Origin of the sequence: Sphingobium sp. LB126, from assembly GCF_002795205.1 — a bacterium.
GTDB lineage: Bacteria > Pseudomonadota > Alphaproteobacteria > Sphingomonadales > Sphingomonadaceae > Sphingobium > Sphingobium chungbukense.
Window position 1 is genome coordinate 2,723,123 of the sequence record NZ_NETV01000001.1, and the last position, 56,146, is coordinate 2,779,268.

Genomic DNA, 56,146 nt, shown 5'->3' on the forward strand with positions numbered 1-56,146 from the left:
ATGATGGTGTTGACGCGGATATTGTCGCGGCCAAGGTCGCGGGCCAGGCTGCGCGTCAGCCCTTCGATCGCGGCCTTGGCGGTCTGGTACAGCACCAGATCGGGCAGGGCGAGATGCCAGCTTATCGATCCGAAATTCAGGATCACGCCGCCTCCCGCGCGCCGCATCGCCGGCACCGCCGCCTGCGCCGCGAAGAAAAGGTGGCGCAGGTTCACGGCGATGCGCTCGTCCCAATAGGCCGGGGTCACGTCGTCCACGCCGTGCCGGTCGTCATTGGCGGCGTTGTTGATCAGGATATCCATCCCGCCAAGCTGTTGCTCCACCTGTGCCATCATCGCCTGCACCGCATCGATGTCACGCAGGTCGCAATGGTGGAAGATCGGAGGGAAGGCGGCATCGCTCAGCCGTTCGACCAGTGCTTCGCTTTCCGCTTTGGCGATGTCGCAAAAGGCGACGCGCGCGCCCTGCGCGGCGAAGGCCTCGACCAGCCCTTCGCCGATGCCGCTGCCGCCGCCGCTGATGAAGACGCGCTTGTCCTTGAGACTGGGATAGAGGGCGCGATTCATGCGAGCAGGCCCCGCTTGGCGAGATTGGTCATCAGCGCGGCCAGGCCGAAACCCCAGGGTGCGGCCTCCTTCGATGTCACCACCGGGTTCACCAGCTTGCCGAGGCGAGGGGTGGAGATGGCGACGACATCGCCGACCTTATGGGTAAAGCCGCGGCCCGGTTCGTCCCGGTCCTGTACAGGCGCGAACAGGGTCCCCAGGAACAGCGCGAAGCCGTCGGGATAATGATGTTCCGACAGCGTCTGGCGTACCAGCTCCAGCGGATCGCGGCTGATCTGGTTCATGCTGCTGCTGCCTTCGAGGCGATAGCCCTCCGGTCCGTCGATCGTCAGCTCCACCTCCGCATTGCGGACATCGTCGATGGTGAAATCCGCGTCGAACAGGCGGATCAGCGGCCCGAGCGAGCAGGAGGCATTATTGTCCTTGGCCTTGCCGAGCAGAAGCGCCGAGCGGCCCTCGAAATCGCGCAGATTGACGTCGTTGCCCAGCGTCGCGCCGACGGCCCTGCCGTTCGCGTCGACGATCAGCACGATTTCCGGTTCCGGATTGTTCCAGGTGGAGTCCGACCGGATGCCGATCTCGGCCCCCGCGCCCACGGTGGACAGCACGGGCGACTTGGTGAAGACCTCCGCGTCGGGGCCGATCGCCACCTCCAGATATTGGGACCAGACACCATCCTCGATCAGCGCCTGCTTGAGCGCGGCGGCCTGGCCGGAACCCGGCACGACCGCGCGGATCGATCCGCCGACCCGTTCCTCCAGCCGTGCGCGGATGTCCGCTGCGGCGTCGGCATTGCCGCGCGCCCGTTCCTCGATCACGCGCTCGATGGCGGAAAGGGCGAAGGTCACGCCGCAGGCCTTGACGCATTGCAGGTCGATCGGACTGAGCAACGGCAGGTCCAGCGCATCCAGCGCGCCCAGCCGTTCACCCTGGTCGGCTGACAGGGGCAGCCGCTCGACCAGTTGCGCGACCGTCGGCGCCACGCGGCTCATGTCGAAAGCGATGCCGCCTTCGACCAATATCGGGCTGGGCCCGTCCGCCGTTTCGACGCGGCCAAGGAACAGACCCGACCGCCAGTCGGCGGGCAGGCCATCGAGCAGCAAGGGGGCGCCCGGCATCATCGACTCCTAAACATTACCGTAATTGATAGCGCTACCAACATGACTGGCGACCGAAGTCAAGACCCCAGCAGTCGTAGACGGGGAACTGTGCTTCCATTCGCGCATTCATTCATGGAAAAACGGAGGCTGCCCACTCATGGCCGCGCGCGCATATTGGCAGGGTCAGATTCGCCTGGCGCTGGTTTCGATCCCGGTGGAAATCTATGCCGCCACCAGGTCGGGCGCCCAGATCGCCTTTCATCAGATCCATCAGCCGACCGGCAAGCGCGTCCGCTACGAAAAGACCGTCCCCGGCCTTGGCCCGGTCAAGCCGGAGGATATCGTCAAGGGTTTCGAGGTCTCCAAGGGCGATTACGTCCTTCTCCAGCCCGACGAGATCGAGGCGGTGAAGCTGGAGAGCAAGAAGACGCTCGAATTGACCCAGTTCGTCGAGGCGAGCGAGATCGACGTGCTCTATTATGAACGGCCTTATTATGTGGTTCCCGCGGACGATCTGGCCGAGGAGGCCTTCATCGTCCTGCGGGAGGCGCTGCGGCGGACCAGGAAGGTCGGGCTTGGCCAACTCGCGATGCGGGGGCGGGAATATATCGTGTCGCTGAAGCCCTGCGGCCGCGGCATGGTGCTGGAGACGCTGCGCTATGCCGATGAGGTGAACCGCGCCCAAGGCTATTTCCGCGATATCGAGGATGCCGAGCCCGACGCGGAACTGCTCGATCTGGCCGAAACGCTGATCGAGAAGAAGACGGCGCCCTTCAAGCCCGACAGCTTCCACGACCGCTATGTCGATGCGCTGGAACGGCTGATCGAGAAGAAGAAAAAGGCCAAGGGCCGCCATATCATCGAGGACAAGGAGGAGGCTCCCGCCCGGCGCGGCAGCAATGTGATCGACCTGATGGCGGCCCTCAAGAAATCGGTCGACACCGGCAGTGCGAAGGCGCCCACGCGAAAAGCCGTTGCCCCCCAAACCCCGGCGCGCAAGCCTGCTGCGCGCAAGCGGGCCTGAGTCATGGCGGCGGCCGATCCCCTCAGCGTTTACAACCGCAAGCGCGATTTCACCCGTACCAGGGAACCGGCCGGCAAGCGCGGTCGCGGTCGCGGCAACAATTTCATCGTCCAGAAGCATGACGCCACCCGGCTGCATTATGATTTCCGCCTTGAGATGGATGGCGTGCTCAAGAGCTGGGCGGTCACCCGGGGCCCAAGTCTTGATCCCGGCGACAAGCGTCTGGCCGTTCGGACGGAGGATCATCCGCTGTCCTATGCCGGGTTCGAAGGCACCATTCCAAAGGGCGAATATGGCGGCGGTACGGTGATGCTCTGGGATGAGGGGAGGTGGGAGCCCGTCCCGGGAAAAAGCGCGAAGGACCTGGACAAGGGCCATCTTCATTTCATCCTCCATGGAACACGCATGCAGGGAGAATGGCTGCTTATCCGGTTGAAGCCGAAAGGCCGGGAAAAGCATGAAAACTGGCTGCTTCGCAAAATCGACGATGCCTATGCGGCAAGCGCCGACACGCTGACCGCCCGCGAGCTGACCAGCGTCAAGAGCGGCCGTACCATGGGCGAGATCGCAGCCGGTGCGCCGAGCGTTTCCCTGAAGGGCAAGAAAGGCAAGGCATTCGACGCCGCGATGGCGAAGGCGGCGGCTGCCACGCCCGCCAAGGCTTCTGCCAGGGCGCGCCCGCCCAAGCCACCCGGCTTTCAGCCACCGCAGCTCGCCACGCTGGTCGATGCCGTGCCCACCGGCGGCGGCTGGATGCATGAGATCAAATATGACGGCTATCGGTGCCTGCTGTCGGTTGCGGGCGGCAAGGCGACGATCTTCACCCGCACAGGGCTGGACTGGACGGGGCGGTTCGCGGACATCGCATCGGAAATTGGCGGCATGGACCTGCCCCCGGCACTGATCGATGGGGAGATCGTGGCGCTCGATGATGAGGGAAATCCCGACTTTTCCACGCTACAGCGCACCCTGAAGGGCGAGGGGCAGGCGGCTCTCCACCTCTTTGCCTTCGACCTGCTCCGGCTGGACGGCCAGGATTTGACCGATCAGCCCAATATCACCCGCAAGGAGAAACTCGCTGCCCTGTTGGGGGACGGTACGGCCCATATCCATTTTGCCGATCATGTCGTTGGCGCCGGCGAAAAGCTGTTCCACGCGCTATGCGAGGCAGGGCAGGAAGGGATCATCTCCAAGCGCGCCGACGCGGCCTATCGCGGCGCCCGCACGAAGAACTGGCTCAAGGTCAAATGCACCCGGCGGCAGGAATTCGTCGTCGTCGGCTGGACGCCGAGCAGTGCGTCGGGGCGCGCCATTCGCAACCTGCTGCTTGCGCAGAATGAGAGCCAGGGGCTGGTTTATGCCGGGAAGGTCGGCACCGGCTTCAACCTTGCCAATAGTGAGGAACTGGTCGCGGCGCTGGCCCGGCGATCGCGCAAGACCGCCGCGCTCCCTGTCCCGCGCAGCGAAACGCGCGGAGTGAAATGGGTCCGCCCCGATCTGGTCGCGGAAATCGCCTTCGCCGAATTCACCGCCGATCATGTCGTCCGTCACGCCAGCTTCCTTGGCCTGCGCGAGGACAAGGCGGCAAGGGACGTTACCGCCGAGAAAGCCATGCCCACCCCGCAACCCCGAAGCGACGTCACGATCAGCCATCTCGATCGCCTGATCTTTCCCGAGGCGAAGATCAGCAAGGGCCAGCTTGCCGATTATTATGCGGCGATGGGCGGGGCGATGCTGCCCTGGATCGCCGGCCGTCCGATCAGTCTCGTCCGTTGTCCCCAGGGCAGGGCGAAGAAATGCTTCTTCCAGAAACATGACAGCGGCAGCTTCGGCGATCATGTGAAGCATGTGCCGATCCGCGAGAAGGATGGAAGCAAGGAAGACTATCTCTATGTCGAGGATACGGACGGCCTGATCGCCTGCGTCCAGATGGGGGCGATCGAATTTCACGGCTGGGGTTCGCTGGTGCGGGATGTGGAACGTCCCGACCGTATGGTGTTTGATCTCGATCCCGATGAGGGGCTGGATTTCGGGGATGTGAAGAAGGCGGCCCGCGACATCCGGCGCGCCCTCGACGATCTGGGACTGACCAGCTTTGCGATGCTTTCGGGCGGTAAGGGGGTGCATGTCGTCGTGCCGCTGACCCCGGAAGCCGAATGGCCGCAGGTCAAGGATTTCGCGGACCGCTTCGCCCGGGCGCTGGCCGCGTCGGAACCGGACCGCTTTACCGCGACGATGAGCAAGGCCAAGCGCAAGGGACGGATCTTCATCGATTGGCTGCGCAACCAGCGAGGAGCCACCGCCGTGCTGCCCTATGTCGTGCGTGCCCGAGAACTGGCTCCCGTCGCCGCGCCGGTCAGTTGGGATGAACTTGCGGATATGGATGGCGCCGCGCATTTCACGGTCAAGGATGTCGCGGCACTGCTTGATCGGGCATCGTCGCGCGCCCTTCGCGGCTGGGGTGTGGCCCGTCAGCTCCTGCCCGCCGTCTGACGGGCTGCAATATTTTCGCCGCATCCGCCTTTCCTGCGCTTGGGCTTTGTTGCATATCGGGAATCACCATGACGAAGCCGACCGAAGAAGCGCCCGAAAGCGGCGCCGCAACCTCCGTTTCCACCCCCGACAAGTCCGACATGGCCACCGCTGCGCGCAAATCGGCGGGCAAGGCAGTGTGGATGGGCACTGCCGTCGGCATCGGTTCCGCCGCGATCGTCGCGGCGCTGCTCTACGCGAACAAGAAGCGCGGCTGACTTTCCGCGCCGTGCAAAAAAGAGGCGGCATGGCCTTCGCTCCATGCCGCCTCATGATGCGACCCGTTTTGGGCTCATACCCGCCTCGGGGCGGGGTGGTTTATCTTATCCCGCGCCGCCGCTCAGATAGGCGATCAACTCCGGCTTGCTGACGGTAGCGCTCTTGTCGGCGTCTGCGGTGATGAAGGCGCCGTCGGCCCAGGCCGTCACCTCGGCCGGCGCCAGCGACGTGCCCGTCGCCTTCATCTCCTGGTCCTTCAGCGCCACCATCCAGCGGGAAAATTCCGCCTTGTCGAGCTGGCCGTCATGATTCTGGTCATAGGCCGGGAATTCGGTCTCGACGATCGATGCTACCGCATCGCCGGACTTGGCGGGCTGAGCCGCGTTGCCCTGGCCTTCATTGCCCTGCGGTGCGGCGCCGGCCTGTGCCAGCGCGGGCGCCGCAACGAAGACAGCCATCGTCAAAAGACAGGCGCGGATCATGACCTTCTCCAGAACAAGCCGTTCGATTTTCCAAAGGGATAATAACCAGATGAAATAGGGAAGTTCCTGAGTTTTTATGGATCCCGCCCCATTCGTCCCGCCATTTGGGTCGATTCGCCGCTCGATGCTGCGATTAATGGGATGAGGCACCCAAAAGCCGGTTCTCCCCGGGGTTCAAAAGCGTGCGATTTGCCCCCGGACGGTCGTGCTGCTAGGCGGCGCAGCGACTTTTCAACTCATGCACGCAGGATTCGCCCGATGGTCCCCCGTTACGCCCGCCCGCAAATGACCGCCCTCTGGGAGCCGGAGGCCCGTTTCAAGATCTGGTTCGAGATAGAGGCGCATGCGACCGAAAAGCTGGGCGAGCTGGGCGTGGTGCCCGAATCGGCGGCCAAGGCGCTGTGGGACTGGTGGGCGACCAATCCCGCCATCGACGTGCCTGCGATCGACGCGATCGAGGCCGTCACCAAGCATGACGTGATCGCCTTCCTGACCTGGGTGGCGGAGCAGGTGGGCGACGAAGCGCGCTTCATGCACCAGGGCATGACGTCGAGCGACGTGCTCGACACCTGCCTTGCCGTGCAGCTCAGCCGCGCCGCCGATATCCTGATCGAGGATCTCGACAAGCTGCTGGAGGTCATCAAGCGTCGTGCCTATGAGCATAAGCTGACCCCGACCATCGGCCGCAGCCATGGCATTCACGCGGAACCCGTGACCTTCGGCCTCAAGATGGCGGAGGCCTATGCCGAATTTTCGCGCTGCCGTGCTCGCCTGGTCGCTGCCCGCGAGGAGGTCGCGACTTGCGCCATTTCGGGCGCGGTCGGCACGTTCGCGAATATCGACCCGCGCGTGGAGAAGCATGTCGCCGAAAAGCTGGGCCTTGCGATAGAGCCGGTGTCGACGCAGGTCATTCCGCGCGACCGCCATGCCATGTTCTTCGCCACGCTGGGTGTGATCGCTTCGTCGATCGAGCGTCTGGCCGTCGAGGTCCGTCATTTGCAGCGCACCGAGGTTCTGGAAGCGGAGGAGTATTTCTCGCCCGGCCAGAAGGGCAGTTCCGCCATGCCGCACAAGCGCAATCCGGTGCTGACCGAAAACCTCACGGGCCTCGCCCGCATGGTACGCAGCTATGCCCTGCCCGCGATGGAGAATGTCGCCCTGTGGCATGAGCGCGACATCAGCCACTCTTCGGTCGAGCGCTATATCGGGCCGGATGCCACCATCACGCTCGACTTCGCATTGGGCCGCCTGACCGGGGTGATCGACAAGCTGCTCGTCTATCCCGAGCGGATGATGAAGAATCTCGACAAGATGGGGGGGCTCGTCCACTCGCAGCGCGTGCTGCTGGCGCTGACCCAAGCGGGCGTGAGCCGTGAGGACAGCTACCGCTATGTCCAGCGCAATGCGATGAAGGTCTGGGAATCGGACGGCCAGCTTTCGCTGATGGAATTGCTGAAGGCCGATCCGGACGTTGCCGCCGCGCTGACCGCCGATCAGATCGAGGAGAAGTTCAACCTCGATTACCATTTCCGTCAGGTCGACACGATCTTTGCACGCGTCTTTGGCGAATAAGAATCCGGTGACATAAGGAACATGATGAGGGCGCGGCAACGCGCCCTTTCTCGTCGGTTTCCACCAGCCGTGGAGACCACCCCCGCCTTGATCGCAAGACGATGGGCGGGACGGCGCAATCTCAATGCGGGACGGCGTCGGACTGTCGCCGGATCAGCTCATAGTCGAGCAGCAGATGGGAAGGCTTCTCCTCCGCTTTGCCCTTGCGTGCCTTGATCTGCTTGACCAGCAACTCGACGGCAGCGCGCGACATGGCGCTGATCGGCTGGCGGATCGTCGTCAGTTCGGGCCAGATGGTGGTGGCGAGCGAGGTGTCGTCGAAGCCGCAGACGGTGAGATCGCCCGGCACATCCAGTCCACTGCGATGGGCGATGGCGACGGTCGCCGCCGCCATGTCGTCATTGCTGGCGAAGATGGCGGTCGGCGGCTTGGGCAGCGCCAATATCCGCTCCGCCGCGTCCAGTCCGGACCGATAGGTGAAATAGCCCTGTTGGACCAGCGCATCATCCAACATTATGCCGGCTTCGGCCAGGGCGTCGCCATAGCCCTCGAAACGGCGCTGGCTGGCGCTCTGGTTGGGATGGCCCTTGATGAAGCCGATGCGCCGGTGACCGAGTGCGATCAGATGGCGGGTCATCGCCAGCGCGGCGGCATGATCGTCGATGCTGATGGCCGACATGTCGGCCGGGGCCTCACCGGTCGCGACCGCCACGGCGACGATATTCGCGGCGATGAGCGCGTCCTTCATCGCCTGATGATCGCAGAGCGGCGGCGGCAGGATGACGCCGTTGATCCGGCCCCGCAACAGGTGATCGACCACCGTGGTGACGGCGGTTTCCTCATCCCATTTCTCGACCACCAGGTCGACGCCGCTGCGGCTTGCCTGATCCAGGCTGCCGACCAGGAACTCGCTCAGATAGGAGGCGGACGGGTTGCTGTAGAGCAGGCTGATCCGCGTTTCTTCGCCACCCGCCAGGCTGCGCGCCGCCGCGCTGGGTGAATAGTTGAGCGCGGCGATCGCGGCTTCCACCTTTTCCCGCGTCGCGGCGCGCACGATCTGCTCGCCGTTGATGACGCGCGACACGGTCATGGGGGAGACGCCCGCATGTTTCGCGACATCGTTGATGGTGGGGGCGTTGCGCTGGCGGCGCGAACTTTTGGCTTCTGGCGGGGGCGGAGGCATATCGGCATTCATGGATGCGATGGTAGCGGGAAGCTCGCCCGAGGCTAAGCGAAATATTGCTGTGCCGGGCGGTGCGTCGGCATGACGATCTTCCGCCGGCAGAAGGTGGCATCGGACGAAAGGATAATCGGCCGGTGCCGGAAACCGTTTCCGCATTCCGGCGTTCTTATCCCCGGCAGGTTAACGCCTGTTGTGCGACCCAAACTTGCCCCGCCTTCCTTCGCTGTCGGTCGGGGCATTTTTGCGGGGACCGCAGCGCCACTTCCTTGGGCCTGCGATGCAAGAATAATTGGTCGGGGAGAGAGGATTCGAACCTCCGGCCCCTGCCTCCCGAAGACAGTGCTCTACCAGGCTGAGCTACTCCCCGACCGTGCGCAGGTCCGTTTTCAGGCGGTCCCGCTGGGCAGGCCGCAGCCTATAGAGGCGGCTTTTCCGGCTGGCAAGCGGGGGACGAAGAAATTTTTGGACCATTCACAGCAGCCCGGCTTCGCGGAAGCTGAAGTGATTGTTTCCGGCATGAATGACATGGTCGGCGAGCGCGATCTCGATGGGGCGAAGGCGTTTCGAAAGACTTCGGGTCAGGTGGATGTCCGCCCAGCCGGGCAGGGGGATGCCTGTGCGTTGCTGATCGAGGGCGACCCAGCGGCTGTCCCAGCGGAGCAGCCTGTCGACGATGCCGCGCCAGTCGTGATCCGCCCGCAACCGGTCGAGCGGTCGCCATTCGTCGTCGAGAACGAGGAGATGCAGGGAGGAGGAGGAGGGCGCACACATGCATGGCAGGATGCCCTGACGCCGCGATCGTGACAGGGGGATGCTGCTCCCATTCGGAGCGAACGGCGCGCTATCTGATCCGTTTCGCAGCATTTGGCGCGGACGGGCGGCTCGGCTACATGCGGGAAGGCCATCGCCAGAATCAGGCGAGAATCAGGCCAGCAGAAACAGAAAGATGTCCGCCTTGACCAGCCCGTCGCCCCATTATGAGCAGCAATATCTGGACCTGATGCGGCAGATCTGGCGGCATGGCGACGAACGGATCGACCGGACGGGTGTGGGGACGCGGTCGATATTGGGCGCGACCATGCGTTTCTCGCTGGCTGACGATGCCGTGCCGCTGCTGACCACCAAGCGCGTCTATTGGAAGGTCGCCGCGCGGGAGATGCTGTGGTTCCTGACCGGCGACACCAATATCCGCGAGTTGGTGCGGCAGGGCGTGCATATCTGGACCGATTGGCCGCTGGATGCCTATCGGCGCGCGACCGGAGAAGAGATGGATCGCGACACTTTCGAGGCGCGGATCGTCGAGGATGAGGCCTTTGCGGCGCGCTGGGGCGATCTGGGGCCGGTCTATGGCGCGCAATGGGTGAACTGGCCGCGCTATGAGGAGGTCGGGGACGGTCTCTACCGCCGGGCGGCGAAGGGGCATAACCAGATCGCCGATCTGGTCGAGGGCATCAGGAACAATCCGGGGTCGCGGCGTTTGCTGTTCACCGGATGGAATGTGGCGGAGGTATCGCGCATGGCGCTGCCGCCCTGCCACATGACCTATCAGTTTCAGGTCGCGGACGGGCGGCTGAACGGGCTGCTGTTCCAGCGCAGCTGCGATCTGGGGCTGGGTTTCGCCTTCAACATCTTCGGCCTGTCGATGATCACGCGGATGCTGGCACAGCAATGCGACCTGGAGCCGGGCGAGGTCGTCTGGCAGGGCGGGGACGTCCATCTCTATCTCAACCATGCCGGGCTGGTGGAGGAGCAGATCGGCCGAAATCCGTCTGGCGCGCCCAAATTGCGGATCAATCGGCGGCCTTCATCGATTTTCGACTATCGAATCGAAGATTTCGAGGTGATTGATTACGCGCCACAAAGGCACATTCCGGCACCCGTGGCGGTCTGACGACGCGGGAAGCGCTTGCGGCGAATGGGTCAGTAAGACTTGCCTTTGTGAGTGTTGTAATATAATAATTGCTGTACGCAATATTATTGCAACGCACAAAAGGAGGCAGGATGAGCGACCGGATCTATTCGGACGCCGGAAGGGATGGGGCGGGGCGCAATCTGCCTCCGCTGCGGCTGCATGTGCCGGAGCCGAAATTCCGCCCGGGCGACACCGCCGATTTCAGCGACTTCGATATCCCGCCCGCGGGCGCCCAGGCCCGGCCGGACGAGACGGCGCAACCGGCGGGGATACGCGATCTGGCCTATGGGCTGGTTCGCGTGCTGGATGAAGAGGGCGCCGCGGTCGGTCCCTGGGACCCGAAGCTGCCGCCCGAGACATTGCTCAAGATGCTGCGCTCCATGGCGCTGACGCGGGCTTTCGACGAGCGCATGTTCCGGGCGCAGCGGCAGGGCAAGACCAGCTTCTACATGAAGTCGAAGGGGGAGGAGGCGGTGTCGGTCGCGGCCGCGCTGGCGCTGGCGAGCGACGACATGTGCTTCCCCAGCTATCGCCAGCAGGGCATATTGATCACGCGCGGCTGGTCGATCGTCGACATGATGAACCAGATCTATTCGAACAAGGGCGACCGGCTGAAGGGGCGTCAGCTTCCCATCATGTATTCCGCGCGGGAGGCGGGGTTCTTCTCCATCTCCGGCAATCTCACGACTCAATATCCGCAGGCGGTCGGCTGGGCGATGGCCAGCGCGGCGCGGGGGGATACGCGGATCGCGGCGACCTGGTGCGGCGAGGGGTCGACGGCGGAGGGCGACTTCCATTCGGCCTGCACCTTCGCCAGCGTCTATCGGGCGCCGGTGATCATGAATGTCGTGAACAATCAGTGGGCGATCAGCAGCTTTTCGGGCTTTGCGGGAGCGGAGGCGACGACCTTTGCGGCGCGGGCCATCGGCTATGGCATTGCGGGGCTGCGGGTCGACGGCAATGATGCGCTGGCGGTCTATGCCGCGACGCGCTGGGCCGCCGACCGGGCGCGGGCCAATGCCGGGCCGACGCTGATCGAGCATTTCACCTATCGGGTGGAGGGGCACAGCACGTCGGACGATCCCAGCGCCTATCGCTCCGCCGACGAGGCCAGCCACTGGCCGCTGGGCGATCCGATCGCGCGGTTGAAGAAGCATTGCATCGGTCTGGGCATATGGGACGAGGATCGCCACGCGGCGATGGACAAGGAATTGGCCGAAATGGTCCGCGACGCCGCGAAGGAGGCGGAGAAGAACGGCATTCTCGGCCATGGCCTGCACCATCATCCGCTCAAGACCATGTTCGAGGGCGTGTTCGAGGAGATGCCCTGGCACCTGCGCGAACAGCAGCAGGCAATGCTGGATGAATGGAAGGCGGCTGGCCTGTGAGCGAAGCGAACGAACCCAACGCTATGAGCGAAGCGAACGAACCCAACGCTATGAGCGAAGCGAACGAACCCAACGCTGCGAGCGGGATCATGACCGAAACGCACGGCGAGGTCGTGCAGATGAACATGATCCAGGCGATCAACAGCGCGCTGGACGTGATGATGGCCCGTGACCCGGACGTGGTCGTGATGGGGGAGGATGTCGGCTATTTCGGCGGCGTCTTCCGCGCAACGGCGGGGTTGCAGCAGAAATATGGCAAGAACCGCGTGTTCGACACGCCGATCACGGAATGCGGCATCATCGGCGTCGCGGTGGGCATGGGTGCCTATGGCCTGCGGCCTGTGCCGGAAATCCAGTTTGCGGACTATATCTATCCGGCGCTGGACCAGCTGGTGTCGGAAGCGGCGCGGCTGCGTTACCGGTCGGCGGGCGAGTTCATCTCCCCCATGACGGTCCGCTCCCCCTTTGGCGGCGGGATTTTCGGGGGGCAGACGCACAGCCAGTCGCCCGAGGGCATCTTCACCCATGTGTCAGGGGTGAAGACGGTGATCCCCTCGACGCCCTATGATGCCAAGGGGCTGCTGATCGCGGCGATCGAGGATAATGATCCGGTGATCTTCTTCGAACCCAAACGCATCTATAACGGGCCGTTCGATGGGCATTATGACACGCCGGCGAAGAGCTGGGCCGGGCATGAGGCGGCGCAGGTGCCGACGGGCTATTACCGGGTGCCGCTGGGCGAGGCGCGGGTGGCGCGGCCGGGCGCGGCGCTGACGGTGCTCTGCTATGGCACGATGGTCCATGTGGTCGAGAACACGGTGCGCGAAATGGGCGTCGATGCCGAGATACTCGACCTGCGGACGCTGGTGCCGCTGGATATCGAGGCGATCGAACGGTCGGTGAAGAAGACCGGGCGCTGCCTGATCGTGCATGAGGCGACGCGGACCAGCGGTTTCGGCGCGGAACTGATGGCGCTGGTGCAGGAGCGTTGCTTCTATCATCTCGAAGCGCCGATCGAGCGCGTGACCGGCTTCGACACGCCTTATCCGCATAGTCTGGAATGGGCTTATTTCCCCGGCCCGGTGCGGATTCGCGAAGCCATCAACAAGATTTTGAAGGACTGACAGGCCATGGCGCTTTTTACGTTCAGGCTGCCGGATATCGGCGAAGGCATTGCGGAAGCGGAGATCGTCGGCTGGCATGTGAAGGTCGGGGATCGGGTTGAGGAAGACCAGCCGATCGCCGACATGATGACCGACAAGGCGACGGTGGAGATGGAAACGCCGGTCGCGGGCGTCGTGGTCCGGCTGGCGGGCGAGCCGGGGGAGCAGATCGCCATCGGATCGATGCTGGTGGAAATCGAGACGGAGGGGGAGGCCGAGGCGCCTTCCGAGGTTGCGGAAGCGGCTGAAGTTCCAGCTCCTGTTGCTGCCGAGCCCGCGCCGGTCGTCGTGGAAGAACAGCCGCCCGCTCCCGCAGCCACCCCAGCGGTCAAGGAAGAGGAAGTCGTCAAGGTGGAGGTTCTTGCTTCGCCCGCGGTTCGCGCGCGGGCGAAGGAACTGGGCATCGACCTTAGCCAGGTGAAGCCGAACGGCGATCATATCCGGCATTCCGACCTTGACGCTTTCCTGCTTTACGGGTCGGGGCAGGGCTATCGGCCTGCCGGGCGCACCGCCAGGCGCGCCGACGAGGCGGTCAAGGTCATCGGCATGCGCCGCCGCATCGCGGAGAATATGGCCGCATCCAAGCGGAACATTCCGCATTTCTCCTATGTCGAGGAAATCGACGTCACCGCGTTGGAGGAGATGCGTGAGCAGTTGAACGCCCATCGCGGCGACAAGCCCAAGCTCACCATGCTGCCGCTGCTGATCGTGGCGATCTGCCGCGCATTGCCCGAATTCCCGATGCTGAACGCGCGCTATGACGATGAGGCAGGTGTGGTGACGCGTTATGGCGCGGTGCATTTGGGCATGGCGACGCAGACCGATGCGGGGCTGATGGTGCCGGTGATCCGCGACGCGCAGGACCGCAATGTCTGGCAGTTGGCGGCGGAGATCAGGCGACTGGCCGATGCAGCGCGGACGGGCAAGGCGAAGTCGGAGGAACTGTCGGGCTCCACGCTGACGCTGACATCGCTGGGGCCGCTGGGCGGGGTGGCGACGACGCCGGTGATCAACCGCCCGGAAGTCGCGATCATCGGGCCCAATCGCATCATCGAACGACCGGTGTTCCGGGGCAGGGAAGTGGTGCCCGCCAAGCTCATGAACCTGTCGATCAGTTGCGACCATCGCGTGGTGGATGGCTGGGATGCGGCAAGCTTCGTCCAGGCGGTACGGAAGTTGCTGGAGACGCCGGTTCTGCTGTTCGCGGATTAGGGATGTCGGGGGTGGTTGGGTGCGCGCCCGGTGGATTTCCGGGCTTCCCTGCCAATCCCCCGATATTTCAGCGCACTGTCGCGCGGTAGCTGAGGCGGCCGCTTTCGCCGGGGGAGATTTCTTGTGGGACGGTCCAGCGGACATGGGTGATGTCCGCCGGGATCGCCCGGCGGGTGCCACCGAGCGCCGTCGGCAGCCAGAGGTCGGTCAGGCGGCCCCAATGGGCGCCGCCGTCGACCGAGACCTGCATCGAAGGATCGGAGAGGTCGAGTTGCGCCCCGCGCGGAACGGCGTTGGTGACGGCAAGGTTGCGGACAGGGCGTGAGCCTTGGTTGCGCCAGTTCACCACGAGAATCACCTGGTCGCCCGATCCTGCGCGGTCGGCACTTTGCAGGATGCGGCGCTCGCGGCCGTTGATGTCGGTGCTCGTCCGTTCGACGAACATCTGCGTTTCCAGCCTGATGTCCTGCCGCGCCTGCGCGATGTGCGGCACGCCCAGACAGGCCAGGGCAACGAACCAAACCCCCGATTTCATGCCAGTCCCCCGACTTCCTTTCTCGCCGAATGTGGCAGCCAAGTGCCGAAGATTTGGTTAAGGCCTTGTTTCCCTTGCTATCCACCTGTTTCGCTGATGTAAATTGACGCACGCAAATTGACGGAGAGGGGCCGCCCGTGCAGAAAAAGGGCGACGGGCAGGGAATTCGGGCGTGACACCTCAGGAACAGCAGGAGATCAACAGGCGCCGGGACCGGCTGCTGGCGTCGATCGCGTTGACGACCGGGATCGGGCTGATGTTGGCCTTGCCCTTCGCCTTGCAGGAGGGGGCGGAGTTTTTCCTGCCGCTGACGGCCGCCTTGGTGGTCGCGATCGCGTTGGTGCCCTTTCTGGAATGGATGGAGCGGCGGGGCGTGCCTTCGCCGCTGGCGGCGCTGACGGCGGTGATCGCCTTCCTGCTGGTGGCCAATACGGCCTTGGTGCTGATCGTCGTCCCCGCAGCCGACTGGTTTCGGCTGTTGCCGGAGCGACTGCCCAAGATTCAGAATAATCTGGCGCCGCTGATCGACTTTTATTCGCAACTCCTGCGCTTCGTGGACGAGACGGTGCAGATGCTGGCGACGGGGCCGGTGGCGGCGGCGCAGACGGCAGCGGTGGATGCGCCACGATCATTGCTGCAATTTGCCGCTACCTCCGCGCCTTCGGCCATCATCCAGATGGTGTTCGCGCTGCTCATCATCTATTTCTTCCTCGCCGGCTGGACGAAGTTGCGGCGGCGGACGATCAACAGCCGCGAAAGTTTCGACGGCGCCATGGCCGTGGCGCGGGTGATCCAGAATGTCGTGGACGCGACCTCCGCCTATGTGCTGACGATCGCCACCATCAACCTGTGCCTGGGATTGGCGGTCGCCTTTGCCCTGTGGCTGATCGGCATGCCGTCGCCGCTGATGTGGGGCGGCATCGTCGCGCTGCTGAATTTCGTGCCCTATTTCGGGCCGATGCTGGTCGCTGTGCTGCTGGCACTGGGCGGCCTTATGGTGTTCGACGATGTGTGGAAGGCGTTGCTGCCCGCCGCGCTCCAGATCGGCTTTCATCTGGTCGAGGCCAATTTCGTGACGCCGACGATTCTTGGGCGGCGGCTGACCATGAACCCGCTGCTGATTCTGGTGTCGCTGACCTTCTGGGGATGGGTGTGGGGGACGCCGGGCGCCTTGCTGGGTGTGCCGTTGCTGATCATCATCCAGACCGTGGTTTCCGCCGCCGGAACGCCGGATATCGCCGGTTTCCTGTTCGAGCGCGGCACGTTGACAGTGTCCCCGCGCAAAGAAAATGACGAAAGCCAAGAAACTCATGTTGCAGACAGTTGACAGGGGGAACGGGGCCGCATAGATGCCCGCCCACACCGAACGCGGGTGTAGCTCAGTTGGTTAGAGCGCCGGCCTGTCACGCCGGAGGTCGCGGGTTCGAGCCCCGTCACTCGCGCCATTTCTCATAGGGAAGTGGATGGTTTTTTCAGATCAGCATCGTCTGGCGATCTTTTCAGGATCGCGCCAAGATGCCGCCCTTGCGCGGGTGTAGCTCAGTTGGTTAGAGCGCCGGCCTGTCACGCCGGAGGTCGCGGGTTCGAGCCCCGTCACTCGCGCCACTCCTTTCAAGATTGAGTGTCCTGCCGGTGGGAAGCTGGCTTTTCCTGACATGGGTGCGTGTGACTGGTTTTGGCCAGAAGCGGACGTCAACAATTCGTCATCCCAGCGAAGGCTGGGATCTCAGGCGAGAGGGGACAGCCCAGCCTCACGAGATCCCAGCCTTCGCTGGGATGACGAGTTTGAGTGGCAGCTAACCACCCATCTTCACTTCAAAAACTGCGCCAACGCCCCGTTTCCATCCAGGAGAGCAGGCGTTTCAGCGGCAATATCCAAATCCAGATCAGGCCGAGAAACACATAGACCGGCACTTGGACGATCATCGGCAATCGCCCGATCAAGCCGGAAAGGCTGCCTACCAGCACGGCCCAGAGCGCGATCAGCCCCAATATCATGAACATGCCGGCGGGCTTGCGCCAACTTGGTTTATAGTGGTGGCGGGGGTCGATGCTCATTCTCGGATGCTCACTTTCAGGCGCCTTCGATCAGTTCGATTTCGGTCAGGATCAGATGCAGCGGCAAATCCCACGGATCGGCGGGCAGTTCGTCATGTTCCTGCACCGACCATGCAAGACCCACGCGCAGGGCATCGGGATAGCGGGCAAAGGCGCGGTCATAATAGCCGCCGCCCTGACCCAGCCGGTTCATCGCCCGGTCGAAACCGACCAGCGGCGCAATGATGACGTCGGGCACGACCGGTCCGTCGCCCGGTTCGGGATGGCTGGTGCGGAAGGGCCCGGGCTGGAGCGGCGCGTCCGTCTGCCATTGCAGGAAATCCATGGAGCCAAGCCGATCCAGCACGCGGGGCAGGGCCAGCGTCTTGCCCATGGCCTGCAACGGAGCCGCCAGCCGCTGTGCCGGGGCTTCGTCGTCCAGACCCATGTAAAGCGCCACCACCTGCGCATCGGCCAGCCGCCGGGCAAGCGGCGAGGGGATCACCTTGAACGCCAGCCGGTGCGCCAGCGGATCGAGCGAGGCCATGAAAGCGCGCCGCCTTTGCCGGGCGATCGCGCGCAGGGTCGCCTTTTCGGTGTCGTCGCTCATCTTGGGGCCCTGGGATTGGGGAGGAGGGTGACGGGACCGCCTCGGCCGTGTGCTGGAAAATCCTCTGACGCCTCAACGTCAGGTGGGAACCATGTAGATCGGGCCGGAGCCCGCCCAGGGACAGTCCCCGTGGATGTGATTATCGCCTCAGGGATGTTCGCTAAAGCTCGTACCGCGCAGTACCCGTCGCCTGTCTATCTAGGCTTCGGGCGCGGCGTCGACAAGCCTTTCGCGCAGCTTTTCTATGCGGGTGGTGAGGGATTCGAGGGCGCGGATGGCAGGTTCGTCCTCCGGCTCCAGCGCCAGGCTCTGCTGGCGGCCGATCGCCTCGCGCTTCAGGTCGTTGAGTTCGTCCGCCAGGAAGAGCGCGGCGAACAACAGCGTGCGCACTTCGGTCAGCCCTGGCGTGTTCTGCTGCGCCAACCGCGCCTTGCGCTCGATCAGGTTGGCGAGATGCGCGAGATGCGCTTCCTCGCCGTCGCGGCAACGTATGTCATAGACGCGCCCGGCGATGTGCAATGTGGTTTCAGCCACCAGTCTGGCCCTTCAATTCCGTGATGAGACTGTCCAGCGAGCGCAGCGCCGATCGGGCAGCCGCAGCGTCGACGCCGGAGGATGGGTCGTAGGAGGCGGCCGACGAAAGGCCGTCCACATCTTGTTCGAACCGGTCGATCGCACGCTCCAGCGCGCGGATCGCCTGCATCATGCGGTCGCTTGCCATGGTCCCACGCATAGACAAAGTTTTCGCCGCGCAAAAGCAGTCATTCGGCGGCTTGGCGCGCCCCCGGGGCCGCCCGTAGTTGACGCCTTGTCCCTGAGTCGACAAAGGGAGCGCAAACTCGACTCGACGGCCTGAACAGGGGGCCGCTTGAAAAGCCAGGAAAGACGCCGCGCCGATGACCGTTTCCGAAAAGTCCCTCGCCAACGCCATCCGGGCGCTTTCCATGGACGCGGTGCAGGCCGCCAATAGTGGCCATCCGGGCATGCCGATGGGCATGGCGGACGTTGCTACCGTGCTGTTCAAGGATTATCTGAAGTTCGATCCCAAGGCGCCGAAATGGGCCGATCGCGACCGCTTCGTGCTGTCGGCGGGCCATGGGTCGATGCTGATCTACTCGCTGCTGCACCTGACCGGCTATGCCAAGCCGACGATGGAAGACATCGCCAATTTCCGTCAGCTCAGCAGCCCCTGCGCCGGGCATCCCGAGAATTTCGAACTGGCGGGCGTGGAAGCGACCACTGGGCCGCTGGGGTCGGGCCTTGCCACGGCTGTCGGCATGGCGATTGCCGAGCGGCATCTGAACACGCAGTTCGGGGATGAGATCGTCGATCACCGGACCTGGGTGCTGGCGGGGGACGGCTGCCTGATGGAAGGCATCAACCATGAAGCCATCGGTCTGGCGGGGCATCTGAACCTTGGCCGCCTGATCGTGCTGTGGGACGATAACAAGATCACCATCGACGGCGCGGTCGACCTGTCGAGCAGCGAGGATGTGCGGGCGCGCTATGCCGCGACCGGCTGGCATGTGGTGTCCTGCGACGGGCATGACGTGGCCGATGTGCGCCGCGCCATCGATGAGGCGCTGGCCAATCCGCGTCCGTCGCTGGTCGCCTGCGCCACCAAGATCGGCTATGGCGCGCCGAACAAGGCGGGCACTTCGGGCGTCCATGGATCGGCGCTGGGCGAGGCGGAAGTCGCCGCTGCCCGCGAATTCCTTGGCTGGACGGCTGAGCCTTTCGTGATCCCCGAGGATATTGCCGCTGCCTGGAAGGCCATCGGGGCCAAGGGCGGCGACGCCCATGCTGCCTGGGCCGATCGACTTGGCGCCAACGGGCAGAAGGCGGAGTTCGAGCGGCGCATGGCGGGCGATCTGCCCGCCGGTTTCTCGCTCGATGCCTATATCGACACGCTGATCGCCAATCCGCAGAAGGTCGCCACCCGCAAGGCGAGCGAGCTGACGCTGGGCGCGATCAACGACCTGTTGCCCGAAACGCTGGGCGGCTCGGCGGACCTCACCGGCTCCAACAACACCAAGACCAAGTCGACCGGGCCGCTGACGAAGGACGATTATTCGGGCCGCTATGTCTATTACGGCATTCGCGAGTTCGGCATGGCCTGCGCGATGAACGGCATGGCGCTGCATGGCGGCGTCATTCCCTATGGCGGCACCTTCCTGGTCTTTTCCGACTATATGCGCGGCGGCATCCGCCTGGCCGCGCTCCAGCAGATCCGCGCCATCCATGTGCTGACCCATGACTCCATTGGCCTCGGCGAAGACGGCCCGACCCATCAGCCGATCGAGCATGTCATGTCGCTGCGCATGATCCCGAACCTCGATGTCTATCGTCCGGCGGACATCGTCGAGACGGCAGAGTGCTGGGAATTGGCGCTTAAGGACGCGACCGGCCCGTCGGTGCTGGCGCTGACCCGCCAGAACCTGCCGCAGCTTCGCACCGAAGAGGCGGGCGAGAATCTGTCGGCCAAGGGCGCCTATCGCCTGAAGGCCGCAACCGCCGAGCGCAAGGTGGTGCTGGTCGCGACCGGCTCCGAAGTCGAGATCGCCGTCGCCACCGCCGCGCTGCTGGAAGAGCAAGGCATCGGCGCGGACGTCGTCTCCATGCCGAGCTGGGCGCATTTCGACGCACAGCCGCAGGCGTATAAGGATGATCTCCTTCCGCACCATGTCCTGCGCGCTTCGATCGAGGCAGGGACGACCTTTGGCTGGGAGCGTTATGTCGGCATCGCCGGTCTGCGCTTCGGCATCGATACGTTCGGCGCCTCTGCCCCTGCGGAAGTGCTTTACGATCATTTCGGCCTGACCGCCGCCAAGATCGCGCCGCAGATCGCTGCCGCGCTCGACTGAAATTCAAACCAACCGGGAGACAAGTGCAGTGGCAACGAAGGTAGCAATCAACGGTTTCGGCCGCATCGGCCGTCTGGTCGCCCGCGCGATCCTGTCGCGGACCGACCATGATCTGGAACTGGTGAGCATCAACGATCTGGGCGATGCCAAGTCCAATGCCCTGCTGTTCAAGCGCGATTCCGTGCACGGCAACTGGGCCGGCGAAGTCAGCGTCGACGGCAATTTCCTGGTCGTCGACGGCAAGCGCATCGCCGTGACCGCTGAGCGCGACCCCGCCAAGCTGCCGCACGCCGCGCAGGGCGTGGACATCGCGCTGGAATGCACCGGCATCTTCGCGGACAAGGAAAAGGCCAGCGCGCATCTGACCGCGGGCGCCAAGCGCGTCGTGATCTCCGCTCCGGCGACAGGCGTCGACAAGACCGTGGTGTTCGGCGTCAATCATGAGACGCTGACCGCCGACGACATCGTGATCTCGAACGCGAGCTGCACCACCAACTGCCTCGCCCCGCTGGCGAAGGTCCTGCACGATGCGATCGGCATCGAGCGCGGCTTCATGACCACGATCCACAGCTACACCAACGACCAGAACACGCTGGACCAGCTCCACAAGGACATGCGCCGCGCCCGCGCCGCTGCCCTGTCGATGATCCCGACCACCACCGGCGCCGCCCGCGCCGTGGGCGAGGTTCTGCCGGAGCTGAAGGGCAAGCTGGACGGTTCGTCGGTGCGCGTGCCGACCCCGAACGTCTCGGTCGTCGACCTGAAGTTCGACGCCAAGCGCGCGACCACCGTTCAGGAAGTCAACGACCTGCTGAAGGCCGCTTCGGAATCCGGCCCGCTCAAGGGCGTGCTCGGCTATTCGGACGAGCCGCTGGTGTCGATCGACTATAATGGCGATGCCCGCAGCTCGACCGTCGACAGCCTGGAAACGGCGGTCATCGACGGCACGCTGGTGCGCGTGCTGTCCTGGTACGACAATGAATGGGGCTTCTCGAACCGCATGATCGACACGACCGGCGTCGTGGCGAAGTTCCTCTAAACGACACGAACCCCGCCGGACCGCTCCGGCGGGGTTTTTCATCCAATTCCACGCGCTACAGGGAGCGATCATGGCAAAGCCGTTCAAGACACTCGACGACATGGGAGACATCACGGGCAAGGTGGTGCTGGTGCGCGAGGATCTGAACGTGCCGATGCAGGATGGTTCCGTGTCGGACGACACCCGTCTGCGCGCCGCCATGCCGACCGTGCTGGAACTGGCGGATCGTGGCGCAAAAGTGCTGATCCTCGCTCATTTCGGCCGTCCCAAGGGGCAGAAGAACCCGGAATTCTCTCTGTCGAAGATCACCCGGCCGCTGACGGCGGTGCTGGGCCGCGACGTGCAGTTCATTCCCGATTGCCAGGGCGAAGCGGCGACCGACGGCATTGCGGTGATGCGCAACGGCGACATCGCCATCCTTGAAAACACCCGCTTCCATGCCGGCGAGGAAAAGAACGATCCCGCGCTGGTCGACGCGATGGCGGCGATCGGCGATCTCTATGTCAACGACGCCTTCTCCGCCGCGCACCGCGCCCATGCCTCGACCGAGGGGCTGGCGCACAAGCTGCCCGCCTTTGCCGGGCGTTCGATGGAGAGGGAATTGGACGCGCTCCAGGCCGCGCTGGGCGAGCCGGTGAAGCCGGTCGCGGCGGTCGTCGGCGGCGCCAAGGTGTCGACCAAGCTCGACGTGCTGAACAATCTCGTCGCCAAGGTCGATCATCTGATCATCGGCGGCGGCATGGCCAACACCTTCCTTTATGCGCGCGGCGTCGACATCGGCAAGTCGCTGTGCGAGAAAGACCTGGCTGAGACCGCCGAGGCGATCTTCGACAAGGCCGAGGCGGCTGGCTGTACCATCCACCTGCCTTATGACGTGGTGGTGTCGAAGGAGTTCGCCGCCAATCCGCCGTCGCTGCGCACCTGCAACGTCCATGAAGTGGCCGAGGATGAGATGATCCTAGATGTGGGCCCGGCGGCGGTCGAGGCGTTGGGCGACGCGCTGAAGAACTGCCGGACTTTGGTATGGAACGGCCCGCTCGGCGCTTTCGAGATCGCGCCCTTCGACAAGGCGACCGTGGCGCTGGCGAAAACCGCCGCTGCGCTCACCAAGGAAGGCGGGCTGACCTCAGTCGCGGGCGGCGGCGATACCGTCGCGGCGCTCAATCATGCGGGCGTGGCGGGCGATTTCAGCTTCGTTTCGACCGCTGGCGGCGCTTTCCTCGAATGGATGGAAGGCAAGGAACTGCCCGGCGTCAAGGCGTTGATGGCCTGAACCAGATTGCGGGGCCGGCTCTGGAGAGTGGCTGGCCCGGCTCGAACGTGGACGCTGTGCAAGGGCGTCCTTCCCCTAGACGCGCTGCCGGGAGGGCGGCGCATCCAACCAAGAGGTATGTGCAGATGCAGTTCGAGGACATGAAGGCGAAGATCGAAGGCGGCAACGGCTTCATCGCGGCGCTCGACCAGAGCGGCGGTTCGACGCCCAAGGCGCTGAAGGGCTATGGCATCGAGGAAGACGCCTGGACCAATGAAGAGGAAATGTTCGGCCTGATCCACGCGATGCGCAGCCGCATCATCACCTCGCCGGTCTTTTCGGGCGAAAAGGTGCTGGGCGCGATCCTGTTCGAGCGGACCATGGACGGCGAAGCGGGCGGTCAGTCCGTGCCGCAGGCGCTGATCGAGCGCGGCGTCGTGCCCTTCATCAAGATCGACAAGGGTCTGGAGGACGAGGCGAACGGCGTTCAGTTGATGAAGCCCAATCCGACCCTCGACACGCTGCTGCACCGCGCCAAGGCGCTGGGCGTGTTCGGCACCAAGGAGCGTTCGGTCATCAACCTCGCCAACCGCGAGGGCATCGCCGCCGTCGTCAAGCAGCAGTTCGAGGTGGGGCAGCAGGTCCTGGCCGCGGGACTCGTTCCGATCATCGAGCCGGAAGTCAACATCAAGAGCCCCGAGCGCGCCGAGGCCGACCAGATCCTGCTGGAGGAAATCCTCAAGAATCTCGACGCTCTACCGGGCGACGACAAGGTGATGTTGAAGCTGTCGCTGCCGGTGAAGGCCGGGTTGTTCGATCCGCTGGTCGACCATCCCCGCGTGCTGCGCGTGGTGGCGCTGTCGGGCGGCTTCTCGCGCTCGGAAGCCTGCGTCGAACTGGCCAAGAATCGCGGCATCATCGCCAGCTTCAGCCGCGCGCTGCTGAACGATCTGCGTCACCAGATGAATGACGATGAGTTCAACGCGTCGCTGGGCGAAGCGATCGACGAAATTCACGGCGCTTCGACCCAGAAGGCGGCCTGATAGGGCGAGGCCGCCGGGTTCAAACCCCGGCGGCTTCCTTCAAGATGCGCGCGTCGGCGATCGCCTGCGCCTCATAATCATTGTTGAAATAGGCCCAGACGGCCCGGCCGTCCCCGCTCTGCGCCTTCATCCATTCGGCCCAATCGACCAGCCGCTCTCGCGCATAGCCGCCGCGATATTTGCCTTTGGTGCCGTGGAAGCGGGCATAGGCGGTGGAACCGATGCCCAGCCGGGGGCTCACCGAACCGGGCATGTCATGCACGCAAAGGGCGGCGCCATGGCGCTCCAGCAGGGCATAGACCTCATCCACATACCAGCTCGAATGGCGGAATTCGAAGGCCGGGACCGGCTGGTGCGGCGCGATGCGCAGAAAATCCTCCAGCCTTTTCAGGTCGAGCGTGAAATGCGGCGGCAACTGATAGAGGATCGGGCCGAGGCTGGCGCCGAAATGTCCGAACGATGCCATCATCCTTTCCAGCGGTTCTTCGCAATCCTTGAGCTTCTTCATCTGCGTCAGATAGCGGTTCGCCTTGGCCGCGTAGCAGAAGCCCTTGGGCGCCTGTTCACGCCATTTATCGACCGTTTCCGGCGTGGGCAGGCGATAGAAGCTGTTGTTGATCTCCACCGTGTCGAACTGTTCGGCATAGAAGGCGAACCAGTTCTTCGCCGCCAGCTTCTCCGGATAGAAGCGTCCGCGCCAATCCCGGTAGTTCCATCCTGAGCAACCGATCCTGATCATGGGGGAGGAACGCTGGCGCCGTGGAATAGGCTCCGCTCTTTCCCAAGATGGATGAATCCGGCTAAGGCGAGGCATGACCGATTTCACCGACGAGGAACTCGCCCTCCATCCGAATTTTGCCGACCGTTTCGAGCAGGGTTTCCGCCCGGCCTGTCAGCTTTACCTGATCTCGCCGCCGGTGATCGAGGTCGGCTTTGCCGGCAGTCTGGCCGCCGCCTTCGACGGGGGCGGCGTCGCGGCCTTCCAGTTGCGGCTGAAGGGTTTGGATGAGGACGCCATCGCCCGCGCCGCCGAGCCGCTCCAGAAACTCTGTTCCGATCGGGACGTCGCCTTCATCGTCAACGACAGCGTGGCGCTGGCCAAGCGGCTGGGCGCGGATGGCGTGCATCTGGGGCAGGGCGATGGCGATCCCAGGGAGGCACGCAAGCTGCTCGGCCCCTCGGTGCAGATCGGCGTCACCTGTCATGACAGCCGCCATCTGGCGATGGAGGCGGGCGAGGCGGGGGCGGATTATGTCGCCTTCGGGGCCTTTTATCCGACCACGACCAAGGAAACCCATCATCGGCCCGATCCGTCGATACTGGGCTGGTGGACGGCGCTGTTCGAACTGCCCTGCGTCGCCATTGGCGGGATCACGGCGGACAATGCCGCGCCGCTGATCAAGGCTGGGGCCGATTTCCTGGCAGTGAGCGGGGCGGTATGGAAGCATCCGGACGGCCCGCAGGCCGGCGTCGCGGCCTTTGGCCCCGTGCTTTCCCGCTGATCGGCAAGGCGCAGCTTTCTGAGGTTCCGGGCGTTTCCTCCTGACAAAAAGGAGAGAAAGGCCCGTGAACAAATCCCCCCTGATCCTCACGCTGCTGTGCGCGGCCTGCAATATGACGGTCACGCAGGCCAACGAAAGCGCTTCGTCCCAGGAGCCGCAGGGCAAGGCTGCACGGCCCGCCGCGCCCGCCGCCGATCCCTATGCCTTCGTCATCGTGCCCGAGCCGGCGGGCGCGCCAGCACGGGCGGACTCGGTGCTTCAGGCGCAGGTGGCGCTGGATCGCGCGGGTTTTTCGCCGGGTGTGCTCGATGGAAAGGAAGGCATGTCCTTCACCAGCGCGCTCAAGGGTTTTCAGGAGGCCAGGGGACTGCCGTTGACCGGCCAATATGACGAAGCGACGGCGAGGGCGCTGCTGGGCGATCGTCCGCAGCCTGCGACATGGCTGGTGAAGATACCGTCCGGTTTCGCGCAAGGGCCGTTCTTCGCGGTCCCCAAGGATTTGAACGATCAGGCCAGGTTGCCCGCGCTGGGTTATCGCAATCTGCTGGAGAAGCTGGCGGAACGATTCCACACCAAGCCGGAAGTGCTGGTGACACTCAACCGGCCCGATACGCGGGTCGGCGCGGGGACGACCGTTCGCGTGCCCGCCATCGCCAACCAGCCGGTCGCGCGGATCGAGGGGGATGAGCGGGGATGGGGGGAGACTCTCGCCAGCCTGGGTGTCGCCAAGGACCAGCCGCAGGCCGATCATATCGTGGTGGACAAATCGGACGGTGTGTTGCGCGCCTATGATGCGCAAAACCGCCTGATCGCCCAATTTCCCGCCACCATGGGGTCGCAGCATGATCCTTTGCCGATCGGGGCATGGGAAATCAAGGGATTGAGCCGCAATCCCGACTTTCATTATAATCCCGACCTGTTCTGGGATGCCTCGTCCTCCGATCAGAAGGCAGTGTTGAAGCCCGGTCCCAACGGGCCGGTCGGCGTGGTGTGGATCGACCTTTCCAAGCCGCATTACGGCATTCACGGCACACCGGAGCCGCAGACGATCGGACGGACCGAAAGCCATGGCTGCATTCGCCTGACCAACTGGGATGCGGCGCGACTGGCGCAGATGGTGCGATCGGGCGTCAAGGCGGTGTTCCAGGAATGAGGGCGCGTGGTTGGGCCGGGCTGGCGTTGACGGTCCTGCTCAGCGCTGCGTTCCTGAAGTTCTGCGTGCGGATCGTGCCCGCGGATGCGCCGGTCTCGGTGGCGCCTTCGCGGCCTGCGGCGGCGGAGGCGGGGGCCTTGCTTATCCCGGTCGAGGGCGTGCCGCCTTCGGCTCTCAGCGACACCTTTGCGCAGACACGGGCCAGCGGGGCACGGGCGCACGAGGCGATCGACATCATGGCGGCGCGGGGCCGGGCCGTGCTGGCGGTGGCGGACGGGCGGATCGAGAAGCTGTTCTGGAGCGGGGAGGGCGGGCGAACCGTCTATCAGCGCTCCCGGGACGGGCGCAGCATCTATTATTATGCGCATCTGGACGGCTATGCGCCGGGCCTGGCGGAGGGGCAGGCGGTGCGGCGGGGGCAGCGGATGGCCAGCGTCGGCAGCACGGGCAATGCCGATCCGGGCGCCCCCCACCTCCATTTCGCGGTGCATGAGATGGGGCCGGGAGAGCCGTGGTATGGCGGGCGGGCGATCAATCCCTATCCCCTGCTTGCCAGGCCGCGATAGGTGCTGCCCCTTGCCCTTTGGGCCGCAGCCATGTAAGGGCGCGCGCAGCCTCTTGAGGCCGGCTCTTTTCACCTTCAGACATATAGGCAGGCTCTTCCCATGAAGATCAGCGGCGTCGAGATTCGTCCCGGCAACAATATCGAATATGACGGCAGCCTGTGGCGCGCCGTGAAGATTCAGCACACGCAGCCCGGCAAGGGCGGCGCCTATATGCAGGTGGAACTCAAGAACCTGATCGACGGACGCAAGAACAACGTCCGCTTCCGCTCGGCCGAGACCGTCGAGCGCATCCGTCTCGACACCAAGGATTTCCAGTATCTCTATGCCGAGGGCGACATGCTCGTCTTCATGGATACCGAAACCTATGAGCAGATCAACCTGCCGCAGGATCTGGTGGGCGAGGCTTCGGCCTTTCTCCAGGATGGCATGATGGTCATGCTGGAAATGTATGAGGAGCGCCCGATTTCCGTGCAGCTCCCCGAAACGGTCGAGGCGACCGTGGTCGAGGCCGATGCCGTGGTGAAGGGCCAGACCGCTTCGGCCAGCTACAAGCCCGCCATCCTCGACAATGGCGTGCGCGTCATGGTGCCGCCGCACATCGTCACCGGCACGCGCATCGTCGTCGATGTGTATGAGCGCGAATATGTGAAGCGCGCGGACTGATATTTGATCCCCCTTCCGCAAGCGGGAGGGGCCAAGGGGGTGGGTGGTGAGCGAAAGCGAGCCTTCTGCCCCTTCCTTTTTAAAGTGCCGCTCATGCGGTGACCCTCCCGCGAAACGGGACGAGGGAGTAGAAAAAATGGTATCGCACTCGGGCCTTTTGACCGTCATGGAACGCGCCGCGCGCAAGGCAGGCTCCAAGCTGCGCCGCGACTTCGGCGAAGTCGAGCATCTCCAGGTGTCCCGCAAGGGGCCGGCGGATTTCGTGTCCAAGGCCGACCAGCAGGCCGAAAGGACCCTGGTCGAGGAATTGCAGAAGGCGCGGCCGGACTGGGGCTTCCTGCTGGAGGAGGGCGGCGAGATCGCCGGCGATCCCGGCAAGCCGCGCTGGATCATCGATCCGCTCGACGGCACGACCAATTTCCTCCACGGCATCCCGCATTTCGCCATTTCGATCGCGGTCGAGGAGCCGCTCTATGGCGGCAAGCGGGAGGTGACGACGGGGCTGATCTACCAGCCCGTCACGGACGAAAGCTATTGGGCGGAAAAGAGCCGGGGCGCCTGGCGGCATGACCAGCGATTGCGCGTTTCGGCGCGGCGCGATCTGGGCGACTGCCTGATCGCGACCGGCATCCCGTTCATGGGCCATGGCGATTTCGCGCAGTGGACGCGGATATTCGGCGCGGTCGGGCCTTCGGTGGCGGGTATTCGCCGGTTCGGCGCGGCTTCGCTCGACCTCGCGCATGTCGCATCCGGCCGCTATGACGGTTTCTGGGAAAGCGGATTGCAGCCCTGGGACGTGGCGGCGGGTCTGCTGATGGTTCGTGAAGCGGGCGGTTTCGTCTCGGACTTCCGCGGCGGTGACCAGCCGATCGAGCGCAAGGAAGTGATTGCGGGCAACGACGCCATTCACAGCAAATTGCATAAGTTGGTGGCTGGCGCGTTGCGGTGAAGCCCTGATTTTTGGTCGCATGATCTCGTAGCCGCGATTGTTGCGAATCATTCTCATGCCTCCGGGCCTTGCTTCGCATATGCGGCAGGCCTAAAGCGCGCCCGTAAGTCAAATTCGCCCAGGGGATTCCGTTGGTCGATCTAGCCCAATATCTGCCGATCCTGATCTTTCTCGGGATCGCCTTGCTGCTTTCGAGCGCATTTGTGTTCCTGCCGATGCTGGTGGGCCGCCTGACCGGCGCGCACCAGCCTGACCCGGCCAAGCTCAGCGAATATGAATGCGGTTTCCCCGCCTTCGAGGAACCGCGCAGCCAGTTCGACGTGCGTTTCTACCTCGTCGCCATCCTGTTCATCATCTTCGATCTGGAAGCGGCGTTCCTCTATCCCTGGGCGGTCAGCCTCGACCAGATCGGCTGGGCCGGCTGGGCGACGATGATGATCTTCATAGCGGAGCTGGTGCTCGGCCTCGTCTATGCGTGGAAGAAGGGAGCACTCGATTGGGAGTAGAACTTGACCGTCCGGTCCCTGGCACGCTTTTGCCGGCCGGTACGCAGCCCGACCAGGATTTCTTCAACGCGCTGAACAGTGAAGTCAGTGACAAGGGCTTCCTCGTCACCTCGACCGAGGAGCTGTTCCAGTGGGCCCGCACCGGCTCGTTGTGGTGGATGACCTTTGGCCTCGCCTGTTGCGCGGTGGAGATGATCCACGTCAACATGCCGCGCTATGACATGGAACGCTTCGGCGCCGCGCCGCGCGCCTCTCCGCGCCAGTCGGACGTGATGATCGTCGCGGGAACGCTGTGCAACAAGATGGCTCCGGCGCTCCGCAAGGTTTACGATCAGATGTCCAATCCGAAATATGTGATTTCGATGGGCAGCTGCGCGAACGGCGGCGGCTATTATCATTACAGCTATTCGGTAGTGCGTGGCTGCGACCGCATCGTGCCGGTCGACATTTACGTGCCGGGTTGCCCGCCGACCGCCGAAGCCTTGCTCTACGGCATCATGCAGTTGCAGCGGAAGATCCGCCGGATCGGGACGGTTGAGCGTTAATATGGGTCATTCTGCTCCTAGGATCGCGACCATCGAAGGGATCGCGGAGGAAATCGCCGGACTGCTGGGATCGATGCTGGTCGAGACCGTCCACCATGCCGATGAACTGAGCTTCACCGTCGTTCGGGAAAAGCTGGTCGATGCCATGCTGCTGTTGCGCGACAAGGCGCAATATCAGCAGCTCATGGAAGTGGCGGGCGTCGATTACCCCGAACGTCCGGACCGTTTCGAGGTTTGCTATCATCTGCTGAGCGTCACCCGCAATCACCGCATTCGCGTCAAGCTGTCCACGGACGAGGACACGCCCGTGCCCACCGTCACGCATATCTGGCCGGTCGCCGGTTGGCTGGAGCGTGAGGTGTTCGACATGTACGGCGTCATCTTCGCTGGTAATGCCGATCTTCGCCGCATCCTGACCGACTATGGCTTCAAGGGGCATCCGCAGCGTAAGGACTTTCCGCTGACCGGCTATGTCGAGCTGCGATATTCCGAGGAGGACAAGCGCGTGGTCTATGAGCCGGTGAAGCTGGCGCAGGACTTCCGCAGCTTCGACTTCATGAGCCCGTGGGAAGGCGCGCAATATGTGCTGCCTGGCGATGAAAAGGCGCCGCCGCCTGCTGCGCCCGCTCCCACGCCCAAGACGACGGACAAACCCGGCGTCAGCGGGGCAGGGGAGCCGACCGACAGCGCCGCGAACAAAAAGTCCGAGGACAAGGCCTGATGTCCGATTATCTGGAAAAGCTGGACCACCTTACCGACGCGGCGGACCCGACGCTCGGCGATACGGAGATCCAGAACTACACGATCAACTTCGGTCCGCAGCACCCGGCCGCGCACGGCGTTCTGCGCCTGGTCATGGAACTGGACGGCGAAATCGTCGAGCGCTGCGACCCGCATGTCGGCCTGCTGCACCGCGGCACCGAAAAGCTGATCGAGCACAAGACCTATTTGCAGGCACTGCCCTATTTCGACCGGTTGGACTATTGTTCGCCGCTCGGCATGGAGCACAGCTATGTTCTCGCCATCGAGAAGCTGCTGGATCTGGAAGTGCCGCTGCGCGCGCAATATCTGCGCGTGTTCTTCGCGGAGCTGACCCGCATCTGCAACCACATGCTGAACCTCGGTTCGCACGTCATGGACGTCGGCGCGATGACGCCGAACCTGTGGCTGTTCGAAATCCGCGAGGACTGCCTCAACTTCTTCGAGCGCGCGTCGGGCGCCCGCATGCACTCGGCCTATTTCCGGCCGGGCGGCGTGCATCAGGACGTGCCGCTCAAGCTGCTGACCGACATTGCCGACTGGCTCGATACCCGTCTTCCGAGATTGTTCGAGGATGCGATGAGCCTGGTGGTCGACAACCGCATCTTCAAGCAGCGCAATGTCGACATCGCGGTCGTCAGCAAGGAAGATGCGCTGAAATGGGGCTTCTCCGGGCCGATGATCCGTGGCTCCGGCATTCCGTGGGACATCCGCAAGGCGCAGCCCTATGACGTCTATGACCGGATGGACTTCGATATTCCGGTTGGCACCAATTTCGACTGCTATGATCGGTTCATGGTCCGCGTCGAGGAAGTCCGCCAATCCGCGCGCATCATGAAACAGTGCCTCAACGAAATGCCGGAAGGGCCGATCGCCAGCTTCGATCGCAAGGTCTCCCCGCCCAAGCGCGGCGAGATGAAGCGCTCGATGGAAGCGCTGATCCACCATTTCAAGCTCTATACCGAGGGCTTCCATGTGCCCGCGGGCGAGGTCTATGTCGCCACCGAGAGCCCCAAGGGCGAGTTCGGCGTCTATCTGGTCGCGGACGGCTCCAACAAGCCTTATCGCTGCAAGATCCGCCCGACCGCCTTCTCGCACCTTCAGGCGATGGATTTCATGATGAAGGGCCACATGCTGGCCGATACCACCGCTGTCCTGGGCGCCATGGACATCGTGTTTGGAGAATGTGACCGCTAATGGCTGACGCAGTTCATATCCCGGACGAGGCCGAAACCCGCGCGCGCTGGGGCGCGTTCGCGTGGACGGCCGAGAATGCCGAACAGGCGAAGAAGGTCATCGCTCGTTACCCCGCCGGCCGTCAGCAGTCGGCGGTGATGCCGCTGCTTGATCTCGCCCAGCGTCAGGTGGGTGCGGAAACGCAGACCAATGGCTGGCTGCCGGTGCCGGTGATGGAATATATCGCTGACCAGCTCGAAATGCCGTACATGCGCGTTTACGAGGTCGCGACCTTCTACACCATGTACAACCTCGCGCCGGTCGGCCGCTATCATGTCCAGGTCTGCGGCACGACGCCCTGCATGTTGCGCGGTTCGGACGATGTGTTTTCGGCCTGCAAGAACAAGGGGTTGGTCAAGGGCGGCACGACGCCGGACGGCCTGTTCACGCTCAGCGAAGTCGAGTGCCTGGGTGCCTGCACCAACGCGCCGATGGTCCAGATCAACGACGATAATTTCGAAGACCTGACCTATGACAGCATGAGCGCGATCCTCGACGATCTCGCCGCTGGCAAGCAGCCCAAGATCGGGCCGCAGATCGATCGTCAGACGAGCTGCCCCGAAGGCGGGCCGACCAGTCTTGTGGATATGGTCAAGGAAAATCACGACTATCGGGGCGAATGGGCATGAGCGACGTGATTGCGCCTCTCAGCGACAAGGATCGCATCTTCACCAACGTCTATGGCTTCCAGGATTGGGGCATCGACGCGGCGATGAAGCGCGGCGATTGGGACAATACCAAGAAGCTGCTGGAAATCGGCCAGGACGAAATCATCGAGCGCATCAAGGCTTCGGGCCTGCGCGGTCGTGGTGGCGCGGGCTTCCCCACCGGCATGAAGTGGAGCTTCATGCCCAAGGAAAGCAAGGATGGCCGTCCGAGCTTCCTGGTCATCAACGCCGACGAATCCGAGCCGGGTTCGTGCAAGGACCGCGAAATCGTCCGCCACGATCCGCACAAGCTGATCGAAGGCGCGCTGATCGCCGGTTTCGCGATGCGGGCGCGCGCCGCCTACATCTATATCCGCGGCGAGTTCATCTATGAGGCGAAAGTGCTCTTCGCCGCCGTCGAGCAGGCCTATGAAAAGGGCTTCCTCGGCAAGAATGCCTGTGGTTCGGGCTATGATTTCGACGTCTTCGTCCATCGCGGCGCAGGCGCTTACATCTGCGGCGAGGAAACCGCGCAGATCGAAAGCATCGAGGGCAAGAAGGGCCAGCCGCGCCTGAAGCCGCCTTTCCCAGCGGGTGCGGGCCTTTATGGCTGTCCCACCACGGTGAACAATGTCGAGTCCATCGCCGTGGGTCCGACCATCCTGCGCCGTGGCTCGGAATGGTTCTCCAGCTTCGGGCGGGAGAATAACAAGGGCACCAAGCTCTTCCAGATCAGCGGCCATGTGAACAAGCCCTGCGTCGTCGAAGAATCCATGGGCATCAGCTTCAAGGAACTGATCGACCGGCATTGCGGCGGGATTCGCGGCGGCTGGGACAATCTGCTGGCAGTGATCCCCGGCGGCTCCTCGGTGCCGCTGGTTCCGGCCGCGCAGATCATGGACGCGCCGATGGACTTCGACGGGCTGCGGGCGCTTGGCTCGGGCCTTGGCACCGCCGCCGTCATCGTCATGGACAAGTCGACCGACATCGTCCGCGCCATTTCGCGTCTCTCCTATTTCTACAAGCATGAGAGCTGCGGCCAGTGCACGCCCTGCCGCGAAGGCACCGGCTGGATGTGGCGGGTGATGGAACGGCTGCGTTCGGGCGATGCGGACATCAGCGAAATCGACATGCTCCAGCAGGTGACCAAGCAGGTCGAAGGCCACACCATCTGCGCGCTTGGCGACGCTGCGGCCTGGCCGATTCAGGGGCTGATCCGGCACTTCCGGCCGGAGATCGAGCGCCGGATCAACGAAAACAAGGGTAGCGCCCCCGTCATGGAGGCAGCGGAGTAACCATGCCGAAGGTCAAAGTAGACGGCGTAGAACTCGAAGTCCCGGCGGGCGCCACCGTCCTCCAGGCCTGCGAGCTGGCGGGGAAGGAAATCCCGCGTTTCTGCTATCATGAGCGGCTGAGCATCGCGGGCAATTGCCGCATGTGTCTGGTCGAAGTGAAGCCCGGACCGCCCAAGCCGCAGGCGTCGTGCGCCCTCCCGGCCAGCGAAGGCCAGGAAATCCGCACCGACAGCGAAATGGTCAAGAAGGCGCGCGAAGGGGTGATGGAGTTCCTGCTCATCAACCATCCGCTCGACTGCCCGATCTGCGATCAGGGCGGCGAATGCGACCTTCAGGACCAGTCGGTCGCCTACGGCAAGGGCAGCAGCCGCTTCGAAGAGAATAAGCGCGCCGTCACCGAGAAATATATGGGTCCGATCGTCAAGACGGTCATGACCCGTTGCATCCAGTGCACCCGTTGCGTGCGCTTTGCCGAGGAAGTCGCGGGCGTGCCGGAAATCGGCGCCATCTATCGCGGCGAAAATATGCAGATCACCACCTATCTCGAACATGCCGCGAAAAGCGAGCTTTCGGGCAATGTGGTCGACCTCTGCCCGGTCGGCGCGTTGACGGCCAAGCCCTATGCGTTCGAGGCGCGTCCGTGGGAGCTGAAAAAGACCCATGCGATCGATGTCATGGACGCGGTCGGCACCAATATCCGCCTCGACAGCCGGGGCCGTCAGGTGCTGCGCGCCGTGCCGCGCATCAATGACGATGTGAACGAGGAATGGGCGTCGGATAAGACCCGGCACAATGTCGACGGTCTGGTCCGCAAGCGCCTCGACAAGCCCTATGTCCGCAAGGACGGCAAGCTGGTTCCGGCGACCTGGAACGAGGCGTTTGCGGCGATTGCCGCCGTCCAACATGGCGGTTCGGTCGCGGCGCTGGCGGGCGATCTGCTCGACTGCGAGACGATGTTCGCCGGCAAGGCGCTGGTCGAGAAGCTGGGCGGTTCGCTGCTTGAAGGCCGTCAGACTGGTCTCGCTTATGATGTGTCGAGCCTCTCCGCCGTCAACTTCAACACCACGCTCAACGGCCTTGAAACCGCTGACGTGATCCTGCTGGTCGGCACCAACCTGCGCTGGGAAGCGCCGCTGGTGAACACCCGCATCCGCAAGGCGATCAAGAAGGGCGCGAACGTCTTTGCCCTCGGCCCGCAGGTCGATCTCACCTACAAGGTCGAATGGCTGGGCAATGACGCCTCGCTGCTGGCCAAGCTGCCGGAAGCGGTGGTCGAAGCCTTCGGCAAGGCGGCCCGTCCGGCGATGATCGTCGGCGGCGGCGTGCTGGCCAAGGACGGCGCGCATGGCGACACGCTGGCGCTGGTCGAGACGCTGGGGCTGATCAAGGACGGCTGGAACGGTTACAACGTCCTGCACTTCGCGGCGGCGCGCATGGGCGGGCTGATGCTGGGCTATGCGACGCAGGGCGGCATCAAGGCGGTGGCGGCTGCCAAGCCCAAGCTGCTCTTCTCGCTGGGCGCGGACGAGGTCGATTATTCGGCGTTCGAGGACAGCTTCAAAGTCTATGTCGGCCACCATGGCGACAAGGGCGCCCATGCGGCGGACGTGATCCTGCCGGGCGCGAGCTATGCCGAGAAGGCGGGCACCTACGTCAATCTGGAAGGCCGGGTGCAGCGCGGCGAAAAGGCCGTGTTCGCGCCGGGCGACGCCCGCGAGGACTGGTCGATCCTGCGCGCTTTGTCGGAAGTGCTGGGCGCGACCCTGAACTTCGACAGCTTCGAAGCGCTGCGCGCCGAAATGGCCAAGGCGGTGCCTGCGCTGGGCGTCGAGGGTCTGGCCGACTATGGTTGGTCCAGCCCCAAGCTGCCGACCGGCGCGACCGGCGAGTTCGGTTCGCCGATCAAGGATTTCTACCTGACCAACGCCATCTGCCGCGCCAGCCCGACGATGCAGCAATGCTCGGCGGAACTGATCCATGGTGAGACGTTTGCGGAGGCCGCAGAGTGACCGCTTTCTTCCAAAATCTCGGCCTGCCCTTCGAAGGCGCCTGGCTGCTTTCGACGATCGTCGGCATCTTGTTGATCGCCCTGCCGGTGATGCTGGCGGTCGCCATGATCATCTATGCCGACCGCAAGATCTGGGCGGCGATGGCGCTGCGCCGCGGGCCGAACGTGGTCGGTCCTTTCGGTCTGCTCCAGTCCTTTGCGGACGGTTTGAAGGTCTTCCTTCAGGAAACCATCATCCCGTCGGCCGCCAACCGCACGCTCTTCCTGATCGCGCCGATCATCACCTTCACCGTCGCGCTGATGGCCTGGGCCGTGGTGCCCTTTCAGGTGGGCGTGGTGCTGGCGAACATCAATGTCGGCCTGCTCTACATCCTCGCGATCAGCTCGCTCGGCGTTTATGGCGTGGTGCTGGCGGGCTGGGCGTCCAACTCCAAATATCCCTTCTATTCGGCGATCCGTGCCAGCGCGCAGATGATCAGCTACGAAGTGTCGATCGGCTTCATTCTGGTCTGCGTCGTGCTGTGGGCCGGCAGCTTCAACCTGACGGCGATCGTGGAGAGCCAGAAGGGCTATTACGGCTTCCTCAACGGCAACGGCTTCAACCCGCTGCTTTTCCCGATGGCGATCATGTTCCTGATCTCCGCCATGGCGGAAACGGCGCGCGCGCCCTTCGACCTTACCGAAGCGGAATCGGAACTCGTCGCGGGGTATCAGACCGAATATTCGTCCATGGCCTTCGCGCTCTACTGGCTGGGTGAATATGCGAACGTGATCCTGATGTGCGCGCTCAATGCCATCCTGTTCTGGGGCGGCTATCTGCCGCCGTTCGACTGGGCGCCGCTCTACCTGGTGCCGGGTATCCTCTGGCTGTTCGCCAAGATCCTGTTCTTCTTCTTCGTCTTCTCCTGGGTGAAGGCGACGGTGCCCCGCTACCGTTATGACCAGTTGATGCGGCTGGGCTGGAAGATTTTCCTGCCGACCTCGCTGCTGTTCGTCTTCCTGGTTTCGGGCTTCCTCATGTTCACGCGTTACGGAGGCGCTCAATGAGCCTCGGCTATTACGTCAAGTCCTTCACCCTCTGGGAATTTGTGAAGGCGCATTGGCTGACCTTGAAATATTTCTTCAAGCCCAAGGCGACCATCAACTATCCCTATGAGAAGAACCCGATCTCACCGCGGTTCCGGGGTGAACATGCGCTGCGCCGCTATCCCAACGGGGAAGAGCGCTGCATCGCGTGCAAGCTGTGCGAGGCGATCTGCCCGGCGCAGGCGATCACCATCGAGGCGCAGCCGCGCGATGACGGCAGCCGCCGGACGACCCGCTACGACATCGACATGACGAAGTGCATCTATTGCGGCTTCTGCCAGGAAGCCTGCCCGGTGGATGCAATTGTCGAAGGTCCGAATTTCGAATTTGCAACCGAAACGCGCGAGGAGCTGATCTATGACAAGGCCAAGCTCCTCGAGAACGGTGACAAGTGGGAGCGCGCGATCGCCGCGAACCTTGCCGCCGATGCGCCCTATCGTTAAGCCGCGACCCGATCGAAGAGGATATATGATCCTGTGATTCACGTGCTTGCCTTTTACCTGTTCGCCACCTTGGTGGTGTGCAGCGGCGCGCTGACGATCCTGTCGCGCAATCCGGTCCATTCGGTGCTGTGGCTGATCCTCGCCTTCTTCAACGCGGCGGGGCTGATGGTCCTGCTGGGCGCCGAATTCATCGCGATGCTTCTGGTCATCGTCTATGTCGGCGCGGTCGCCGTGCTGTTCCTGTTCGTCGTCATGATGCTCGACATCGATTTCGCCGAGCTGCGCGCCGGTTTCGTCGATTATCTGCCCTTCGGCATGTTGATCGCGCTGGTGCTGCTGGCCGAGATCGTTCTGGGCATCGGCCTGTGGAGTGCTGGTCCCATCGAACTGGCGCAGCGCGCTGCGCCGGTGAACCCGGAACTGTCCAACATCCAGGCGATCGGCGGGCTTCTCTACACCCGCTACATCTTCCTGTTCGAAGCCGCGGGCATCGTCCTGCTGGTTGCGATGATCGGTGCCATCGTGCTGACCCATCGCGCGCGCGGCGGGGTGAAGGGCCAGAATATCGCGAAGCAGAACCGCCGCCGTCCACAGGATGCGGTGCGTAACATCAATCAGCCAGTCGGGCAGGGGGTGGAGCTGTGATCGGCCTTCAGCATTATATGGTGGTCAGCGCGATCCTCTTCGTGATGGGCGTGCTGGGTATCTTCATCAATCGCAAGAATGTCATCATCATCCTGATGGCGATCGAACTGATCCTGCTCAGCGTGAACATCAACCTCGTCGCCTTCAGCGCCTATCTGGGCGATCTGGTGGGCCAGGTGTTCAGCATGTTCGTGCTGACCGTCGCGGCGGGTGAGGCGGCCATCGGCCTTGCCATCCTCGTCATTTACTTCCGTGGTCGCGGCACCATCGCCGTCGACGATGTCAACCGGATGAAGGGCTAAAGCTCGATGATCCAGCTTATCGTCCTTCTCCCGTTGCTGGCTGCTGCCATCGCCGGTCTTGGCAACAAGGCCCTTGGCAAGCTGCCGGCCAAGATCGTCACCACCGGCGCGCTCTTTGCCTCCTGCGCCATGAGCTGGCCGATCTTCCTCGCCTTCGTGACCGGCCATGCCGAGCCTTATGTGGCGCCGGTCTTCACCTGGATCCAGTCGGGCAGCTTCGATGCCCAATGGGCGCTGCGCGTCGACACCATGACCGCGGTCATGCTGGTGGTCATCACCAGCGTGTCGAGCCTCGTCCACCTCTATTCATGGGGCTATATGGAGGAGGAGCCGGATCAGCCGCGCTTCTTCGCCTATCTGTCGCTCTTCACCTTCGCGATGCTGATGCTCGTGACCGCGAACAATCTGTTGCAGATGTTCTTCGGCTGGGAAGGCGTGGGTCTGGCATCCTATCTGCTGATCGGCTTCTGGTTCCGTAAGCCGAGCGCAAACGCCGCCGCGATCAAGGCGTTCGTCGTCAACCGCGTCGGCGACCTTGGCTTCATGATGGGCATTTTCGGCACCTATCTGGTGTTCAACACCATCTCGATCCCGGAAATCCTCGCCGCCGCGCCGTCCATGGCCGGTTCGACCATCGGTTTCCTTGGCCACCGTTTCGACACCATGACCGTGCTTTGCCTGCTGCTGTTCATCGGCGCGATGGGCAAGTCGGCGCAGCTCGGCCTCCACACCTGGCTGCCGGACGCGATGGAGGGCCCGACCCCCGTGTCGGCGCTGATCCACGCCGCGACCATGGTGACGGCGGGCGTGTTCATGGTGTGCCGCCTGTCCCCGATGTTCGAGGTCAGCCCGACGGCGCTGCACTTCGTCACCATCATCGGCGCGGCAACCTGCCTGTTCGCGGCGACCGTGGGCACGGTGCAGAACGACATCAAGCGCGTCATCGCCTATTCGACCTGTTCGCAGCTTGGTTACATGTTCTTCGCGGCGGGTGTCGGCGCCTATGGCGCGGCGATGTTCCACCTCTTCACCCATGCCTTCTTCAAGGCGCTGCTGTTCCTGGGCGCCGGCTCGGTCATCCACGCGATGCACCATGAGCAGGACATGCGTTACTATGGCGGCTTGAGGAAGGAGATCCCGATCACCTTCTGGACGATGACGCTGGGCACGCTCGCCATCACGGGCGTCGGCCTGCCGCTCGTCGGCGTCGGTTTCGCCGGCTTCTATTCGAAGGACGGCATCCTTGAAGCAGCCTATGCTTCGGGCGGTGCGGGCGTGGGCGCCTATCTGGTCGGCGTGTTCGCGGCTTTGCTCACCAGCTTCTATTCGTGGCGCCTGGTGTTCCTGACCTTCTTCGGCAAGCCGCGCTGGGCCGCTTCGGAGCATATCCAGCACGCAGTCCACGGCCATCATGAAACGCCGGAGGAAGAGACCGAGCATGACGGCCACGGCCATCATGACCATCATGGTCACCCACAGACCGGCACGGCGGGCTATCATCCGCATGAAAGCCCCTGGGTCATGTTGATCCCGCTGGTGGTGCTGAGCCTGGGCGCGGTGTTCGCCGGTTTCGCTTTCCACGACCAGTTCATTGGTCCGGAAGGGGGCATCGAGTTCTGGAAGGGCGCTCTGGCGTTCGACAGCCACCTGATGCACGCCGCGCATGAAGTGCCGACCTGGGTCAAGTTCGGTCCGTTCACGGTGATGCTGACCGGCCTGGTGATCGCCATGCTGGCCTATCTCAAATTCACCGATTGGCCGCGCCGCTTCGTCGCCACCTTCGGCGCTCTCTATCAGTTCCTGCTCAACAAATGGTATTTCGACGAGCTGTACAACGTCCTGTTCGTCAAGCCCGCCTTCGCCATCGGCCGCTTCTTCTGGAAGTTCGGTGATGTGGGCTTCATCGACCGCTTCGGGCCAAACGGCCTGGCCGCGCTGGTCGTGCAGGGCAACAAAGTCACCCGTCGGCTTCAGTCCGGCTACCTCTACACTTACGCGCTGGTGATGCTGATTGGCCTCGCCGCGGCCGCAACCTGGGCGATGACACGATAATGGACGGCTTCCCCATCCTTTCCCTGATGATGGCAGTGCCGATGGCGGGGGCCATCGCCTGTCTCTACTCGGGCGCTGCCCAGGCGCGCATGATCGCGCTGGTGGCGACGCTGGTCGATCTGGTGCTGGGCGTCGTGCTCTGGGCGCATTTCGACCAGTCGGGCACCGCCGCCCAGTGGCAGTTCCAGGAATATGCGCCGATCTTCGGCCGTTTCGCCTGGGCGCTCGGCATCGACGGCATCGCGCTGATGCTGATCATGCTGACCGTCTTCCTGATGCCGATCTGCATCGGGGCGAGCTGGCTGGCGATCGAAAAGCGCGTCGGCGAATATATGGCGGCCTTCCTGTTCATGGAGGTGCTGATGATCGGCGTCTTCACGGCGCAGGATCTCTACCTCTTCTATATCATGTTCGAAGCCGGCCTGATCCCGATGTACCTGATCATCGGCATATGGGGTGGTGCGGATCGCATCTACGCTTCGTACAAATTCTTCCTCTACACGCTGCTCGGCTCGGTGCTGATGCTGATCGCGATGATGTGGATGGTGCATGACGCGGGCACGACCGACATCCCGACGCTCATGGCGTACAACTTCGATCCCAAGATCCAGATCTGGCTGTGGCTGGCCTTCTTCGCCAGCTTCGCGGTGAAGATGCCGATGTGGCCGGTCCACACCTGGCTACCCGACGCGCACGTTCAGGCGCCGACCGCCGGTTCGGTCATTCTGGCGGGCGTGCTGCTGAAGATGGGTGGCTATGGCTTCATCCGCTTCTCGCTGCCGATGTTCCCGGAAGCCTCGGCGCAGCTCGCGCCGCTGGTCTGGGGCCTGTCGATGGTCGCGGTGGTCTATACCAGCCTCGTCGCGCTGGTTCAGTCGGACATGAAGAAGCTGATCGCCTATTCGTCGGTCGCGCATATGGCGATAGTCACCGTCGGCCTGTTCGCCTTCAATCAGGCGGGCATCGAAGGCGCGATGATGGTGATGCTGGGCCATGGTCTGGTGTCGGGCGCGCTGTTCCTTTGCGTCGGCGTCATCTATGACCGCCTGCACACCCGCGAGATCGCCCGTTATGGCGGCCTCAGCATCAACATGCCGAAATATGCGGTGCTGTTCATGCTGTTCACCATGGCGTCGGTCGGCCTGCCGGGCACCAGCAACTTCGTCGGGGAATTCCTGTCGCTGATGGGCATCTACCAGGCGTCGAGCTGGGTGGCGCTGGTCTGCACCACGGGCATCATCCTGGGCGCGGCCTATATGCTCTATCTCTATCGCCGCATCTGCTATGGCGACCAGAAGAATGCCGACGCGGCGGCCATGCCCGACCTGTCGATGCGCGAAGTCTGGCTGCTGGCGCCGATCGCTGCGGCGGTGCTGTGGATGGGCATCTATCCCGAGAGCTTCCTCAGCCCCATGCGTTCCGACATCCGCGCGCTGGAAGCGCGCCTCGCCTCCGCCGCTCCGGCGGGTGATTCCAAGATCAAGATGGGTCCGGCCATCCCGGCCGCGGAGGCCCATCATGAAGAAGCATCCGCAATGTCCCATGAAGAAGCGTCGGGGGAGGCGCACTGATGATTGATTCCGCTTCCCTTCTGGCGGTCCTGCCGGAACTGGTGCTGACGGCCGGTGGCCTGATCCTGATGCTGATCGCAGCCTATGGCGGCGACAAGTCGGCGCGGGTGGTCAACTGGCTGTCGGTCCTGACCCTCATCGTCGCGGGCGTTTCATTGTCCTGCTCGCTGGCCCATGGGCCGGTGGCCTTTGACGGGCTGGTCAAGGCCGACGCTTTCTCGGTCTTCGCCAAGGCGTTGATCTATGGTGCGGCGGCGGCGGCGATCCTGCTCGCTCCGCGTTATTTCGCGGTCGGTGGCGTGCCGCGTCCGGAATATCCGGTGCTGATCCTCTTCGCTGCGATCGGCATGGGGATGATGGTGTCGGCGGGCGACATGCTGACGCTCTATGTCGGCCTCGAAATGAACAGCCTGGCCTCCTATGTGCTGGCGAGCTTCATGCGGCAGGACGAGCGGTCGTCCGAAGCCGGCCTCAAATATTTCGTGCTGGGTTCGCTGGCGAGCGGCATCCTGCTCTACGGCACCGCATTGCTCTACGGCTTCACAGGCAGCACCTCGTTCGACGGCATTGCGGTCGCGCTGGGCGACGGCGTGTCGAAGGGCGAGCTGTTCGGCCTGGTGTTCGTGCTGGCGGGGCTTGCGTTCAAGATCAGCGCCGTTCCGTTCCACATGTGGACCCCCGACGTCTATGAAGGCGCGCCAACCCCGGTCACGACCTTCTTCGCCAGCGCGCCCAAGGTCGCGGCCATGGGCCTGATCGTCCGCGTGGCGATCGAGGCGCTGGGGCCGGCGGGGCTGGACTGGCAGCAGATCGTGATCTTCGTGGCCTTGGCCTCGATCCTCTTCGGCGCGGTCGCGGCTATCGGCCAGACGAACATCAAGCGCCTGATGGCCTATTCGTCGATCAACAATGTCGGCTTCGCGCTGATCGGCCTGGCCGCCGGTACGCCCGCGGGCGCGGCGGCGACGATGAGCTATATGGCGATCTATGTCGTGATGACCATCGGTGCCTTCGCCTGCATCCTCCAGATGCGCGATGCCGATGGCAAGCCGGTCGAGACGATCGCGAGCCTTGCCGGCCTGTCGCGTTCGCGCAAGGGTCTGGCGGCGGCGCTGGCGATCTTCATGTTCTCCATGGCCGGTATCCCACCGCTCTTCGGCTTCTGGGCGAAGTTCCTGGTGTTCGATGCGGCGGTGGCGGCGGGCCTGACGGCTCTGGCGGCCTTCGGCATCGCGGCATCGGTGATCGGCGCCTTCTATTATCTGAAGGTCATCAAGACGATGTATTTCGACGAACCGGCCGACGCCTATGAAGCGCGCGGCGGAGCGGTCGAAAATGTCATCCTGACGGCCTGCGCCGTGGTGATCGTCTTCGGCTATCTGCTCAACCCGATGCTCGACAAGGCGAGCGCGGCGGCAGCGGCGGCGCTGTTCTGACCGATCTTCGCTTCGTTGAGGAGACTGGCTCCACCAATGCCGACATGCTGGCGTTGGTGGAGCAGGGCGTTGCAGAGGGTTGCTGGCTGCGTGCGGGACGGCAGACCGGAGGCCGCGGACGGTTGGGGCGCAATTGGGAAAGCCCCGACGGCAATCTCTATTGTTCGACGGTGATCCGCCTGCGTGACGGCGATCCGTTGCCGCATACGCTGGCGCTGGTGGCGGCCAATGCGGTGCATGCGCTGGTGGCGCCGCTCTGTGCGGGGCAGGCGCGGATCAAATGGCCCAATGATGTCCTGGTCGACGGCGCCAAGATCGCCGGTATCCTGCTGGAGCGGACCGGGGACGCCATCGTCGCGGGCATCGGCATCAATGTGACGGGGCATCCGACGGGGCTCGACCGGCCGGCGACGAGCCTGTTCGCGCAAGGCGCGCTGGATGCCGATGCAGCGGCCTTGCAGGCCCGGTTGGCTGAACTGTTCGCGCATTGGCTGGCGATCTGGCGGGCGCAGGGGCTGGACCCGGTGCGGACGCACTGGTTGCTGAACGCCCACCCCACGGGGACGCCGATGCGTGTGGTGCAGCCTGATGGCGAGACGGTGGAAGGCATGTTCGACACGCTCGACCGGCACGGCATGCTGATCCTGCGCTTGGCGAACGGGCAGAGCCGTGCCATTCATGCCGGCGACATCCTTCTTATCTGACATCCGGGGACGGGCCATGCTTCTCGCGATCGACGCGGGTAACACCAATGTGGTTTTTGCACTGCTTGAGGGGCGGGAAATCCGCGCCCGCTGGCGGATTGCCACCGATCCCCGGCGCACCGCCGACGAATATGCGGTGTGGCTGAACCAGCTTTTGATGCTGGAAGGGTACAAGATCGTGGATGTGGAGGCGGTCATCATCGCCACTGTGGTGCCACGCGCGCTGCATAATCTTCAGGTGCTGGCCGAGAAATATTTCAAGACGACCGCTCTGGTCGCCGGGCAGGCGCCGGTGGAGTGGGGGATCGAACTCGATGTCGCCGAACCGGCCTCGGTCGGTGCGGACCGGGTTGTAAATGCCATCGCCGCCCACCATCTCTACCAGGGCGACCTCATCGTCATCGATTTCGGCACCGCGACCACTTTCGACGTGATCGACTATCACGGCGCGTACAAGGGCGGCATCATCGCGCCGGGCATCAACCTGTCGCTGGATGCGCTGGTGGCGGCGGCGGCGAAACTGCCCAAGATAGCGATCGCGCCACCGGAGAACCGGTCGGTTATCGGTCGCACCACCGAAGCGCAGATGCATATCGGCGTATTCTGGGGCTATGTGGCGATGATGGAGGGATTGGTTGCCCGTATGCGGGCTGAAATCGGCCGTCCAGCCAAGGTGATTTCGACGGGGGGCCTGGCGGTCCTCTTTGATGACAATAGCGATATTTTCGATGCGATCGCGCCCGATCTCACGATCCTGGGCCTCGCACTGCTGCATGAACGGAGTTTGAAACCATAATGACACCTGGAAATGAGTTGATCTTCCTGGCCCTTGGCGGGTCGGGGGAGATCGGCATGAATGTCAATCTCTACGGTTGCCAGGGCAAATGGGTGATGGTCGATCTGGGCCTGACCTTTGCCGATCCGGCCTATCCCGGCGTGGAGCTGGTGCTGCCGGACCTTGCCTTTATCGAGGAACGCAAGGACGACCTGCTCGGCATCGTCCTGACCCATGGGCATGAGGACCATATCGGCGCTATTCCCTATCTCGCCGCTGACCTTGGCGTGCCGCTTTATGCGACGCCCTTCACCGCGGGGCTGATCCGGCTGAAGCTGGAAGAGGAGGGGCTCACCCAAGAGGTCGAGCTGAACGTCATCGACAATGAGGGCAGTTTCGCGCTGGGGCCGTTCGGCTTCCGCTATGTGCCGCTCGCCCATTCGATCCCCGAAGGCAATGCGGTGCTGATCGACACGCCTTATGGCAAGGTTTTCCATACCGGCGATTGGAAGCTCGATGAGACCCCGCTGCTCGGCCAGCCCTCCACGCCCGAAGAACTGACCGCGATCGGGGACGAAGGCGTGCTGGCGCTGGTCTGCGACAGCACCAATGTCTTCAATGCCGAGGCCAGTGGTTCCGAGGGCGATGTTCGTCAAGGGCTGATGGAGACGATCAAGGGCGCCAAGGGGCGCGTGCTGGTCACGACCTTCGCTTCCAACGCAGCGCGGTTGCAAACGCTGGGCGAGGTCGCCAACGCCATGGGGCGCAAGCTCTGCGTGGCGGGGCGGTCGCTCGACCGGATCATTTCGACGGCGCGGACGGCGGGTTACCTCAGGGATTTCCCACCGACCGTCGATTGGGACGATGTCATGGCGCTCCCGCACAACGAGGTGATGATCATCGCCACCGGCGGGCAGGGGGAGGCGCGGGCCGCGCTCTCCCGCATCGCCTTCGACAGCCATCCGATCAAGCTGGACGAGGGCGATCTGGTCGTCTTCTCCTCCAAGCAGATTCCGGGCAATGAGATCGCCATCGGCCGTATCCAGAACGCGCTGGCCGCCAAGGGCGTGCTGATGGTGACGGATCGCCAGGCGGAGGTCCATGTGTCGGGCCATCCGGGGCGTCCCGAACTGGAGTCCATGTATCGCTGGGTGCGGCCGCAGATCCTGCTGCCGGTCCATGGCGAGCGGCGTCATATGGCCGAACAGGCGCGGCTGGGCCTGTCGAGCGGCGTGCCGAGCGCGGTCGTGCAGTCCAATGGCGATGTGCTGCGGCTGGCGCCGAACGGGCCGGAGATTATTGGTCATGAAGCGACCGGGCGTCTGGTGCTGGATGGCGATGTCATCCTGCCGTCGGACGGTTCGACCATGAATGAGCGGCGGAAGGTCTCCCTGCACGGCCAGATCAGCGTTGCCGTGGCGCTGGACGGCAAGGGACGGGTTATTGGGACGCCCGCCTTGCGGACGCAGGGCGTTCCGGTGGAGGAAGACAAAGCGGCCTTTCTGGAAGAGGCCGCGGAAGAAGCGGCCGGCGCGGTCGCCAAGGGATCGCAGGAGGAGGACGCCTTGCGCGAACGTGTGCGTCTGGCGGTGCGGCGCACGGCGACGCGCTGGACGGGCAAGAAGCCGGTAGTGGACGTGCTGCTCATTCGCGCCTAAGCCTGACGCCCATGAACTGGTACGCCATCTTCGCCATCTATGTGCTGTTCTGGGTGATCAGCGCGTTTGTCGTCTTGCCCTTCGGCATCCGCACGCCCGATGAAACGGGTGAAGCGTTGCTGAAGGGGCAGGCGGACAGCGCGCCGAGCAACTTCCGGCCAGGGGTGGTTGCGTTCCGCGCGACGCTTCTGTCTGCGGCCTTGTTCGGAATATATTACGCCAATTATGTCGAAGGATGGGTCACGCTGGAGCGGTGGACGCATATCGGCTGATTGCGGGTGGTGAGCGGAAATGCTCCACTCGTCACCCCGGCTCAAGCCCGGGGTGACGGGAACGGTAATGTCTTGAACTGGCCGCTGCGGACTTGACCCAGGCCCCCACTTGTCCTTGGCCGCACATTCCCGAAAAGAGAGCCGAGCCTGGATCAGTCAGTTTGACGGAAGCCCACTTCGCAGGCCCCACCGGCCCTTAGGATCGGGCCGCAATTCCAGCTTGCAGGAATAGCGATCAGCAACCGACACTTCGCCGCCACGATCATCGCCGCAGGCAATTCCGGTCATCTGGAATGTGATGGTGGTTCGGCGGCCTTGTTGGGTGATTTCTGGTCCCCAACTATCGCCTGACCACATTCGCTGGATCTGACCATCGGCTCGGCCAAGGAAAAGATATGTCGAAACACCCGCAGTCGCCGTGGGCGTAAACGCCGAAAGCGCGCCGGGACAGACGTAACTGCCGCTAAAAACCAGATAATCTGTCAAACCATCACCATTCGCATCCAGCCTGCGAACCATATCCCCCGTCTTGCCGCGCCGCCCAGTGAGTTGCCGGCATATTGCGGCATCGTCGTCGATGATTTGTTGAATGGCAACCGGAAGGGGAGGTGGAGATTTGGCAAGCGCTGCCACGAATGACGTGTCCGCAATTCCGATAATAACGAACACCCACAACCTGCCTCTATTTCTGGCCCTGGGTGTCTTCATCCCGGCATATTATCCAACCTATAATCGAGAGCAAGAGGTGCATCCAGCGGCGGAAACCGGGGGGTAAAGGGCAAATGATCGTCGCTTTGGCCCGTCCTTTAAGGACCATGCGTAACCCAATGGCCACAGCATCCTCCAAAAGCATCCTATTTCTCCGATAGGAGCGATGGAACCTGTCCTATTCCCCGCCGACGGCTCTATCCCGCACCCCTCTTTGACATGTCCGACCAATCGCGCCACCACGCCCACGCGCGCGCAGGCATGCGCGCGCGTACACTGTGAACTTCGGCGTGAAACGCACAGTTTCAGCGACCATACCGGGCCGCTGTCCATCGCTTCGGAGGAGGGGATCTTCGCCGGAAGCGAAGCGCTATTGCCGCAACCGTTCGATCGCCTGCGCCAGCGCGACATAGAGCTTGCCCATGTCCGACGACAGGATCGCCACGCCCAGCGCATTGCCGTCACGGGCCGACAGGATGATCCGCAGCATCGATTCGAAATCGTGGATGTAGCGGTTCACATGATCCTGGAATTCAGGATCATTGTCGTAATGCAGCGCGATTTCGCGGGATTCGCCCGCATCCAGCAGCTTGACCGCGCGGCGGGTGAAAACGCCGCGATCGCCCTTCAGATAGGATGACCAGGCGGAATCGGTCACGTCGTTGGACAATATCTTGGCAACGTCGATCGCGGTGCTGTTGAGCGATTCGATGATCAGCGCGGAACGGCGCGCGAAATGATCGCGATCCCGGTCCTCGGCGGCACGTTCCGCTTCTTCGATCCGGGCCTCGACCGTGGCGCTGGTGTCGGCGATCGTCAGCAACTGGCGGGTGAGGCGGTCGGACGCCTGATGCGCCGCCTTGACGGCCTCCTCCGCGACCTTTGCCACCTGTTCGATCTGGGTGGCGATCTTGTCGCCGATGACCCGCTCCATCGCTTCCTCGCTGGCGTCGGCGAGCGATTGGGCAGCGTCGGGGATGGCACGGCTCAAGGCCTGGCGAGCACGCTCTGCGGCCTGATCGGCGGTATCCTTGACCCGGAGCAGGGCGGTGACGAGCAGCGGTCCGGCGCCCTCCGTGATCCGCGTCGCGTCCTGATGCGCATTGTCGAGCGCGGTGCGCAGCCGTTCGACCAGTTCGCGATTGGCGTCGACGCCGCTCTGCGTGCTTTCCAGCCATTCGCTGAGGCGCCGACCCTGGCCGCGCAGCAGTTCCTCGGCCTCCTGCGTGCGGCCGACCAGCGCCTCGGAAATGGCTTCCAGCCGCTCGATTTCCGGCGCGGCGCTGTCGAGCAGGGTGCGGCTGGTCTCGATCCGCCCATTGAAACGCTCCAGCGCGGCGGGGAAGGTCTCGTCCAGTTCCCGCACGCTGGAATCCAATGCAAGCATCAGCGTTTCGGCGCTGCCGATCAGCTTTTCCGCGGTCATGCCGCCAGCCGCCAGCGCGCCGTCGATGCGCTGCGTCTCGGCGGTGAGGCGTATGAGCGCCGCTGTGAGCCGCTCATTGCGGGCGAGGGCGGTTTCCTCCATCGCGGCGAAGCGCGTCTCGGCGGAACCGACCGCATCGTTGAGGCTGTTCTGAAGCCCGGCGACCAGAGTGCGCTGTCCCTCGACCAGATCGTTGATCTGATGCAGCCGGCTTTCGACCTCGCCGACATGATCGGCCAGATTGGCGACGGTTTCATCGCCGATCGCGGCAATGCCGTCGCGGGAACGCGCGATCAGCGCGTCGAGCGCCTCGCTCTGACGCGAAAGGCCCTCATCGGTGATCGCCATGCCTTCGCGGGCCTGCGTCACGGCAACCTCGATACGCCGGCGCAATTCGGACTCGACCGTTTCCGCGTCGCGCGACAGGGCGGAAAGCGCCGACTGGCTGGTGGCGGCGATCCCGGCCTGCGCACCTTCGATCAGCGATTTGAGCGACAGGGCCTGCGCCGTCAGATTGGCGTCCACCTCCGCCATGGTTTCCTGCGCGCGGCCATGGGTGGTTTCCAGGCGATGGAGCACGTCGATCTCGACCCGGTTCAACTCCTGCGTCAGCAGCGCGATCACCGACTGGGTGGTCTCCGCCACCTCTTCCTTGGTGCGGCTGGTCAGGTCGCCCAGAACGACCGATCTCTGCTCCAGATCCTGCCAGCTTTCCTCCATCGCCCTGCGCGCGCTTTCCATTGTCGCGTCGATCCGCGCGGCGGCGATGTCGGCCATGCCGTTCACCTCCTGCGTCGTGGAACGGGTGGCTTCCTGAAGCTGGGTGAGTTGACTCGACAGGCTCTTGGTGGCGGAGAGCGTGCGCGTGCGGGCATCGTCGGACAATTCGCCGATCGCGTGCAGCCGCGCCTCCAGCATGTCGATCCGTTCCGACAGGGCATGACCGTTGTCGACGATCTGCGCCGACATGCGGGTCGCGCGCTCCTCCAGTTCGGGAATGGAGCCGATCAGCGTTTCCATCCGCTGCACCAGCGCCAGCCCCGCCCGTTCGGCCGCTTCGGCGCGTTCGGCGGTGCTGTTGGCGCGGCCCGCGATCAGTTCGGCCGATGCCTCCATATTGCTGCTCGCGGCGGCGCCATAGCTGTCGAGCAATTCCGCCTGATCCTGCATGGTCTGGCGGGCCGTTTCGAGTTGCCCGGCGATCCGGCCGAGCCGCAGTTCGAGCAGTTCCGCCTCCGTCCGCAGCGCCCGGGCGGTGTCGAGATAGCGGCGCGCTTCGGTCCGGCTGTTGCGCAGCAGCAGCAGATAGCAGACGCCCAGCAGGATCAGCGGAACGAGGATGGTGGCGACCAGCCCCGGCCATGCCGCCGGTCCGCCGCGCCACTGGCCGGACGACAGGGTCGCCCAGCCGGCAAAGCCGACCCAGAGCAGGCCGCCCGCCAGAAACGCCCATTGCGTCCCGCTCAGACCGCGCGCGCCGGTTTCCGGCATGGCATGGTCTTCGTCCAAATCCATGACGGCCTGTTTCAACAGCAGGGTATCATCCGCCTGCGACGCCTCATCGGCCTTCCGGTCCTGGTCACGCCAGAATTCGACTATGGTGCTGCCCCCGTTCATGCCGTCATCCTAGCAGCTTTTGCGCGCACGAAAATGCCCTGTTACCAAAACTTAACGCAAGCCAGATAGCGTCTGCCCCATGTCCTATGATCCAGGCGCCCTGAATGCGGCTTTGGCCGCTGCTGTCGGTGAAGACAGTCGATTGATTGAGGATCTGCGCATTGCCTTCATGGAAAGCGCGGAACGGCAGCTTGATCTGCTGGGCCGGGCCCGATGCGATGCGAACTGGCAGCTCGCGGCCTGGCGTCTGAAGGGGCTGGCGGCGAGCTTCGGGCTGACCAGCCTGATGGCGATGGCCGATGAGGCCGCCGATGCGGCGCCGGGCGATCCCCGGATTTTGCGGCTTTTGCGTGCGTCGCTAAGCGATCTTGCGCGGGATTGAGGTCAGTCGGCTTGCGTGATCGCGTCCGCCTTGTAACAAGGTGGGCTGAACAAAGATCGGGTCGGTTTCATCACGCATGACTTTTGCGGCAATTCTTAGCGCCAGCCGGGCATCCAACGATGCCGCTGGATCGCTGCGCGCCAGCCTGCATTTCGCGGGGCAGACGCTGGTGGAATATCAGGCGCGGCAGGCGACGCGGGCGGGCGCCGACCGAATCATGATCCTGGTGAGCGTGATCACGCCCGCCTTGTCGCAGGCGGTCGACCGGCTGTCGGCGGACGGGATCGCCGTCGCGCTGATCCGCGACATGGTGTCGATGGTGCGCGACGCGCCGCGCCATGCCGATACGCTGCTGGTGGCCGACGGTGCGATCGTGGGGCAGGCCTATTTCGAAGCCATGGCGAAGAATGAGGGCAATGCCCTGCTCGTCGCCGACGACAGCCGCGCCAGCGCCCCGTTCGAGCGGATCGACGCGGGGCAGCGCTGGGCGGGCCTGGCGCGGATCAGCCCGGATCTGCTGTTCAACACGCTCGACATGATCGGGGAGTGGGACCTGTCGCTGACCCTGGTGCGGGCAGCGGTGCAGGCCGGGGCGCGGCGCGTCACCGTGCCGCAGGACGATCTGATGGAAGGCCGGGTGGCGCTGGTCGAGGCGCAGGATCAGGCGGATCTGGCGGCGCAGGCCGTGCTGTCTCATGGGCCGCGCGGGTTGCGGGTGCGCGGCGCGGCAGAGCAATATCTGCTGGTGCCGGCGGCGCGCCTGGCGGCGCCTGCGCTGATGCGGATGCAGGTGCCTGCCTTGCAGGTGCGAATTGCGGCCATGGCCCTGGGTGCGATCGCGCTGGTGCCGATCGAGCTGTCTTGGACGGGGGCGGGCCTTTGCCTGCTGCTGCTGTCGCTGTTATTGGCGGAAACGGCGGACCGGCTTGACGAAATGGCGCTGCGCCCCCTGCCGATGGGATGGATCGCCTTTGTCGCGCCGGCCTTTGCCGTGGCCGGGATCGCGCTGTCGGGGCAGGGGACGGTGTCCAGCTATCTGGCGCTGTTGCTGGCGATCATCCAGATGGCGGATCGCTGGCGCAAGGTGGGCACGGTGCGGCCGTGGATGATCTTCACCCCGGCCAGCGCCTTGATCCTGCTGCTGGCCGCGGCGCTGACGGGTTCGCTGGCGTTGATGGCGGAAGTGGCGATGGCCTGCGCCATCGTCTCGGCCGGGGCGATGATCCTGCTGCGTCGCGATTGAGCGATTTCCCGTCGAATGGCGTCGGCCGGCGGTCGATATGGTTCGATCGGATCGAAAAACGCTCGGCGCGATTTTGCTCGTTACGGTTTAGTGCATTTTAACGACGTGCCATTATGCTGGCCTGTATGAGCGCCTTTTCGTCCCTGATCGGATCGACGGCTGCGGACAACTGGCCGATGGCGCAGGTCATGGCCGGCATGTCCGCCGTGCCCGTCGGGCATGCCATTGATCTGGCGTTTTTCTTTCCCGACGATGGACGGGACCGTCATGACGCGCTGATGGCGGAGACGCGGCGGCATCTGGGCGGATGCCTGACCGCGATCGAGATCGGACTGCGGCTGGCGCTGGAGCAAACGCCCGAAATCGCGGCGGCTCTGGAGCAATGGCCGCAACCGATCTGCTGGCCCACTATATGTGGACAGCCGACCTTGCTGGGGCCGGCTCTGCTGGCGCATATGCAGATGCGGGGCGGATTGAGCCTGATGTTGCGGCAGTTCGGGCGGCCGGATGGCGACCATGGCGAATCGGAGGCGGGGCCACTCTTCTCTGCCGATGATATGTCGATTGGCGATGCGATGGCCGCGCTGACGCTGGCGGAGGGGCGCTGGCTGACGACCGGCGCGGAGGACCAGCCCATGCCGCCGGACCTGCCGGCTGGACATTTCGCGGAATTGCTCTGGACCGCGACGGCTTGCCTGGCGGCGGTGGCGCAGCGGAGCGGGACGGTGGACCCGGACGCGGTCTTGCCTGTGTTCGAGGCGGCAGGACAGGTGTTGCTTGCGCGCCATGATGAGGCAACGGGGCCGATAGCCGCTGCGGACCGGCTGGTTCGGTCGCTGGGGGAGCGTGCCGATGCGCCGGAACTGATGGGCGCGGCGCTGGCGCAACGACGGTTCCTGCTGTTCACCGCATTGGCCGGGCGGCGTTTGCGCATGGAGAGCGTTCAAGTCGCGGACATTCTGGTGATGGGACCGGTCGGGCAGGTGGCGGCCTTGTGCCGGGCGCTGGGCGGATCGGATTCCGATTACCGGCATCTGCTGCTGGCCTTGCGCCCGGTACGGCCGTCACTCTCCGATACGCGGATCGTCGGCGAGGCGCTGCGCTATCAGGATTTGACGGTGGAGCAGGCGGATGCCGCTGTGAGCGTCATGCGTACGCCTGTCGCCCTGCGGGCCAAGCTGGATCATTTGCGGCGGATCACTGGTTGATGCACATGCCGTCGCATCCCGCCGTCATCCGGGCGACGGTCGCCGCGGATGGCCGATTGCTGAGCGCGGACGCGCCCCTGCTCGCCTTGCAGCAGGAGGCGGGCGGCGAACTGGGCGAAGTTCTGGCGATTCCGCAACTCGCGGCGATAGCGCGGCTGGCGGCGAAGCTGGGCATCGGGGTGTCGCGACCGGTGGTGGCAGCGGCCGATCGCGGTGACATAGACATGTGGGTCCGGGCCAAGCCCGATGGTGCTTCCATCCAGATGGCGATCATCGACTGGTATGAGCGACCTCCCGCCGCCGTGCCTGTCGATCTGGCCCAGCGGGATATGGACATTGCGGCCTTGTCCGAGGGCTGGACCTGGCAGATCGACACGCAGTTGCGGTTCCAGATGGTGTTGGAAGGGCAGGGTGCACAGGGGATATTGCCGGGCACGTCACCTGTGCCGGGCAGCCCCTTCACCAGCTATTTCGAATTACGGCCTGACGGAGAGGGTGATCTGCCCATATTGCGGGGTTTCGCCCAGCGGCGTGCCTTTCGCGGACAATCGGCCAGCCTGGCAAGCGATGCGGCGCAGCATTTCGCCTTGTCGGGTTTCCCGATGTTCGACCTTGCGGGGCAGTTGGTGGGCTATCGCGGCAAGGCGCTGCCGATCGACCGGGCGGTCATGGCGCCGCTCGCCGAGCCGGAGCCGGCGGTACTTTATCCCGCCGAATTCGGGAAGCGTCTGGACCGGTCGCTGCGCCAGCCGTTGGGACGGATCATTGCCAATGCCGATTCGATCGGGGCCCAGTTCGAAGGTCCCCTGCGGCCGGATTATGTGGGCTATGCCAATGACATAGCGGCGGCGGGGCGGCATCTGATGGCGCTGATCGACGATCTGGCCGATCTCCAGGCGATCGACCGGCCCGATTTTACCGTCATCGCCGAAGAACTGGACCTGGCGGATCTTGGGCGGCGGGCGGCAGGCCTGTTCCTCGTCAAGGCGATGGATCGCGGGATTTCCATCGTGGCGCCGGAAGTGGAAGCGTCGCAGCCCGCGGTGGGGGAATTCCGCCGGGCCTTGCAGATATTGATGAACCTGGTGGGCAATGCGGTGCGTTACGCTCCGGAAGGATCGATCGTGCGGATCGAGACGGGACGGGCCGGTGAGCAGGCGTGGATCGCGGTCCTGGACCAGGGGGACGGCGTGCCGGAAGACAGCCGTGAGCGGATTTTCGAGAAGTTCGAGCGCCTCGGCCGCAGCGATGCCGGGGGCAGTGGGCTTGGCCTTTATATTTCGCGGCGGCTGGCACGGGCGATGGGCGGTGACATTGGTATCGGTGACGCGCCCGATGGCGGCGCGAGGTTTGCCCTGCTGCTGCCCGCTTTGGACTGAAACGAAAAACGGCGCCCGGTTGGGCGCCGTCTTCTTGAAGCGATGAAAGCGGATTAGCGCTTTTCGACCGGCACATAGTCGCGCTGCGACGGGCCGGTGTAGAGCTGGCGCGGACGGCCGATCTTCTGCGCTGGGTCGGAGATCATTTCGTTCCACTGCGCGACCCAGCCGACGGTGCGGGCCAGCGCGAAGAGCACGGTGAACATCTCGGTCGGGAAGCCGATGGCCGAGAGGATCACGCCCGAGTAGAAGTCGACGTTCGGGTAAAGCTTCTTCTCGATGAAATAAGGATCGTGGAGCGCGATCTGCTCCAGTTCCTTCGCCACGTCGAAGATCGGATCGTTGACGCCCAGCTTGGCGAGAACGTCCTTCGCGGTCTTCTGCATCACGGTCGCGCGCGGGTCGTAATTCTTGTAGACGCGATGTCCGAAGCCCATCAGGCGGAACGGATCGTCCTTGTTCTTGGCGCGGGCGATATATTCCGGAATGCGGTCGACGGTGCCGATCTCGCGCAGCATGTTGAGCGCGGCTTCGTTCGCGCCGCCATGCGCCGGACCCCACAGGCAGGCGATGCCCGCCGCGATGCAGGCGAAGGGGTTGGCGCCCGAGGAACCCGCCAGACGCACGGTCGATGTCGAGGCGTTCTGCTCATGGTCGGCGTGCAGGGTGAAGATCTTGTCCATCGCGTCGACGACGACCGGGTCGATGACATATTCCTCCGCCGGGACCGAGAAGGTCATGTTCAGGAAGTTGGCGGTGTAGGACAGGTCGTTGCGCGGATAGACGAAGGGCTGACCCACCGAATATTTGTACGCCATGGCGGCGATCGTCGGCATCTTGGCGATCAGGCGGTGGCTGGCGATCTTGCGCTGTTCCGGGTCGTTGATGTCGGTCGAGTCGTGGTAGAAGGCCGACAGCGCGCCGACCACGCCGCACATGATCGCCATCGGGTGCGCGTCGCGGCGGAAACCGCGATAGAAGGTGGTGAGCTGTTCATGCACCATGGTGTGGCGCGTGATCGTGCGGGTGAAGTCCTCCAATTCCTTCTTCGAGGGCAGTTCGCCGTTGAGGAGGAGGTAGGACACTTCCATGAAGCTCGACTGTTCGGCGAGCTGGTCGATCGGATAACCACGGTGCAGCAGTACGCCGGCGTCGCCGTCGATATAGGTCAGACCCGAATCGCAGCTGGCGGTCGAGGTGAAGCCGGGATCGTAGGTGAACATGCCGGTGTTGGCGTAGAGCTTGCGGACGTCGATGACCTGCGGTCCGACCGTGCCGTTCAGAATGGCATAGTCCTTCGCGTCTCCGCCGACGCTCAAAGTGGCATTGTTATCCGACATGGTATTCTCCTGATACTTCAATTGGTCGATGCGTGCCTCACAGCGGCCAATCGTTCCAAGCTCTCCGCCTTCCCCAGAAGGAAAAGGACGTCGAAAATTCCCGGCGAAACCGTGCGACCGGTCAACGCCGCGCGCAAAGGCTGCGCGACCTTTCCAAGCCCGAGGCCGGCATCCTCTGCCACGCGGCGTATCGCTTCCTCGATCGCTTCGACCGTCCAGGATGGGACGGGTGCAAGAGCGTCGGCTGTCTGTCCCAGCAGCGCGCGCGCCGAGTCGTCTAGCAGAGCAAGGGCCTTGTCGTCAAAATCCAGTGGGCAATTTTTGAACAAATATTCTG

Annotated in this window: 55 protein-coding genes and 3 tRNA genes (2 of these 58 cut by a window edge); 42 read left to right on the forward strand and 16 right to left on the reverse strand. The window is 64.0% G+C overall.

The annotated features are described in order from the left end of the window. A protein-coding gene (locus CAF53_RS13370; RefSeq protein WP_100238303.1) for an SDR family oxidoreductase crosses the window boundary here: on the reverse strand, positions 1–566 show its 5' portion. Its footprint begins 193 nt before the window's first position; only the first 566 of its 759 coding nucleotides appear in the window; the start codon lies at positions 564–566; the stop codon falls past the left edge of the window. After that, positions 563–1,684 carry a fumarylacetoacetate hydrolase family protein gene (locus tag CAF53_RS13375; protein WP_100238814.1) on the reverse strand — a complete coding sequence of 374 codons (1,122 nt, stop codon included), beginning with the start codon at positions 1,682–1,684 and terminating at the stop codon, positions 563–565. Before CAF53_RS13375 ends, CAF53_RS13370 begins: the two co-directional genes overlap by 4 nt. Before the next feature lie 139 nt (positions 1,685–1,823). Between CAF53_RS13375 and CAF53_RS13380 the strand changes: the two genes are divergently transcribed. From CAF53_RS13380 to CAF53_RS13390, 3 genes are all read left to right on the forward strand, one after another. Further along, positions 1,824–2,690 (forward strand): Ku protein, encoded by an 867-nt coding sequence (locus CAF53_RS13380; RefSeq protein ID WP_100238304.1) that lies wholly within the window; start codon positions 1,824–1,826, stop codon positions 2,688–2,690. A gap of 3 nt (positions 2,691–2,693) precedes the next feature. Further along, the gene (gene ligD / locus CAF53_RS13385) at positions 2,694–5,183 is read left to right on the forward strand and encodes a DNA ligase D (RefSeq protein WP_100238305.1); all 2,490 of its coding nucleotides are present in this window, start codon (positions 2,694–2,696) and stop codon (positions 5,181–5,183) included. Positions 5,184–5,251: 68 nt separating this feature from the next. Then, on the forward strand, positions 5,252–5,440 hold the full coding sequence (locus CAF53_RS13390) for a hypothetical protein (RefSeq protein WP_046764505.1): 189 nt from the start codon (positions 5,252–5,254) through the stop codon (positions 5,438–5,440). 105 nt (positions 5,441–5,545) lie between these two features. Here the strand turns inward: CAF53_RS13390 and CAF53_RS13395 are convergent, their stop codons facing one another. Continuing rightward, positions 5,546–5,923: an EF-hand domain-containing protein gene (locus tag CAF53_RS13395; protein WP_100238306.1), complete on the reverse strand. Its 378-nt coding sequence runs from the start codon at positions 5,921–5,923 to the stop codon at positions 5,546–5,548. Positions 5,924–6,181: 258 nt separating this feature from the next. On the opposite strand from CAF53_RS13395, the gene purB reads away from it, so the two are divergent. Further along, entirely contained in the window at positions 6,182–7,495 is a 1,314-nt protein-coding gene (gene purB / locus CAF53_RS13400; RefSeq protein ID WP_100238307.1) for an adenylosuccinate lyase, read from the forward strand. 121 nt (positions 7,496–7,616) lie between these two features. Here the strand turns inward: purB and CAF53_RS13405 are convergent, their stop codons facing one another. From CAF53_RS13405 to CAF53_RS13415, 3 genes are all read right to left on the reverse strand, one after another. Then, positions 7,617–8,678, reverse strand: a complete 1,062-nt coding sequence (locus CAF53_RS13405; RefSeq protein ID WP_046764888.1) for a LacI family DNA-binding transcriptional regulator — start codon at positions 8,676–8,678, stop codon at positions 7,617–7,619. Positions 8,679–8,968: 290 nt separating this feature from the next. Beyond that, positions 8,969–9,045 (reverse strand) — tRNA-Pro (locus CAF53_RS13410). A 104-nt stretch (positions 9,046–9,149) separates the two neighbouring features. Beyond that, the gene (locus tag CAF53_RS13415) at positions 9,150–9,449 is read right to left on the reverse strand and encodes a JAB domain-containing protein (protein ID WP_100238308.1); all 300 of its coding nucleotides are present in this window, start codon (positions 9,447–9,449) and stop codon (positions 9,150–9,152) included. 175 nt (positions 9,450–9,624) lie between these two features. On the opposite strand from CAF53_RS13415, the gene thyA reads away from it, so the two are divergent. From thyA to CAF53_RS13435, 4 genes are all read left to right on the forward strand, one after another. Beyond that, positions 9,625–10,569 carry a thymidylate synthase gene (gene thyA, locus CAF53_RS13420; RefSeq protein ID WP_197707416.1) on the forward strand — a complete coding sequence of 315 codons (945 nt, stop codon included), beginning with the start codon at positions 9,625–9,627 and terminating at the stop codon, positions 10,567–10,569. 110 nt (positions 10,570–10,679) lie between these two features. After that, positions 10,680–11,978: a 3-methyl-2-oxobutanoate dehydrogenase (2-methylpropanoyl-transferring) subunit alpha gene (locus CAF53_RS13425; RefSeq protein ID WP_100238309.1), complete on the forward strand. Its 1,299-nt coding sequence runs from the start codon at positions 10,680–10,682 to the stop codon at positions 11,976–11,978. A 119-nt stretch (positions 11,979–12,097) separates the two neighbouring features. Next, the gene (locus CAF53_RS13430; RefSeq protein ID WP_046764887.1) at positions 12,098–13,102 is read left to right on the forward strand and encodes an alpha-ketoacid dehydrogenase subunit beta; all 1,005 of its coding nucleotides are present in this window, start codon (positions 12,098–12,100) and stop codon (positions 13,100–13,102) included. Positions 13,103–13,108: 6 nt separating this feature from the next. Next, entirely contained in the window at positions 13,109–14,353 is a 1,245-nt protein-coding gene (locus tag CAF53_RS13435) for a dihydrolipoamide acetyltransferase family protein (protein WP_100238310.1), read from the forward strand. A gap of 67 nt (positions 14,354–14,420) precedes the next feature. Here CAF53_RS13435 and CAF53_RS13440 read toward each other — a convergent pair whose 3' ends face one another. Further along, entirely contained in the window at positions 14,421–14,888 is a 468-nt protein-coding gene (locus CAF53_RS13440) for a hypothetical protein (RefSeq protein ID WP_100238311.1), read from the reverse strand. Positions 14,889–15,060: 172 nt separating this feature from the next. Here CAF53_RS13440 and CAF53_RS13445 point away from each other — a divergent pair, with 172 nt between their 5' ends. The 3 genes from CAF53_RS13445 (at position 15,061) to CAF53_RS13455 (ending at position 16,493) form a co-directional block, all read left to right on the forward strand. Then, positions 15,061–16,215 carry an AI-2E family transporter gene (locus tag CAF53_RS13445; protein WP_100238312.1) on the forward strand — a complete coding sequence of 385 codons (1,155 nt, stop codon included), beginning with the start codon at positions 15,061–15,063 and terminating at the stop codon, positions 16,213–16,215. A 41-nt stretch (positions 16,216–16,256) separates the two neighbouring features. Next, a tRNA-Asp gene (locus tag CAF53_RS13450) sits at positions 16,257–16,333 on the forward strand. An 83-nt stretch (positions 16,334–16,416) separates the two neighbouring features. Next, a tRNA-Asp gene (locus CAF53_RS13455) sits at positions 16,417–16,493 on the forward strand. 210 nt (positions 16,494–16,703) lie between these two features. Here CAF53_RS13455 and CAF53_RS13460 read toward each other — a convergent pair. The 4 genes from CAF53_RS13460 to CAF53_RS13475 all read right to left on the reverse strand — a co-directional run bounded on the left by CAF53_RS13460 (position 16,704) and on the right by CAF53_RS13475 (position 18,241). Then, a complete protein-coding gene (locus CAF53_RS13460; RefSeq protein WP_100238313.1) occupies positions 16,704–16,946 on the reverse strand; it encodes a DUF2842 domain-containing protein in 243 nt (80 codons plus the stop codon). A gap of 16 nt (positions 16,947–16,962) precedes the next feature. Next, positions 16,963–17,535 (reverse strand): 5-formyltetrahydrofolate cyclo-ligase, encoded by a 573-nt coding sequence (locus CAF53_RS13465; RefSeq protein ID WP_100238314.1) that lies wholly within the window; start codon positions 17,533–17,535, stop codon positions 16,963–16,965. 198 nt (positions 17,536–17,733) lie between these two features. Then, positions 17,734–18,069 carry a cell division protein ZapA gene (locus tag CAF53_RS13470; protein WP_046764496.1) on the reverse strand — a complete coding sequence of 112 codons (336 nt, stop codon included), beginning with the start codon at positions 18,067–18,069 and terminating at the stop codon, positions 17,734–17,736. Then, a complete protein-coding gene (locus CAF53_RS13475; protein WP_100238816.1) occupies positions 18,062–18,241 on the reverse strand; it encodes a hypothetical protein in 180 nt (59 codons plus the stop codon). Before CAF53_RS13475 ends, CAF53_RS13470 begins: the two co-directional genes overlap by 8 nt. A 190-nt stretch (positions 18,242–18,431) precedes the next feature. Between CAF53_RS13475 and tkt the strand changes: the two genes are divergently transcribed. The 4 genes from tkt (at position 18,432) to CAF53_RS13495 (ending at position 23,733) form a co-directional block, all read left to right on the forward strand. Next, positions 18,432–20,399, forward strand: coding sequence for a transketolase (gene tkt, locus CAF53_RS13480; protein WP_100238315.1), 1,968 nt, complete (start codon positions 18,432–18,434; stop codon positions 20,397–20,399). A gap of 28 nt (positions 20,400–20,427) precedes the next feature. Beyond that, entirely contained in the window at positions 20,428–21,438 is a 1,011-nt protein-coding gene (gap, locus tag CAF53_RS13485; protein ID WP_046764494.1) for a type I glyceraldehyde-3-phosphate dehydrogenase, read from the forward strand. 70 nt (positions 21,439–21,508) lie between these two features. Then, on the forward strand, positions 21,509–22,711 hold the full coding sequence (locus CAF53_RS13490; RefSeq protein ID WP_100238316.1) for a phosphoglycerate kinase: 1,203 nt from the start codon (positions 21,509–21,511) through the stop codon (positions 22,709–22,711). A 125-nt stretch (positions 22,712–22,836) separates the two neighbouring features. Beyond that, entirely contained in the window at positions 22,837–23,733 is an 897-nt protein-coding gene (locus CAF53_RS13495; protein WP_046764492.1) for a fructose bisphosphate aldolase, read from the forward strand. A 19-nt stretch (positions 23,734–23,752) separates the two neighbouring features. On the opposite strand, the gene CAF53_RS13500 is transcribed toward CAF53_RS13495, so the two are convergent. Next, the gene (locus tag CAF53_RS13500; protein WP_100238317.1) at positions 23,753–24,472 is read right to left on the reverse strand and encodes a DUF72 domain-containing protein; all 720 of its coding nucleotides are present in this window, start codon (positions 24,470–24,472) and stop codon (positions 23,753–23,755) included. 73 nt (positions 24,473–24,545) lie between these two features. On the opposite strand from CAF53_RS13500, the gene thiE reads away from it, so the two are divergent. The 23 genes from thiE (at position 24,546) to CAF53_RS13615 (ending at position 46,506) form a co-directional block, all read left to right on the forward strand. Further along, on the forward strand, positions 24,546–25,235 hold the full coding sequence (thiE, locus tag CAF53_RS13505; protein WP_100238318.1) for a thiamine phosphate synthase: 690 nt from the start codon (positions 24,546–24,548) through the stop codon (positions 25,233–25,235). Between the two features lie 112 nt (positions 25,236–25,347). After that, a complete protein-coding gene (locus tag CAF53_RS13510; RefSeq protein WP_100238817.1) occupies positions 25,348–26,388 on the forward strand; it encodes a L,D-transpeptidase family protein in 1,041 nt (346 codons plus the stop codon). Beyond that, on the forward strand, positions 26,385–26,954 hold the full coding sequence (locus CAF53_RS13515; RefSeq protein WP_100238319.1) for a M23 family metallopeptidase: 570 nt from the start codon (positions 26,385–26,387) through the stop codon (positions 26,952–26,954). The genes CAF53_RS13510 and CAF53_RS13515 overlap by 4 nt, the downstream gene beginning before the upstream one ends. A 99-nt stretch (positions 26,955–27,053) precedes the next feature. Then, entirely contained in the window at positions 27,054–27,617 is a 564-nt protein-coding gene (gene efp, locus CAF53_RS13520; protein WP_021238169.1) for an elongation factor P, read from the forward strand. A 136-nt stretch (positions 27,618–27,753) separates the two neighbouring features. Next, on the forward strand, positions 27,754–28,566 hold the full coding sequence (locus CAF53_RS13525) for an inositol monophosphatase family protein (protein ID WP_046764487.1): 813 nt from the start codon (positions 27,754–27,756) through the stop codon (positions 28,564–28,566). Between the two features lie 131 nt (positions 28,567–28,697). Continuing rightward, complete coding sequence (locus CAF53_RS13530; protein ID WP_025549542.1) at positions 28,698–29,072, forward strand: NADH-quinone oxidoreductase subunit A; 375 nt, start codon at positions 28,698–28,700, stop codon at positions 29,070–29,072. Then, entirely contained in the window at positions 29,063–29,617 is a 555-nt protein-coding gene (locus CAF53_RS13535; RefSeq protein ID WP_100238320.1) for an NADH-quinone oxidoreductase subunit B, read from the forward strand. The genes CAF53_RS13530 and CAF53_RS13535 overlap by 10 nt, the downstream gene beginning before the upstream one ends. Position 29,618: 1 nt before the next feature. Then, complete coding sequence (locus tag CAF53_RS13540) at positions 29,619–30,338, forward strand: NADH-quinone oxidoreductase subunit C (protein ID WP_100238321.1); 720 nt, start codon at positions 29,619–29,621, stop codon at positions 30,336–30,338. Next, positions 30,338–31,573: an NADH-quinone oxidoreductase subunit D gene (locus tag CAF53_RS13545; RefSeq protein ID WP_046764484.1), complete on the forward strand. Its 1,236-nt coding sequence runs from the start codon at positions 30,338–30,340 to the stop codon at positions 31,571–31,573. Before CAF53_RS13540 ends, CAF53_RS13545 begins: the two co-directional genes overlap by 1 nt. Next, positions 31,573–32,241, forward strand: coding sequence for an NADH-quinone oxidoreductase subunit NuoE (gene nuoE, locus CAF53_RS13550; RefSeq protein ID WP_100238322.1), 669 nt, complete (start codon positions 31,573–31,575; stop codon positions 32,239–32,241). The genes CAF53_RS13545 and nuoE overlap by 1 nt, the downstream gene beginning before the upstream one ends. Next, positions 32,238–33,554 (forward strand): NADH-quinone oxidoreductase subunit NuoF, encoded by a 1,317-nt coding sequence (gene nuoF, locus CAF53_RS13555; protein ID WP_046764885.1) that lies wholly within the window; start codon positions 32,238–32,240, stop codon positions 33,552–33,554. Before nuoE ends, nuoF begins: the two co-directional genes overlap by 4 nt. A gap of 2 nt (positions 33,555–33,556) precedes the next feature. Further along, positions 33,557–35,563, forward strand: coding sequence for an NADH-quinone oxidoreductase subunit NuoG (nuoG, locus tag CAF53_RS13560; RefSeq protein ID WP_100238323.1), 2,007 nt, complete (start codon positions 33,557–33,559; stop codon positions 35,561–35,563). Next, positions 35,560–36,609 carry an NADH-quinone oxidoreductase subunit NuoH gene (gene nuoH, locus CAF53_RS13565; RefSeq protein WP_100238324.1) on the forward strand — a complete coding sequence of 350 codons (1,050 nt, stop codon included), beginning with the start codon at positions 35,560–35,562 and terminating at the stop codon, positions 36,607–36,609. The genes nuoG and nuoH overlap by 4 nt, the downstream gene beginning before the upstream one ends. Further along, the gene (gene nuoI / locus CAF53_RS13570) at positions 36,606–37,091 is read left to right on the forward strand and encodes an NADH-quinone oxidoreductase subunit NuoI (protein WP_004211738.1); all 486 of its coding nucleotides are present in this window, start codon (positions 36,606–36,608) and stop codon (positions 37,089–37,091) included. The genes nuoH and nuoI overlap by 4 nt, the downstream gene beginning before the upstream one ends. A 33-nt stretch (positions 37,092–37,124) precedes the next feature. Further along, positions 37,125–37,736 carry an NADH-quinone oxidoreductase subunit J gene (locus tag CAF53_RS13575; RefSeq protein WP_100238325.1) on the forward strand — a complete coding sequence of 204 codons (612 nt, stop codon included), beginning with the start codon at positions 37,125–37,127 and terminating at the stop codon, positions 37,734–37,736. Next, positions 37,733–38,038 carry an NADH-quinone oxidoreductase subunit NuoK gene (gene nuoK / locus CAF53_RS13580; protein ID WP_046764479.1) on the forward strand — a complete coding sequence of 102 codons (306 nt, stop codon included), beginning with the start codon at positions 37,733–37,735 and terminating at the stop codon, positions 38,036–38,038. Before CAF53_RS13575 ends, nuoK begins: the two co-directional genes overlap by 4 nt. A 6-nt stretch (positions 38,039–38,044) precedes the next feature. Beyond that, entirely contained in the window at positions 38,045–40,090 is a 2,046-nt protein-coding gene (gene nuoL / locus CAF53_RS13585; RefSeq protein ID WP_100238326.1) for an NADH-quinone oxidoreductase subunit L, read from the forward strand. Further along, entirely contained in the window at positions 40,090–41,661 is a 1,572-nt protein-coding gene (locus CAF53_RS13590; RefSeq protein ID WP_046764477.1) for an NADH-quinone oxidoreductase subunit M, read from the forward strand. The genes nuoL and CAF53_RS13590 overlap by 1 nt, the downstream gene beginning before the upstream one ends. Further along, positions 41,661–43,097: an NADH-quinone oxidoreductase subunit NuoN gene (nuoN, locus tag CAF53_RS13595; RefSeq protein WP_046764476.1), complete on the forward strand. Its 1,437-nt coding sequence runs from the start codon at positions 41,661–41,663 to the stop codon at positions 43,095–43,097. The genes CAF53_RS13590 and nuoN overlap by 1 nt, the downstream gene beginning before the upstream one ends. After that, complete coding sequence (locus CAF53_RS13600) at positions 43,094–43,801, forward strand: biotin--[acetyl-CoA-carboxylase] ligase (protein ID WP_269748647.1); 708 nt, start codon at positions 43,094–43,096, stop codon at positions 43,799–43,801. The genes nuoN and CAF53_RS13600 overlap by 4 nt, the downstream gene beginning before the upstream one ends. A 16-nt stretch (positions 43,802–43,817) precedes the next feature. After that, positions 43,818–44,597, forward strand: a complete 780-nt coding sequence (locus CAF53_RS13605) for a type III pantothenate kinase (RefSeq protein ID WP_100238327.1) — start codon at positions 43,818–43,820, stop codon at positions 44,595–44,597. Next, positions 44,597–46,234: a ribonuclease J gene (locus CAF53_RS13610; RefSeq protein ID WP_046764473.1), complete on the forward strand. Its 1,638-nt coding sequence runs from the start codon at positions 44,597–44,599 to the stop codon at positions 46,232–46,234. Before CAF53_RS13605 ends, CAF53_RS13610 begins: the two co-directional genes overlap by 1 nt. An 11-nt stretch (positions 46,235–46,245) precedes the next feature. Then, complete coding sequence (locus CAF53_RS13615; protein ID WP_046764472.1) at positions 46,246–46,506, forward strand: DUF1467 family protein; 261 nt, start codon at positions 46,246–46,248, stop codon at positions 46,504–46,506. Positions 46,507–46,662: 156 nt separating this feature from the next. On the opposite strand, the gene CAF53_RS27095 is transcribed toward CAF53_RS13615, so the two are convergent. Beyond that, a complete protein-coding gene (locus tag CAF53_RS27095; protein WP_157801263.1) occupies positions 46,663–47,175 on the reverse strand; it encodes a hypothetical protein in 513 nt (170 codons plus the stop codon). A 409-nt stretch (positions 47,176–47,584) separates the two neighbouring features. Further along, positions 47,585–50,257, reverse strand: a complete 2,673-nt coding sequence (locus CAF53_RS13620; protein ID WP_100238328.1) for a hypothetical protein — start codon at positions 50,255–50,257, stop codon at positions 47,585–47,587. 79 nt (positions 50,258–50,336) lie between these two features. Between CAF53_RS13620 and CAF53_RS13625 the strand changes: the two genes are divergently transcribed. The 4 genes from CAF53_RS13625 (at position 50,337) to CAF53_RS13640 (ending at position 54,469) form a co-directional block, all read left to right on the forward strand. Beyond that, positions 50,337–50,639 (forward strand): hypothetical protein, encoded by a 303-nt coding sequence (locus CAF53_RS13625; protein WP_046764470.1) that lies wholly within the window; start codon positions 50,337–50,339, stop codon positions 50,637–50,639. A 76-nt stretch (positions 50,640–50,715) separates the two neighbouring features. Further along, positions 50,716–51,882, forward strand: coding sequence for a hypothetical protein (locus tag CAF53_RS13630; RefSeq protein ID WP_100238329.1), 1,167 nt, complete (start codon positions 50,716–50,718; stop codon positions 51,880–51,882). 125 nt (positions 51,883–52,007) lie between these two features. Next, entirely contained in the window at positions 52,008–53,090 is a 1,083-nt protein-coding gene (locus tag CAF53_RS13635) for a DUF2336 domain-containing protein (protein WP_242443442.1), read from the forward strand. Beyond that, the gene (locus CAF53_RS13640) at positions 53,090–54,469 is read left to right on the forward strand and encodes a HAMP domain-containing sensor histidine kinase (protein WP_100238331.1); all 1,380 of its coding nucleotides are present in this window, start codon (positions 53,090–53,092) and stop codon (positions 54,467–54,469) included. Before CAF53_RS13635 ends, CAF53_RS13640 begins: the two co-directional genes overlap by 1 nt. Positions 54,470–54,522: 53 nt before the next feature. On the opposite strand, the gene CAF53_RS13645 is transcribed toward CAF53_RS13640, so the two are convergent. Continuing rightward, entirely contained in the window at positions 54,523–55,809 is a 1,287-nt protein-coding gene (locus CAF53_RS13645; protein ID WP_046764466.1) for a citrate synthase, read from the reverse strand. Between the two features lie 17 nt (positions 55,810–55,826). Further along, a protein-coding gene (gene gltX, locus CAF53_RS13650) for a glutamate--tRNA ligase (RefSeq protein WP_046764465.1) crosses the window boundary here: on the reverse strand, positions 55,827–56,146 show its end. It continues 1,135 nt past the right edge of the window; the window shows 320 of its 1,455 coding nt (coding positions 1,136–1,455); its start codon lies off the right edge, out of view; it ends in the stop codon at positions 55,827–55,829.

Excerpts from the sequence above, each read along its gene's own strand:
- CAF53_RS13375 (WP_100238814.1), bottom strand. The coding sequence starts at position 1,684 with ATGCCGGGCGCCCCCTTGCTGCTCGATGGCCTGCCCGCCGACTGGCGG.
- CAF53_RS13380 (WP_100238304.1), top strand. The coding sequence starts at position 1,824 with ATGGCCGCGCGCGCATATTGGCAGGGTCAGATTCGCCTGGCGCTGGTT.
- ligD (WP_100238305.1), top strand. The coding sequence starts at position 2,694 with ATGGCGGCGGCCGATCCCCTCAGCGTTTACAACCGCAAGCGCGATTTC.
- CAF53_RS13390 (WP_046764505.1), top strand. The coding sequence starts at position 5,252 with ATGACGAAGCCGACCGAAGAAGCGCCCGAAAGCGGCGCCGCAACCTCC.
- CAF53_RS13395 (WP_100238306.1), bottom strand. The coding sequence starts at position 5,923 with ATGATCCGCGCCTGTCTTTTGACGATGGCTGTCTTCGTTGCGGCGCCC.
- purB (WP_100238307.1), top strand. The coding sequence starts at position 6,182 with ATGGTCCCCCGTTACGCCCGCCCGCAAATGACCGCCCTCTGGGAGCCG.
- CAF53_RS13405 (WP_046764888.1), bottom strand. The coding sequence starts at position 8,678 with ATGCCTCCGCCCCCGCCAGAAGCCAAAAGTTCGCGCCGCCAGCGCAAC.
- CAF53_RS13415 (WP_100238308.1), bottom strand. The coding sequence starts at position 9,449 with ATGTGTGCGCCCTCCTCCTCCTCCCTGCATCTCCTCGTTCTCGACGAC.
- thyA (WP_197707416.1), top strand. The coding sequence starts at position 9,625 with ATGTCCGCCTTGACCAGCCCGTCGCCCCATTATGAGCAGCAATATCTG.
- CAF53_RS13425 (WP_100238309.1), top strand. The coding sequence starts at position 10,680 with ATGAGCGACCGGATCTATTCGGACGCCGGAAGGGATGGGGCGGGGCGC.
- CAF53_RS13430 (WP_046764887.1), top strand. The coding sequence starts at position 12,098 with ATGAACATGATCCAGGCGATCAACAGCGCGCTGGACGTGATGATGGCC.
- CAF53_RS13435 (WP_100238310.1), top strand. The coding sequence starts at position 13,109 with ATGGCGCTTTTTACGTTCAGGCTGCCGGATATCGGCGAAGGCATTGCG.
- CAF53_RS13440 (WP_100238311.1), bottom strand. The coding sequence starts at position 14,888 with ATGAAATCGGGGGTTTGGTTCGTTGCCCTGGCCTGTCTGGGCGTGCCG.
- CAF53_RS13460 (WP_100238313.1), bottom strand. The coding sequence starts at position 16,946 with ATGAGCATCGACCCCCGCCACCACTATAAACCAAGTTGGCGCAAGCCC.
- CAF53_RS13465 (WP_100238314.1), bottom strand. The coding sequence starts at position 17,535 with ATGAGCGACGACACCGAAAAGGCGACCCTGCGCGCGATCGCCCGGCAA.
- CAF53_RS13475 (WP_100238816.1), bottom strand. The coding sequence starts at position 18,241 with ATGATGCAGGCGATCCGCGCGCTGGAGCGTGCGATCGACCGGTTCGAA.
- tkt (WP_100238315.1), top strand. The coding sequence starts at position 18,432 with ATGACCGTTTCCGAAAAGTCCCTCGCCAACGCCATCCGGGCGCTTTCC.
- CAF53_RS13490 (WP_100238316.1), top strand. The coding sequence starts at position 21,509 with ATGGCAAAGCCGTTCAAGACACTCGACGACATGGGAGACATCACGGGC.
- CAF53_RS13495 (WP_046764492.1), top strand. The coding sequence starts at position 22,837 with ATGCAGTTCGAGGACATGAAGGCGAAGATCGAAGGCGGCAACGGCTTC.
- CAF53_RS13500 (WP_100238317.1), bottom strand. The coding sequence starts at position 24,472 with ATGATCAGGATCGGTTGCTCAGGATGGAACTACCGGGATTGGCGCGGA.
- thiE (WP_100238318.1), top strand. The coding sequence starts at position 24,546 with ATGACCGATTTCACCGACGAGGAACTCGCCCTCCATCCGAATTTTGCC.
- CAF53_RS13510 (WP_100238817.1), top strand. The coding sequence starts at position 25,348 with ATGACGGTCACGCAGGCCAACGAAAGCGCTTCGTCCCAGGAGCCGCAG.
- CAF53_RS13515 (WP_100238319.1), top strand. The coding sequence starts at position 26,385 with ATGAGGGCGCGTGGTTGGGCCGGGCTGGCGTTGACGGTCCTGCTCAGC.
- efp (WP_021238169.1), top strand. The coding sequence starts at position 27,054 with ATGAAGATCAGCGGCGTCGAGATTCGTCCCGGCAACAATATCGAATAT.
- CAF53_RS13525 (WP_046764487.1), top strand. The coding sequence starts at position 27,754 with ATGGTATCGCACTCGGGCCTTTTGACCGTCATGGAACGCGCCGCGCGC.
- CAF53_RS13540 (WP_100238321.1), top strand. The coding sequence starts at position 29,619 with ATGGGTCATTCTGCTCCTAGGATCGCGACCATCGAAGGGATCGCGGAG.
- CAF53_RS13545 (WP_046764484.1), top strand. The coding sequence starts at position 30,338 with ATGTCCGATTATCTGGAAAAGCTGGACCACCTTACCGACGCGGCGGAC.
- nuoE (WP_100238322.1), top strand. The coding sequence starts at position 31,573 with ATGGCTGACGCAGTTCATATCCCGGACGAGGCCGAAACCCGCGCGCGC.
- nuoF (WP_046764885.1), top strand. The coding sequence starts at position 32,238 with ATGAGCGACGTGATTGCGCCTCTCAGCGACAAGGATCGCATCTTCACC.
- nuoG (WP_100238323.1), top strand. The coding sequence starts at position 33,557 with ATGCCGAAGGTCAAAGTAGACGGCGTAGAACTCGAAGTCCCGGCGGGC.
- nuoI (WP_004211738.1), top strand. The coding sequence starts at position 36,606 with ATGAGCCTCGGCTATTACGTCAAGTCCTTCACCCTCTGGGAATTTGTG.
- nuoL (WP_100238326.1), top strand. The coding sequence starts at position 38,045 with ATGATCCAGCTTATCGTCCTTCTCCCGTTGCTGGCTGCTGCCATCGCC.
- CAF53_RS13590 (WP_046764477.1), top strand. The coding sequence starts at position 40,090 with ATGGACGGCTTCCCCATCCTTTCCCTGATGATGGCAGTGCCGATGGCG.
- nuoN (WP_046764476.1), top strand. The coding sequence starts at position 41,661 with ATGATTGATTCCGCTTCCCTTCTGGCGGTCCTGCCGGAACTGGTGCTG.
- CAF53_RS13605 (WP_100238327.1), top strand. The coding sequence starts at position 43,818 with ATGCTTCTCGCGATCGACGCGGGTAACACCAATGTGGTTTTTGCACTG.
- CAF53_RS13610 (WP_046764473.1), top strand. The coding sequence starts at position 44,597 with ATGACACCTGGAAATGAGTTGATCTTCCTGGCCCTTGGCGGGTCGGGG.
- CAF53_RS13615 (WP_046764472.1), top strand. The coding sequence starts at position 46,246 with ATGAACTGGTACGCCATCTTCGCCATCTATGTGCTGTTCTGGGTGATC.
- CAF53_RS13620 (WP_100238328.1), bottom strand. The coding sequence starts at position 50,257 with ATGAACGGGGGCAGCACCATAGTCGAATTCTGGCGTGACCAGGACCGG.
- CAF53_RS13625 (WP_046764470.1), top strand. The coding sequence starts at position 50,337 with ATGTCCTATGATCCAGGCGCCCTGAATGCGGCTTTGGCCGCTGCTGTC.
- CAF53_RS13630 (WP_100238329.1), top strand. The coding sequence starts at position 50,716 with ATGACTTTTGCGGCAATTCTTAGCGCCAGCCGGGCATCCAACGATGCC.
- CAF53_RS13635 (WP_242443442.1), top strand. The coding sequence starts at position 52,008 with ATGAGCGCCTTTTCGTCCCTGATCGGATCGACGGCTGCGGACAACTGG.
- CAF53_RS13640 (WP_100238331.1), top strand. The coding sequence starts at position 53,090 with ATGCACATGCCGTCGCATCCCGCCGTCATCCGGGCGACGGTCGCCGCG.
- CAF53_RS13645 (WP_046764466.1), bottom strand. The coding sequence starts at position 55,809 with ATGTCGGATAACAATGCCACTTTGAGCGTCGGCGGAGACGCGAAGGAC.